55 protein-coding genes and 1 other annotated feature (1 of these 56 running past the window's edge) are annotated in these 57,671 nt (G+C 38.9%); of the genes, 40 read left to right on the top strand and 15 right to left on the bottom strand.

Annotated features, from left to right (window positions below; all coding sequences use genetic code 11):
• A protein-coding gene (locus ACWPUA_RS06240; protein ID WP_454379858.1) for a Cna B-type domain-containing protein crosses the window boundary here: on the top strand, positions 1-2,395 show its end. The gene continues 2,870 nt to the left of window position 1, outside the view; the window shows 2,395 of its 5,265 coding nt (coding positions 2,871-5,265); its start codon lies off the left edge, out of view; it ends in the stop codon at positions 2,393-2,395.
• 139 nt (positions 2,396-2,534) lie between these two features.
• Here ACWPUA_RS06240 and gdhA read toward each other — a convergent pair whose 3' ends face one another.
• A complete protein-coding gene (gdhA, locus tag ACWPUA_RS06235) occupies positions 2,535-3,881 on the bottom strand; it encodes an NADP-specific glutamate dehydrogenase (RefSeq protein ID WP_036754601.1) in 1,347 nt (448 codons plus the stop codon).
• A gap of 228 nt (positions 3,882-4,109) precedes the next feature.
• On the opposite strand from gdhA, the gene ACWPUA_RS06230 reads away from it, so the two are divergent.
• The 6 genes from ACWPUA_RS06230 to ACWPUA_RS06205 all read left to right on the top strand — a co-directional run bounded on the left by ACWPUA_RS06230 (position 4,110) and on the right by ACWPUA_RS06205 (position 9,195).
• The gene (locus tag ACWPUA_RS06230; RefSeq protein WP_454379856.1) at positions 4,110-5,045 is read left to right on the top strand and encodes a dihydroorotate oxidase; all 936 of its coding nucleotides are present in this window, start codon (positions 4,110-4,112) and stop codon (positions 5,043-5,045) included.
• 32 nt (positions 5,046-5,077) lie between these two features.
• Positions 5,078-6,115 carry a DNA polymerase III subunit delta gene (gene holA, locus ACWPUA_RS06225; RefSeq protein WP_454379854.1) on the top strand — a complete coding sequence of 346 codons (1,038 nt, stop codon included), beginning with the start codon at positions 5,078-5,080 and terminating at the stop codon, positions 6,113-6,115.
• 69 nt (positions 6,116-6,184) lie between these two features.
• Positions 6,185-6,790 carry a superoxide dismutase SodA gene (sodA, locus tag ACWPUA_RS06220; protein WP_454379852.1) on the top strand — a complete coding sequence of 202 codons (606 nt, stop codon included), beginning with the start codon at positions 6,185-6,187 and terminating at the stop codon, positions 6,788-6,790.
• Between the two features lie 155 nt (positions 6,791-6,945).
• Positions 6,946-7,854, top strand: a complete 909-nt coding sequence (locus ACWPUA_RS06215; RefSeq protein WP_036754615.1) for a LysR family transcriptional regulator — start codon at positions 6,946-6,948, stop codon at positions 7,852-7,854.
• Positions 7,851-8,312: a signal peptidase II gene (gene lspA, locus ACWPUA_RS06210; protein WP_036754618.1), complete on the top strand. Its 462-nt coding sequence runs from the start codon at positions 7,851-7,853 to the stop codon at positions 8,310-8,312. Before ACWPUA_RS06215 ends, lspA begins: the two co-directional genes overlap by 4 nt.
• Positions 8,302-9,195: an RluA family pseudouridine synthase gene (locus ACWPUA_RS06205; protein ID WP_454379848.1), complete on the top strand. Its 894-nt coding sequence runs from the start codon at positions 8,302-8,304 to the stop codon at positions 9,193-9,195. Before lspA ends, ACWPUA_RS06205 begins: the two co-directional genes overlap by 11 nt.
• 23 nt (positions 9,196-9,218) lie before the next feature.
• Here the strand turns inward: ACWPUA_RS06205 and ffh are convergent, their stop codons facing one another.
• The 3 genes from ffh to ACWPUA_RS06190 are packed head-to-tail and all read right to left on the bottom strand — an operon-like array spanning position 9,219 to position 11,352.
• On the bottom strand, positions 9,219-10,784 hold the full coding sequence (gene ffh / locus ACWPUA_RS06200) for a signal recognition particle protein (protein WP_454379846.1): 1,566 nt from the start codon (positions 10,782-10,784) through the stop codon (positions 9,219-9,221).
• A 17-nt stretch (positions 10,785-10,801) separates the two neighbouring features.
• Entirely contained in the window at positions 10,802-11,017 is a 216-nt protein-coding gene (locus ACWPUA_RS06195) for a 2-oxoglutarate:acceptor oxidoreductase (protein ID WP_320693550.1), read from the bottom strand.
• A gap of 2 nt (positions 11,018-11,019) precedes the next feature.
• Entirely contained in the window at positions 11,020-11,352 is a 333-nt protein-coding gene (locus ACWPUA_RS06190) for a putative DNA-binding protein (RefSeq protein WP_125374075.1), read from the bottom strand.
• A 153-nt stretch (positions 11,353-11,505) separates the two neighbouring features.
• Here ACWPUA_RS06190 and rnc point away from each other — a divergent pair, with 153 nt between their 5' ends.
• The 3 genes from rnc to ACWPUA_RS06175 all read left to right on the top strand — a co-directional run bounded on the left by rnc (position 11,506) and on the right by ACWPUA_RS06175 (position 16,483).
• Positions 11,506-12,204: a ribonuclease III gene (gene rnc / locus ACWPUA_RS06185; RefSeq protein ID WP_454379843.1), complete on the top strand. Its 699-nt coding sequence runs from the start codon at positions 11,506-11,508 to the stop codon at positions 12,202-12,204.
• Positions 12,195-15,734, top strand: coding sequence for a chromosome segregation protein SMC (smc, locus tag ACWPUA_RS06180; RefSeq protein WP_454379841.1), 3,540 nt, complete (start codon positions 12,195-12,197; stop codon positions 15,732-15,734). The genes rnc and smc overlap by 10 nt, the downstream gene beginning before the upstream one ends.
• 89 nt (positions 15,735-15,823) lie before the next feature.
• Positions 15,824-16,483, top strand: a complete 660-nt coding sequence (locus ACWPUA_RS06175) for a trimeric intracellular cation channel family protein (protein WP_006148259.1) — start codon at positions 15,824-15,826, stop codon at positions 16,481-16,483.
• A gap of 412 nt (positions 16,484-16,895) precedes the next feature.
• On the opposite strand, the gene ACWPUA_RS06170 is transcribed toward ACWPUA_RS06175, so the two are convergent.
• Entirely contained in the window at positions 16,896-17,363 is a 468-nt protein-coding gene (locus ACWPUA_RS06170) for an 8-oxo-dGTP diphosphatase (RefSeq protein WP_265485269.1), read from the bottom strand.
• 330 nt (positions 17,364-17,693) lie between these two features.
• Between ACWPUA_RS06170 and ACWPUA_RS06165 the strand changes: the two genes are divergently transcribed.
• Genes ACWPUA_RS06165 through ftsY form a run of 3 tightly spaced genes read left to right on the top strand, consistent with a single transcriptional unit; the run spans position 17,694 to position 20,665 of the window.
• A complete protein-coding gene (locus ACWPUA_RS06165) occupies positions 17,694-18,485 on the top strand; it encodes a Cof-type HAD-IIB family hydrolase (protein ID WP_036754637.1) in 792 nt (263 codons plus the stop codon).
• Positions 18,485-19,303, top strand: a complete 819-nt coding sequence (locus ACWPUA_RS06160; protein ID WP_036754641.1) for a Cof-type HAD-IIB family hydrolase — start codon at positions 18,485-18,487, stop codon at positions 19,301-19,303. The genes ACWPUA_RS06165 and ACWPUA_RS06160 overlap by 1 nt, the downstream gene beginning before the upstream one ends.
• Positions 19,304-19,306: 3 nt before the next feature.
• Complete coding sequence (ftsY, locus tag ACWPUA_RS06155; protein ID WP_036754644.1) at positions 19,307-20,665, top strand: signal recognition particle-docking protein FtsY; 1,359 nt, start codon at positions 19,307-19,309, stop codon at positions 20,663-20,665.
• 39 nt (positions 20,666-20,704) lie between these two features.
• Here the strand turns inward: ftsY and zwf are convergent, their stop codons facing one another.
• The 3 genes from zwf to ACWPUA_RS06140 form a co-directional block, all read right to left on the bottom strand.
• On the bottom strand, positions 20,705-22,192 hold the full coding sequence (gene zwf, locus ACWPUA_RS06150) for a glucose-6-phosphate dehydrogenase (protein ID WP_036754648.1): 1,488 nt from the start codon (positions 22,190-22,192) through the stop codon (positions 20,705-20,707).
• A gap of 149 nt (positions 22,193-22,341) precedes the next feature.
• A complete protein-coding gene (locus ACWPUA_RS06145; RefSeq protein ID WP_036754651.1) occupies positions 22,342-23,082 on the bottom strand; it encodes an amino acid ABC transporter ATP-binding protein in 741 nt (246 codons plus the stop codon).
• Positions 23,082-24,527, bottom strand: a complete 1,446-nt coding sequence (locus ACWPUA_RS06140) for an amino acid ABC transporter substrate-binding protein/permease (RefSeq protein WP_454379837.1) — start codon at positions 24,525-24,527, stop codon at positions 23,082-23,084. Before ACWPUA_RS06140 ends, ACWPUA_RS06145 begins: the two co-directional genes overlap by 1 nt.
• 179 nt (positions 24,528-24,706) lie before the next feature.
• Between ACWPUA_RS06140 and uvrB the strand changes: the two genes are divergently transcribed.
• From uvrB to ACWPUA_RS06110, 6 genes are all read left to right on the top strand, one after another.
• Positions 24,707-26,695, top strand: a complete 1,989-nt coding sequence (uvrB, locus tag ACWPUA_RS06135) for an excinuclease ABC subunit UvrB (protein ID WP_036754654.1) — start codon at positions 24,707-24,709, stop codon at positions 26,693-26,695.
• A gap of 41 nt (positions 26,696-26,736) precedes the next feature.
• Positions 26,737-27,591 (top strand): hypothetical protein, encoded by an 855-nt coding sequence (locus tag ACWPUA_RS06130; RefSeq protein WP_036754657.1) that lies wholly within the window; start codon positions 26,737-26,739, stop codon positions 27,589-27,591.
• Between the two features lie 109 nt (positions 27,592-27,700).
• A complete protein-coding gene (locus ACWPUA_RS06125) occupies positions 27,701-28,252 on the top strand; it encodes a hypothetical protein (RefSeq protein ID WP_052063259.1) in 552 nt (183 codons plus the stop codon).
• 268 nt (positions 28,253-28,520) lie between these two features.
• Positions 28,521-28,748 carry a hypothetical protein gene (locus tag ACWPUA_RS06120; RefSeq protein ID WP_036754665.1) on the top strand — a complete coding sequence of 76 codons (228 nt, stop codon included), beginning with the start codon at positions 28,521-28,523 and terminating at the stop codon, positions 28,746-28,748.
• 2 nt (positions 28,749-28,750) lie between these two features.
• Positions 28,751-29,185: a hypothetical protein gene (locus tag ACWPUA_RS06115; protein WP_414266838.1), complete on the top strand. Its 435-nt coding sequence runs from the start codon at positions 28,751-28,753 to the stop codon at positions 29,183-29,185.
• Between the two features lie 19 nt (positions 29,186-29,204).
• Positions 29,205-29,672, top strand: a complete 468-nt coding sequence (locus ACWPUA_RS06110) for an NUDIX domain-containing protein (RefSeq protein ID WP_454379833.1) — start codon at positions 29,205-29,207, stop codon at positions 29,670-29,672.
• Here the strand turns inward: ACWPUA_RS06110 and ACWPUA_RS06105 are convergent.
• Together ACWPUA_RS06105 and ACWPUA_RS06100 are read right to left on the bottom strand one after the other, a co-directional pair.
• Positions 29,669-30,184, bottom strand: coding sequence for a transcription repressor NadR (locus ACWPUA_RS06105; protein WP_036754675.1), 516 nt, complete (start codon positions 30,182-30,184; stop codon positions 29,669-29,671). The genes ACWPUA_RS06110 and ACWPUA_RS06105 overlap by 4 nt on opposite strands.
• Before the next feature lie 18 nt (positions 30,185-30,202).
• Positions 30,203-30,730, bottom strand: a complete 528-nt coding sequence (locus ACWPUA_RS06100; RefSeq protein WP_454379830.1) for an ECF transporter S component — start codon at positions 30,728-30,730, stop codon at positions 30,203-30,205.
• A 635-nt stretch (positions 30,731-31,365) separates the two neighbouring features.
• Positions 31,366-31,501: a sequence feature (ribosomal protein L10 leader region), on the top strand.
• Between the two features lie 38 nt (positions 31,502-31,539).
• Between ACWPUA_RS06100 and rplJ the strand changes: the two genes are divergently transcribed.
• From rplJ to ACWPUA_RS06075, 5 genes are all read left to right on the top strand, one after another.
• On the top strand, positions 31,540-32,040 hold the full coding sequence (rplJ, locus tag ACWPUA_RS06095) for a 50S ribosomal protein L10 (RefSeq protein WP_006152070.1): 501 nt from the start codon (positions 31,540-31,542) through the stop codon (positions 32,038-32,040).
• A 75-nt stretch (positions 32,041-32,115) separates the two neighbouring features.
• Positions 32,116-32,484, top strand: a complete 369-nt coding sequence (gene rplL, locus ACWPUA_RS06090; RefSeq protein ID WP_001196963.1) for a 50S ribosomal protein L7/L12 — start codon at positions 32,116-32,118, stop codon at positions 32,482-32,484.
• A gap of 588 nt (positions 32,485-33,072) precedes the next feature.
• Positions 33,073-33,990, top strand: coding sequence for a glycine--tRNA ligase subunit alpha (gene glyQ / locus ACWPUA_RS06085; RefSeq protein WP_320693542.1), 918 nt, complete (start codon positions 33,073-33,075; stop codon positions 33,988-33,990).
• 212 nt (positions 33,991-34,202) lie between these two features.
• On the top strand, positions 34,203-36,239 hold the full coding sequence (gene glyS / locus ACWPUA_RS06080; protein WP_454379827.1) for a glycine--tRNA ligase subunit beta: 2,037 nt from the start codon (positions 34,203-34,205) through the stop codon (positions 36,237-36,239).
• Positions 36,240-36,268: 29 nt separating this feature from the next.
• Positions 36,269-36,526: a DUF896 family protein gene (locus tag ACWPUA_RS06075; RefSeq protein WP_070678121.1), complete on the top strand. Its 258-nt coding sequence runs from the start codon at positions 36,269-36,271 to the stop codon at positions 36,524-36,526.
• 84 nt (positions 36,527-36,610) lie between these two features.
• On the opposite strand, the gene ACWPUA_RS06070 is transcribed toward ACWPUA_RS06075, so the two are convergent.
• The 3 genes from ACWPUA_RS06070 to ACWPUA_RS06060 are packed head-to-tail and all read right to left on the bottom strand — an operon-like array spanning position 36,611 to position 39,436.
• Positions 36,611-37,858 carry an NAD(P)H-dependent oxidoreductase gene (locus ACWPUA_RS06070; RefSeq protein ID WP_004252639.1) on the bottom strand — a complete coding sequence of 416 codons (1,248 nt, stop codon included), beginning with the start codon at positions 37,856-37,858 and terminating at the stop codon, positions 36,611-36,613.
• Between the two features lie 17 nt (positions 37,859-37,875).
• Positions 37,876-38,481, bottom strand: a complete 606-nt coding sequence (locus ACWPUA_RS06065; protein ID WP_004252640.1) for an NADPH-dependent FMN reductase — start codon at positions 38,479-38,481, stop codon at positions 37,876-37,878.
• 34 nt (positions 38,482-38,515) lie between these two features.
• On the bottom strand, positions 38,516-39,436 hold the full coding sequence (locus tag ACWPUA_RS06060) for an FAD:protein FMN transferase (RefSeq protein ID WP_049495219.1): 921 nt from the start codon (positions 39,434-39,436) through the stop codon (positions 38,516-38,518).
• Positions 39,437-39,754: 318 nt separating this feature from the next.
• Here ACWPUA_RS06060 and nox point away from each other — a divergent pair, with 318 nt between their 5' ends.
• Positions 39,755-41,134, top strand: coding sequence for a H2O-forming NADH oxidase (gene nox, locus ACWPUA_RS06055; protein ID WP_454379824.1), 1,380 nt, complete (start codon positions 39,755-39,757; stop codon positions 41,132-41,134).
• A 58-nt stretch (positions 41,135-41,192) separates the two neighbouring features.
• Here nox and ACWPUA_RS06050 read toward each other — a convergent pair whose 3' ends face one another.
• Together ACWPUA_RS06050 and ACWPUA_RS06045 are read right to left on the bottom strand one after the other, a co-directional pair.
• Positions 41,193-42,053, bottom strand: a complete 861-nt coding sequence (locus tag ACWPUA_RS06050) for a YitT family protein (protein WP_414266825.1) — start codon at positions 42,051-42,053, stop codon at positions 41,193-41,195.
• A gap of 62 nt (positions 42,054-42,115) precedes the next feature.
• Positions 42,116-43,768: an Rqc2 family fibronectin-binding protein gene (locus ACWPUA_RS06045; protein ID WP_195184179.1), complete on the bottom strand. Its 1,653-nt coding sequence runs from the start codon at positions 43,766-43,768 to the stop codon at positions 42,116-42,118.
• 104 nt (positions 43,769-43,872) lie between these two features.
• On the opposite strand from ACWPUA_RS06045, the gene ybeY reads away from it, so the two are divergent.
• The 15 genes from ybeY to prsA all read left to right on the top strand — a co-directional run bounded on the left by ybeY (position 43,873) and on the right by prsA (position 57,509).
• Entirely contained in the window at positions 43,873-44,370 is a 498-nt protein-coding gene (gene ybeY, locus ACWPUA_RS06040) for an rRNA maturation RNase YbeY (RefSeq protein WP_195184178.1), read from the top strand.
• Positions 44,351-44,746, top strand: coding sequence for a diacylglycerol kinase family protein (locus tag ACWPUA_RS06035; protein ID WP_454379821.1), 396 nt, complete (start codon positions 44,351-44,353; stop codon positions 44,744-44,746). Before ybeY ends, ACWPUA_RS06035 begins: the two co-directional genes overlap by 20 nt.
• 16 nt (positions 44,747-44,762) lie before the next feature.
• Positions 44,763-45,662 (top strand): GTPase Era, encoded by a 900-nt coding sequence (gene era / locus ACWPUA_RS06030; protein WP_060955628.1) that lies wholly within the window; start codon positions 44,763-44,765, stop codon positions 45,660-45,662.
• Positions 45,663-45,710: 48 nt separating this feature from the next.
• Entirely contained in the window at positions 45,711-46,535 is an 825-nt protein-coding gene (gene mutM, locus ACWPUA_RS06025; protein ID WP_454379818.1) for a DNA-formamidopyrimidine glycosylase, read from the top strand.
• The gene (coaE, locus tag ACWPUA_RS06020; RefSeq protein WP_454379816.1) at positions 46,535-47,128 is read left to right on the top strand and encodes a dephospho-CoA kinase; all 594 of its coding nucleotides are present in this window, start codon (positions 46,535-46,537) and stop codon (positions 47,126-47,128) included. Before mutM ends, coaE begins: the two co-directional genes overlap by 1 nt.
• Positions 47,129-47,212: 84 nt before the next feature.
• The gene (gene rpmG / locus ACWPUA_RS06015; protein ID WP_007519517.1) at positions 47,213-47,362 is read left to right on the top strand and encodes a 50S ribosomal protein L33; all 150 of its coding nucleotides are present in this window, start codon (positions 47,213-47,215) and stop codon (positions 47,360-47,362) included.
• Positions 47,363-47,401: 39 nt separating this feature from the next.
• On the top strand, positions 47,402-47,635 hold the full coding sequence (gene secG / locus ACWPUA_RS06010; RefSeq protein WP_000282517.1) for a preprotein translocase subunit SecG: 234 nt from the start codon (positions 47,402-47,404) through the stop codon (positions 47,633-47,635).
• A 94-nt stretch (positions 47,636-47,729) separates the two neighbouring features.
• A complete protein-coding gene (gene rnr / locus ACWPUA_RS06005; RefSeq protein ID WP_454379814.1) occupies positions 47,730-50,072 on the top strand; it encodes a ribonuclease R in 2,343 nt (780 codons plus the stop codon).
• Positions 50,035-50,502, top strand: coding sequence for an SsrA-binding protein SmpB (gene smpB / locus ACWPUA_RS06000; protein WP_001051741.1), 468 nt, complete (start codon positions 50,035-50,037; stop codon positions 50,500-50,502). Before rnr ends, smpB begins: the two co-directional genes overlap by 38 nt.
• 14 nt (positions 50,503-50,516) lie before the next feature.
• Entirely contained in the window at positions 50,517-51,377 is an 861-nt protein-coding gene (tehB, locus tag ACWPUA_RS05995; RefSeq protein ID WP_454379811.1) for an SAM-dependent methyltransferase TehB, read from the top strand.
• Between the two features lie 189 nt (positions 51,378-51,566).
• Positions 51,567-52,715, top strand: a complete 1,149-nt coding sequence (locus ACWPUA_RS05990; RefSeq protein ID WP_454379809.1) for a hypothetical protein — start codon at positions 51,567-51,569, stop codon at positions 52,713-52,715.
• Positions 52,716-52,952: 237 nt separating this feature from the next.
• On the top strand, positions 52,953-53,909 hold the full coding sequence (locus ACWPUA_RS05985; protein WP_454379807.1) for a competence protein CoiA: 957 nt from the start codon (positions 52,953-52,955) through the stop codon (positions 53,907-53,909).
• A gap of 18 nt (positions 53,910-53,927) precedes the next feature.
• Positions 53,928-55,730: an oligoendopeptidase F gene (pepF, locus tag ACWPUA_RS05980; RefSeq protein ID WP_454379805.1), complete on the top strand. Its 1,803-nt coding sequence runs from the start codon at positions 53,928-53,930 to the stop codon at positions 55,728-55,730.
• 1 nt (position 55,731) lies between these two features.
• Entirely contained in the window at positions 55,732-56,445 is a 714-nt protein-coding gene (locus ACWPUA_RS05975; protein ID WP_454379803.1) for an O-methyltransferase, read from the top strand.
• Positions 56,446-56,519: 74 nt separating this feature from the next.
• Positions 56,520-57,509: a peptidylprolyl isomerase PrsA gene (gene prsA / locus ACWPUA_RS05970; RefSeq protein WP_070678155.1), complete on the top strand. Its 990-nt coding sequence runs from the start codon at positions 56,520-56,522 to the stop codon at positions 57,507-57,509.
• Positions 57,510-57,671 lie beyond the last annotated feature (162 nt).

The raw sequence follows: 57,671 nt of genomic DNA, 5'->3' as shown, positions 1-57,671 counted from the left end.
AGTCCTTGCGACTCAAGTTTCTGATAAGGATGGAAATGTTGCTTTTACAACCTTAACAGAAGGAACTTATACTCTTAAAGAAACTAAAGCACCAACTAATTATAAGTTGGATGAGACTGAACATGCAGTCGTGGTGACCTACGATGCAGATCAACAAATCTATCATGTCACAATTGACGGAGAAGCTATTGGTTCAAAAGCTTCACCAAAACTAATCACAAATGAGAATGATATAAAATATCTCAATCTAGAAGCGACTAAAGTTTGGGATGACCAAGACAACATAGAAGGTCTTCGTCCTGAATCCATCGAGTTCCAATTGTACAAAAATGGAACAGCAGAAGGCAATCCAGTAGCACTTTCAGCAGGAAGTGACTGGAAAGTAAGCTTTAGCAATCTTCCAGATAAAGATAGCAATGGTAACCTTATCAGCTATACAGTAAAAGAAGTTAAAGTACCAACTTATTACACAGTTGATAAAGAAGAAGCTCAGTTTGTAGATGGGAAAGCAACAATTACCAATAAGCGTACTCCTGAAACAACAGAAGTAACTGTGAAAAAAGTTTGGGATGATGCTAAAAACCAAGACGGTCTCCGCCCAACAACTATTACGGTTCATCTCTTGGCTAATGGTGAGAAAGTCCAAACCTCAACAGTTTCTGGTGAGGGAGAAACATGGAGTCATACCTTCACAAACCTACCAGTCTATAAAAACGGTCAGAAAATCATCTACACTGTGACAGAAGACACCGTAGCGAACTACTCAACAGCTATCGACGGTACAACTATTACAAACACTTACAAACCAGGTAAAACTAGTTTAACAGTGACTAAGAAATGGGCTGATGCAGAAAACCAAGACGGCCTTCGTCCAAAGACTATCAAGGTTCAACTCTATGCTGATGGTCAAGAATTAGGTAAAGTAGTAGAGCTCTCTGAAGATAACAAATGGACTTACACCTTCTCTGAATTGGATGAGAAAAAAGATGGCAAAGCTGTTCAATATACAGTGAAAGAAACAGAAGTGCCAGAAGGTTATACTCAAACGGTTGAAGCAACCAATCCAGGTCAGGTAGTGATTACGAATAGCCGCACTCCTTCTAAGACTAGAGTTCAAGTAACCAAGAAATGGGATGATGCCAACAACCAAGATGGACTTCGTCCAGCATTAATTACGGTTAGACTCTATAAGGATGGTGCACCTACAGACCAGACTCTTGAATTGTCAGAAGCTAATCAATGGCATGGAACCTTTGAAAACCTTGATGTAAATGCAGCTGGTAAGGCCCTTAACTACACTGTAAAAGAAGAGAATGTCCCAGAAGGCTATACTCTTTCGATTGATGACAAGGATCCAGCTCATCCTGTCTTAACCAATAAGCATGAACCAACTGTCACTCAGGTTAAGGTCACAAAGAAATGGGATGACGCTAATAACCAAGATGGCCTACGTCCAAAAGAAATTCGCGTCCAATTGTATGCGGGTGATCAAAAGCTAGGCAAGGAAGTTGTCTTGTCTGCAGACAATAAATGGACTCATACCTTTGAGAAACTTGCTGAAAAAGCAAACGGACAAGATATTCACTATTCTGTGAAAGAAGTGGACGTTCCGGAAGGTTACACCGTAACAGAAGAGAGTAAGGAGAAGGGTGATGTCGTCTTGACCAACACGCACACTCCAAGTACGGTGGATATCCCAGTCACTAAGATCTGGGTGGACAATGACAACCAAGATGGTCTTCGTCCGGCTAAAATCACTGTGAAGCTTCTGGCCAATGGTGGAGAAGTGGCTCGCAAAGATATTACAAGCGAGACCGATTGGAAAGAAACCTTTACTGGCCTTCCTAAGTTTAAGGATGGCAAGGAAATCGTCTACACCCTTCAAGAAGAAAAGGTTGAAAATTATTCACCAAGCATTGACCAAGAAAACTATACTATTACCAATACGCACACTCCAGGTAAGACCACCCTCTCTGTAACCAAACAGTGGGATGACCAAGAGGACAAAGATGGCCTTCGTCCGAAGAGTGTGAAAGTGCAACTTTATGCGGATGGTAAGAAATCTGGTGAAGTCATTGAGTTGTCAGCTGAGAACAAGTGGACTCATACCTTTGCGTATTTGGACAAAAATGTCAAGGGCAAAGCTATCACCTACACGGTGGAAGAAGTAGATGTTCCAACAGGTTACCAAGTGACGAAAACCGATGACGGTCAAGGTAATGTTGTTCTTACAAATAAACATGAACCAAGTATTCCTCCAACTACAACAACTGAAGAACCGAAAAAGAAAGTTGAGTTGCCAAATACTGGTTCGACTGAATCTATTCTTAGCCTAATCTTAGCTCTTGCTGGAGTTAGCCTTGCAGCTTATCTGCTTAAAAAGAAGAAAGATTAAGAGTAAGCTTCAATAAAATCTTGTTTAAGAATCCAAAAGAATAAGAGGTCCATAGGGCCTCTTATTTTTATTATGTAAAGCTCTTAAATGCGTAACTAAAAACCCCAGTCGGAGTGATTGGGGTTTTTAGTTATTCATTTTAAACGATCCCTTGGGCAATCATAGCATTTGCTACGTTTTCAAAGGCTGCAATATTTGCACCTGCAAGGTAGTCAGTACCAAGACCGTATGTTTCTGCAGTTGTTTTTGCAGTGTTGAAGATGTTTGTCATGATGTCTTTCAAGCGACCGTCAACTTCTTCACGTGTCCATGAAAGGCGAAGGCTGTTTTGGCTCATTTCAAGCGCTGATACAGCTACACCACCAGCATTAGCAGCTTTAGCAGGTCCGTAAAGGATTCCATTTTCTTTGTAGACTTTGATAGCTTCAAGGTCGCTAGGCATGTTAGCACCTTCAGACACACAGATAACACCTTGAGCAACTAAGCGTTTCGCAGCTTCACCATTGATCTCGTTTTGAGTCGCACATGGAAGAGCAATATCGTAGTTACCAGTGTAAGTCCATACAGAACCTTCATAATAAGTAGCAGTAGGTTTTTCTGCAGCGTACTCAGTTAAACGAGCACGACGGTTGTTTTTAACATCTGACAAAAGGTCGAAGTCGATACCATTTTCATCAATGACATAACCATTTGAGTCAGATACAGAAATAACTGTAGCACCAAGTTCAGTTGCTTTTTGAAGGGCAAACTGAGCAACGTTACCAGAACCAGAAATAACCACTTTCTTACCTGCAAAACTGTTTCCGTTAGCTTTAAGCATTTCTTCAGTGTAGTAAACCAAACCGTAACCAGTCGCTTCTGGACGAATCAAGCTACCACCAAATCCAAGAGGTTTACCAGTCAAGACACCAGCATCAAATTGGTTAAGGCGTTTGTATTGTCCGTAAAGGTAACCAATTTCACGTCCACCGACACCGATATCACCAGCAGGTACGTCAAGAGATGGTCCGATGTATTTTTGCAATTCAGTCATGAAGCTTTGGCAGAAGCGCATCACTTCAGCATCAGTTTTGCCTTTAGGATCGAAGTCGGATCCACCTTTACCTCCACCGATTGGAAGTCCAGTCAAAACGTTTTTAAAGATTTGTTCGAAACCGAGGAATTTCAAGATTCCTTGATTTACAGTTGGGTGGAAACGAAGTCCGCCTTTATATGGTCCAACAGCAGAGTTAAATTGAACACGGTAACCACGGTTAACTTGAACTTTTCCATCACGGTCAACCCAAGGAACACGGAAAGAAATTACGCGCTCAGGTTCAGTGATACGTGCCAAGATGTTTTCTTCAATATACTCAGGGTGTTTTTCAAAGACAGGTTCCAAAGTACTGAAGAATTCTTCAACCGCCTGGAGAAATTCAGCCTCATGCCCGTTACGAGCTTTTACAGTTTCAAACACGCTTTGGATATATTCTTTAGCAGATGTCATATCGTTCTCCTTTTTTTGTTGTCATATTTTATTACATGAGACATTATAGCAGAAAAAATTTTCAGTGTAAAGAAAAAAACATAAATTTTCTAAAAATTCTTTCAATTTGAATAAGCTAGTTTTATTAGTTGAGTTAGAAACCTTTTTATAGGGTTAGTTTTATTAAAAGGCTCCTGCCAAAGTATGGTATAATAATAGAGATATAAAGGAATCTGGAGGAATAGAATCATGGTATCAACTAAAACGCAGATTGCTGGTTTTGAGTTTGATAATTGCTTGATGAATGCAGCAGGTGTTGCTTGTATGACAATTGAGGAGTTGGAAGGTGTCAAAAATTCAGCAGCAGGAGCCTTTGTCACTAAGACTGCAACCTTGGAATTTCGTCAGGGAAATCCTGAACCACGCTATCAAGATGTTCCACTTGGTTCTATTAACTCTATGGGGCTGCCAAATAATGGTTTAGACTATTACTTGAACTACCTTTTGGAATTGCAAGAAAAGGAACCAAATCGTACCTTCTTTCTCTCTTTAGTTGGAATGTCTCCAGAGGAAACTCATACCATCTTAAAAAAGGTGCAAGAAAGTGATTTCCGTGGTTTAACTGAACTCAATCTCTCATGCCCAAATGTTCCAGGTAAGCCTCAGATTGCCTATGATTTTGAAACAACAGACCGTATCTTGTCAGAAGTCTTTGCCTACTTTACAAAACCTCTTGGAATTAAGCTTCCACCTTATTTTGATATTGTACATTTTGATCAAGCGGCAGCTATTTTTAACAAATACCCACTCAAATTCGTCAACTGTGTCAACTCTATTGGAAATGGACTTTATATAGAAGATGAGTCTGTCGTGATTCGTCCTAAGAATGGCTTTGGTGGAATTGGTGGTGAATACATTAAACCAACTGCCCTCGCCAATGTCCATGCTTTTTATCAACGCTTAAATCCAGAAATTCAAATCATTGGAACTGGTGGAGTATTAACAGGGCGTGATGCTTTTGAACATATCCTATGTGGTGCTAGCATGGTGCAGGTAGGAACTACTCTTCATAAAGAAGGTGTGGGTGCTTTTGAGCGTATTACAAAGGAACTCAAAGAAATTATGTCGGAAAAAGGATACCAAAGCCTAGAGGATTTCCGTGGAAAATTGAATTATATGGATTAAACGGAAGCTAAATTAAAAAGAAAGGAGAATAAATGCTAGCCATAGAAGAAAGTCGAAAGCTATCCTTAGCGAACCTTCCTAGTTTGACCCTGTTTACAGGGGCTGATCAAGGACAGTATGACGTCATGAAAGCACAAGTTCTAAAGCAAATCGGATATGATCCTGCAGATTTGAATTTTGCTTATTTTGACATGAAAGAAGTAGACTACAAAAGCTTGGAGCTAGAGTTGGTCAGTCTTCCTTTCTTTGCGGATGAAAAAATTGTTATTTTAGATCATTTTCTCGATATTACAACTGCTAAAAAACGCTATCTAACTGATGATGAGCTAAAGGCCTTTGAAGACTATCTGGAAAATCCAGTACCCTCAAGTAAATTAGTAATCTTTGCTGAAGGCAAGTTAGATAGCAAGAGACGTTTGGTCAAATTACTTAAGCGTGATGCGACAGTATTTGAGGCTCTTGAACCTAAAGAGCAAGAGTTGCGAGCCTATTTTCAAAAGTGGGCTCAGGAACAGGGACTTACTTTTGATGGAAATTCCTTTGAACAGTTGCTTATCAAATCTAGTTTTCAATTCAGTGAAATTCAGAAAAACTTGCTCTTCTTACAGTCTTATAAGGATAGTGGTCTGATAACAGAAGAAGATATTGTTGAAGCCATTCCAAAGACTTTGCAGGATAATATTTTTGATTTGACCCAATTAATATTAACTAAGAAAATTGATCAGGCACGAGATTTAGTTAAAGATTTGACCTTACAGGGTGAAGATGAGATTAAACTGATTGCCATAATGCTTGGGCAGTTCAGACTCTACACACAGGTTAAAATTTTGCAAGAGTCTGGTCAGACAGAGGCTCAGATGGTCAGCAGTTTAGGTCACTATCTTGGTCGCAATCCTAATCCTTACCAAATCAAATTTGCCCTTCGTGACGCACGAGCTTTGTCCTTGAATTTCTTACAGGATTCTATTCGACATCTCATCCAGGCTGATTATCAAATTAAGACTGGTGTTTACGAAAAAGGCTACCTATTTGAGAAGGCTTTATTGCAGATTGCGAGCCAGTCAAACTGAGCAAATAACTTGAAAAAAAAGGTTGTTTGCGTTATCATTTTTATATAAAAAGAAAAAGAGGTATTACAGATGGCTATTATCTTACCAGATCTTCCATACGCTTACGATGCATTGGAACCATACATCGATGCTGAAACTATGCACTTGCACCATGACAAACATCACCAAACATATGTCAACAACGCAAACGCAGCTCTTGAAAAACACCCTGAAATCGGTGAAGACCTTGAAGCTTTGCTTGCAGATGTTGAATCTATCCCTGCAGATATTCGTCAAGCTCTTATCAATAATGGTGGTGGCCACTTGAACCATGCTCTTTTCTGGGAATTGATGACTCCTGAAAAAACAGCTCCTTCAGCAGAACTTGCAGCAGCAATTGATGCAACATTTGGTTCATTCGAAGAATTCCAAGCAGCATTTACTGCAGCAGCAACTACTCGTTTCGGTTCTGGATGGGCATGGTTGGTTGTTAACAAAGAAGGTAAACTTGAAGTGACTTCAACAGCAAACCAAGATACACCAATCTCAGAAGGTAAAAAACCAATCTTAGGTTTGGACGTTTGGGAACATGCCTACTACGTGAAATATCGCAACGTTCGTCCTAACTACATCAAAGCTTTCTTCTCAGTGATCAACTGGAACAAAGTAGACGAGCTTTACGCAGCAGCTAAATAATCGCATTTGATAACACCCCTTTTTAGTTGGATTTTGGGTCTAGCTTTAAAGGTGTTTTTTTGTTTCCTTTTTAGAAGTAACTGTCTCATGATTTTCCTTTGTTGGATAGGCTTTATTTATGGTATAATGATAAGATAGAAAATGAAGGAGAAATCATGAATATTCAACAATTACGCTACGTTGTTGCTATTGCAAATAGTGGTACTTTTCGTGAAGCTGCTGAGAAAATGTACGTTAGCCAACCCAGTCTATCTATTTCTGTAAGAGATCTTGAGAAAGAGCTAGGATTCAAGATTTTCCGCAGAACTAGTTCGGGTACCTTTCTTACTCGCCGTGGAATGGAATTTTATGAAAAGGCCCAAGAGTTGGTCAAAGGATTTGATATTTTCCAGAACCAGTATGCCAATCCTGAAGAGGAAAAGGATGAGTTTTCAATAGCCAGCCAGCACTATGATTTCTTGCCACCGACTATCACAACTTTTTCTCAACGGTACCCAGACTATAAAAATTTCCGTATTTTTGAATCTACAACTGTTCAGATTTTGGATGAAGTAGCCCAAGGTCATAGTGAGATTGGGATTATTTACCTCAACAATCAAAACCAAAAGGGTATCATGCAACGGGTTGAAAAGTTAGGCCTTGAAGTGATTGAGTTGATTCCTTTCCAGACGCATATCTATCTGCGTGAAGGACATCCTTTAGCCAAGAAAAAAGAGTTGGTTATGGAGGATTTAGTTGATTTGCCAACAGTTCGTTTCACACAAGAGAAGGATGAATATCTCTATTACTCAGAAAACTTTGTGGATACAAGTGCTAGCTCTCAAATGTTTAATGTAACTGACCGTGCTACTTTAAATGGAATTCTTGAAAGAACAAATGCTTATGCGACTGGTTCGGGATTCTTAGATAGCGATAGCGTTAACGGGATCACCGTTATTCCATTAAATGATAATCTCAATAATCGTATGGTTTATGTCAAACGTGAAGAAGTAGAATTGAGCCAAGCAGGAACTTTATTTGTAGAGGTCATGCAAGAGTATTTTAGTCAGAAGAGGAAGGCATGAAAAAAAGAGGAATAGTAGCAGGAATTATAGCAGCCTTAATCGTGTTAGATCAATTGGTAAAAGCTTATGTCGTTCAGAATATTGCTCTAGGTGAAGTTAAATCATGGATCCCAAATCTAGTTAGTTTAACCTATCTGCAAAATAGGGGGGCAGCCTTTTCTATGCTTCAAGATCAACAGTGGTTTTTTGCGGTGATTACTCTAGTAGTTATGGCAGGGGCTATCTTGTATTTGCACAAGCATATAGAAGATTCCGTCTGGACAGTCTTTGGATTGATTCTGATTATTGCAGGTGGTCTGGGAAACTTCATTGATCGCATTAGCCAAGGATTTGTCGTGGATATGTTTCACTTAGACTTTGTCAATTTTGCCATATTCAATGTGGCTGATAGTTATCTGACAGTAGGGGTCGTTGTGTTATTGCTTGCAATGCTAAAAGAGGAAATGAATGGAAATTAAAATTGAAAGAGGCGGGATACGCCTAGATAAGGCTTTGTCAGATTTGACAGAATTGTCTCGTAGTCTCGCCAATGAACAAATCAAGTCTGGTCAAGTCTTGGTCAACGGCCAGGTCAAGAAAGCCAAATATACAGTCCAAGAAGGAGATATGATCACTTATCAAATTCCCGAACCAGAGGTTTTGGAGTATGTAGCAGAGGATATTCCTTTAGAAATTATTTATCAAGATGAGGATGTAGCAGTAGTCAATAAACCTCAAGGCATGGTTGTTCATCCAAGTGCTGGTCATACCAGTGGTACCTTGGTGAATGCCCTTATGTATCATATTAAGGACTTATCAGGAATTAATGGTGTGCTGCGCCCAGGGATTGTCCATCGTATCGATAAGGACACATCTGGGCTTCTCATGGTTGCTAAAAATGATGAAGCGCATTTAGCACTTGCTCAAGAATTGAAAGACAAGAAATCTCTTCGAAAATATTGGGCTATTGTTCATGGTAATCTTCCAAATTCCCGAGGCGTTATTGAGGCACCGATTGGTCGAAGTGAAAAAGACCGTAAGAAACAAGCTGTCACTGCTAAAGGAAAACCAGCAGTGACACGTTTCCAAGTCTTAGAACGCTTTGGTGACTATTCTTTATTAGAGTTGCAACTGGAAACAGGACGGACCCATCAAATCCGTGTACACATGGCTTATATCGGTCATCCTGTAGCTGGTGATGAGGTTTATGGACCTCGTAAAACCCTAAAGGGACATGGACAATTTCTCCATGCCAAGACTCTTGGATTTACCCATCCAAGAACGGGTGAAACGCTGGAATTTACTGCTGATATTCCAGAAATATTCAAGCAAACCTTGGAGAAACTAAGAAATGAACAATAAAAAAGGACACAATTGAGTCCTTTTTATTTGCGTTTTTTCTTAGCTTTTTTCATTTTGTTAGCCATGCGTTTCATGGATTGCTTCATAGCAAATTCACCGATTTTACCTTTGAGACCTCCACCGAGCATCTGGCTCATATCAGGCATTCCGGCTCCTCCAAGAGCAGACATATCCGGCATACCACCTTGTCCCATCATACCTTCAAGGGCTGACATATCCATGCCACCAGGCATGTTTTTAGGAAGGTTGTTAGGGTTGATGCCCATTTGCTTCATCATCTTGTTCATGTCACCAGACATGACACCTTGCATGAGTTGTTTGGCTTGGTTAAAGTCTTTGATGAACTTGTTGACATCGATAAAGGTATTACCAGAACCAGCTGCGATACGACGACGACGGCTTGGAGTCAACAAATCTGGATTTTCACGTTCTTCAGGAGTCATAGATGAGACGATGGCACGTTTGCGAGCGATTTGTTTTTCATCTACCTTCATATTTTGAAGGGCAGGATTGTTAGCCATACCAGGAATCATCTTGAGCAAATCTTCCATTGGCCCCATATTTTGTACCTGATCCAACTGATCGATGAAATCGTTGAAATCAAAGGTGTTTTCCCGCATCTTTTCAGCCATTTCAAGGGCTTTTTGCTCATCGTATTCTTGGGAAGCTTTCTCAATCAGAGTCAGCATATCTCCCATACCGAGAATACGGCTGGCCATACGGTCAGGGTGGAAGGTTTCAATGTCGGTAATCTTTTCACCAGTACCGGTAAACTTGATTGGTTTTCCTGTGATATGACGAACAGAAAGGGCCGCACCACCACGAGTATCCCCGTCAATCTTGGTAAGGATGACACCGGTAACTTCTAATTGAGCGTTAAATTCTCTCGCAACGTTAGCAGCTTCTTGACCAATCATGGCATCGATGACGAGAAGGATTTCATTTGGTTGAGCAAGAGCTTTAACATCACGGAGCTCGTTCATGAGAAGTTCGTCGATTTGTAAACGACCGGCTGTATCAATCAAGACATAGTCGTTATGGTTGGCTTTAGCTTGCTCCAAACCTTGGCGGACAATCTCCACTGCAGGAACTTCAGTTCCAAGAGCAAAGACAGGAACATCAATTTGTTGTCCTAGTGTTTTAAGCTGGTCAATAGCAGCAGGACGATAGATGTCGGCCGCGATCATTAAAGGACGAGCATCCTCTTCTTTTTTGAGTTTGTTAGCGAGCTTTCCTGCGAAAGTTGTTTTACCAGCACCTTGCAAACCGACCATCATGATAATGGTTGGGATTTTGGGAGACTTGATAATCTCAGCTGTGTCTGAACCAAGAACTGATGTCAATTCTTCATTGACAATCTTGATGATTTGTTGAGCTGGATTGAGGGTATCAATGACTTCGTGCCCAATCGCACGTTCACGAACCTTCTTGATAAAATCCTTAACCACTGGTAAAGCAACGTCGGCTTCTAAAAGAGCCAGACGAATTTCCTTGGTTGCTTCTTGGATATCACTCTCTGTGATTTTTCCTTTTTTACGTAGATTTTTAAAGACGTTCTGCAAACGTTCTGTTAAATTTTCAAATGCCATATTTTTCTCCTATTTATTCAATTCAGTGGAAATCGTCCGAAATGTTGCAAACACTCTAGTTCTTCGGGTGTGACTTCTTTCATGATTTCATTTGGATATCCCCAACAGCTAAAACCTATTTCCATAGCTTTGGAGATATCATTGGGCGAGATAATCTGTAGTCGAGTAGGGAATGGTTCCTCTGCGGCTAATAGTTCGCAAGGTATCCCTTGATAAATAACTAGACTGCCCATGATTATTCCCGATTATCAATACTTGTTAAAATCTCAACTTGCTCTTGTAGAAAAGCATCTTCTGGATAACGCTCTAAAATCTGATCAAAAATCTGACTGCGAACAATGTAGTCAGAATACATGTGAAGCTTCATTTCATAATCTTCCAGTATCTTTTCTGTACGTTTGATATTGTCATACACAGCCTGGCGACTAACGCCGAACTCTTCAGCGATTTCAGCCAAACTATAGTCGTCTGCATAGTAGAGCTCGATATAGTTCATCTGCTTATCAGTCAAAAGGGCTGCATAAAATTCAAACAGAGCATTCATTCGATTGGTTTTTTCAATTTCCATAAGATTTATTATACCAAAAAATAGGCTAGACTGCTAGTAATGGATTGATTTTAAACACAAGTCAGAAAAAGGACTTTTAACGGTTATTTTCTGACTAAGAAACCTTTTTTTGGTATAATGGAGTGTATTATAATGTTTTAGAAAGAGGTTCTTATGAGAGAATTAGAATCAGTGTTAGAGCAACGTTTTGGGCTTGTTTTTTCAGATAAACAATTACTTGAAACTGCTTTTACTCACACTAGTTACGCCAATGAGCACCGCCTCTTAAAAATTTCACACAATGAACGCTTGGAATTTTTAGGAGACGCTGTTCTGCAATTATTAATTTCAGAATATCTGTACCAAAAATATCCTAAAAAACCAGAAGGTGACCTGTCTAAACTCCGTGCAATGATTGTACGTGAAGAGAGTTTGGCTGGTTTTGCCCGTGACTGCCAGTTTGACCAGTTTATCAAGCTAGGAAAGGGAGAGGAAAAATCTGGAGGCCGTAATCGAGATACCATCTTGGGAGATGCTTTCGAAGCCTTTTTGGGTGCCCTACTTTTAGATAAGGATCTACTTACGGTAAAAGAGTTTATCTACCAGGTCATGATACCGAAGGTTGAGGCTGGTGATTTTGAGATGATTAAAGACTACAAGACTCACCTCCAAGAATTACTCCAAGTCAATGGTGATGTTGATATTCGTTATCAGGTCATTTCAGAGATCGGACCTGCCCACGATAAGATGTTTGAGGTTGAAGTCCTTGTCGAGGGTCAAAGTTTAGGTAAGGGTCAAGGACGATCTAAAAAATTGGCCGAACAAGAAGCCGCTAAAAATGCAGTTGAGGAAGGACTGGATTCATGTATTTAAAAGAAATTGAGATTCAGGGGTTTAAGTCCTTTGCTGATAAGACCAAGGTTGTTTTTGACCAAGGAGTAACAGCAGTTGTAGGACCTAATGGTTCTGGAAAATCTAACATCACAGAAAGTTTACGCTGGGCTCTTGGGGAATCAAGTGTCAAAAGTCTTCGTGGTGGGAAGATGCCTGATGTTATCTTTGCAGGAACAGAAAGTAGAAAGCCATTAAACTATGCTTCTGTAGTCGTTACTCTAGATAATCAGGACGGTTTCATCAAGGATGCAGGACAGGAAATCAAGGTGGAGCGTCACATCTATCGTACGGGAGATAGTGAATACAAGATTGATGGGAAAAAAGTTCGTCTTCGTGATATTCATGATCTTTTCTTAGATACTGGACTTGGACGCGATTCCTTCTCCATCATTTCCCAAGGGAAGGTCGAAGAAATCTTTAACTCTAAGCCTGAGGAACGCCGTGCTATCTTTGAAGAAGCGGCGGGAGTTTTAAAATATAAAACTCGTCGCAAAGAGACGGAAAGTAAACTGCAACAAACTCAAGACAATTTAGACCGCTTGGAAGATATCATTTATGAGTTAGACAATCAAATCAAGCCCTTAGAAAAGCAAGCGGCAACAGCTCGTAAATTTATGGACTTGGACGGTAAGCGTAAAGCCATCTACTTAGATGTTTTAGTAGCACAAATTCAAGCCAATAAGGCTGAATTGGATCTAACAGAAGAAGAATTAAACCAAGTCCAAGAACTGTTGACTAGTTATTATCAAAAACGCGAGTCACTAGAACTTGAAAATCAATCTCTTAAGAAGCAGAGACAAGATTTACAAGCAGAGATGGCTAAAGATCAAACTAGTTTGATGGATTTGACTGCTCTAATCAGTGATTTAGAACGGAAATTGGCCTTGTCTAAACTGGAGACAGAGCAGGTTGCTCTCAATCAACAAGAGGCCCAAGCTCGTTTAGCTAGTTTGGATGAAAAGAGAAATGCTCTTATTCAAGAGAAGGAAGAAAAAGAAGCAAATCTCAGTCAGTTAGAAGAAAATCTAGCTCTCAATACCAAGGAGCTCAATCGTTTAGAAGCTGAGTTAGAAGCATTTTCTGATGATCCTGATCAGATGATTGAGCAACTGCGTGAGCGCTTTGTTGCTTTCTTGCAGGAAGAAGCAGATGTCTCTAACCAGTTGACACGGATTGAGAATGACCTTGAAAATAGTCGCCAACAGACTCAAAAACAAGAAGAACAATTGGAGTCCTTGAAAGAACAATTAGCTTCTGCCAAATCTAAGGCAAGTGAACAAGAAACTGCTCTTAAATCAGCAAAAGAAAAAGTACAGACCTTGCTTGCTGACTATCAGACGCATGCTAAACAGGAAGAAGAACAAAAGCAGGCTTATCAAAGTCAGCAAAATCAACTCTTTGATCGTTTGGATAGCCTGAAAAACAAGCAGGCCAAGGCGCAAAGTCTGGAAAACATTCTTAAAAACCATAGTAATTTCTATGCGGGTGTTAAGAGTGTTCTACAAGAAAAAAATCGCCTGGGCGGTATTGTCGGAGCGGTCAGTGAACATTTAACTTTTGATGTTCGTTATCAAACAGCTCTTGAAATTGCCCTCGGGGCAAGTAGCCAACATATCATCGTTGAAGATGAAGAGGCTGCGACTAAGGCTATCGATTTCCTTAAGCGAAACCGAGCTGGTCGTGCGACCTTTCTGCCTTTAACAACTATTAAGGCTCGTAGCATTTCTAGTCAGAACCAAGATGTGATTGCCTCAAGTCCAGGTTTTCTTGGAATGGCAGATGAATTGGTTACCTTTGATGCCAAGCATGAAGCTATTTTTAAAAACTTGCTAGCTACAACAGCAATCTTTGATACGGTAGAGCATGCGCGTGATGCAGCTCGTAAGGTACGTTATCAAGTTCGGATGGTGACCCTCGATGGTACAGAATTGCGAACAGGTGGTTCTTATGCTGGTGGTGCCAATCGTCAAAATAACAGTATTTTCATCAAGCCTGAATTAGAACAGTTGCAAAAAGAGATTGCTAAAGAAGAAAAACTTCTTCGTCAAGAGGAAGAAAATCTGAAATCTGTTCAAGAAGGCTTGACAGCCCTCAGTCAAACTTTGGAGACTATTAAGTCTCAAGGAGAGCAAGCTCGAATAGAGGAGCAGGGCTTATATCTGGCTTATCAACAAACTTGCCAACAAGTCGAAGAACTCGAAACACTTTTGAAACTTCAGGAGCAAGAATTAAACAATCTCAGAGGTGGAGATTGGCAAGCTGAAAAAGAAAAATGCCAAGAACGTCTCTCGATCATCGCAACTGAAAAGCAAAAGCTGGAGTCTGAGATTGAAGAAATTAAGTCCAATAAAAATGCGATTCAGGAACGCTACCAAAACTTGCAGGAAAAACTTTCTCGAGAGCGGCTTCGCAAGACAGAAATGTTAGGGCAAAAGCGTTATGAAGTTGCAGATATTGAACGGATTAACAAAGAGCTTGAATACCTTGATATGGAGCAAGATGAAATCGAACGCCTTCTCCAAGAAAAGGTAGACAATCTTGAAAAGGTTGATACGGAACTTTTGACCAAGCAGGAAACAGAAGCTAAGAGTCAGAAGGAAGAAATTCAACAAGGACTCATTCGTAAGCAGTTTGAACTGGATGATATTGAAGGTCAATTGGATGATATTGCCAGTCATTTGGATCAAGCTCGTCAGCAAAATGAAGAATGGATTCGTAAGCAAACACGTGCAGAAGCAACAAAAGAGAAGATTACGGACCGCCTTCGCTATCTTCAAGGCCAACTGACTGAGGAATACCAGATTAGCTATACAGAAGCTTTAGAACAAGCCAATCCCTTAGAAGATTTGGCTGTCGCTGAACAAGAGGTCAAGGATTTAGAAAAATCTATCCGTTCACTTGGTCCAGTCAATTTGGATGCTATTGAACAGTTTGATGAAGTGCATGAACGTTTGGAGTTCTTAAATACTCAACGAGATGATATTCTTTCTGCTAAAAACTTACTTCTTGAAACCATTACAGAGATGAATGACGAAGTGAAGGAACGATTTAAATCAACCTTTGAAGCTATTCGTGAATCCTTCAAAGTAACCTTCAAGCAGATGTTTGGTGGTGGTCAAGCGGACCTAATCCTGACCGAGGGAGATTTATTGACAGCGGGTGTTGAAATCTCTGTTCAACCGCCAGGAAAGAAAATCCAATCTCTCAACCTCATGAGTGGTGGAGAGAAGGCTTTGTCAGCTCTTGCTTTGCTCTTCTCAATCATTCGTGTCAAGACCATTCCATTTGTTATTTTGGATGAAGTAGAGGCTGCACTCGATGAAGCTAACGTTAAACGCTTTGGGGATTATCTTAACCGATTTGACAAGGATAGCCAGTTTATCGTTGTTACCCACCGTAAGGGAACTATGGCAGCAGCAGACTCTATTTATGGGGTAACCATGCAAGAATCTGGTGTTTCTAAGATTGTCTCTGTTAAACTAAAAGATTTAGAAAATATGGATGCTTAGTTTGTTTTCAATATAACATTTCAAGCTAAAGTATTTTGAATAACCTTCAAGAAGTCGGAAAGGTTACAAAAATAAATTGAGGAGCTTATATGGATTTCGATCTATTCCTAATGATCTGTAATTATATTGGGACTATAGCCTTTGCGGCGTCAGGAGCCATCAAAGGATTTGGTAAACGTTTAGATATTTTTGGAATTAGTTTATTGGCAATTGTAACAGCAGTAGGCGGGGGTATTTTAAGAGATTCTATTATCAGTCGTTTTCCCTCCGCTCTCGCAGATCCTGGACCGATTTATGTCTCTATCCTTGTAGCTGTTATTATGTATGCCTTTGTGACATCAAAACAAGCTAATGCTAGTCAAGAAAAAAAATTCTATAAGTGGCTGAGAGAAGCTTATCTCATATTTGATTCGATTGGATTGATTATCTTCTCTCTAATCGGGGCTACAGCTTTAGCTGATAGTAAATTGAACTTGATGTCTGCAGGGATTTTGGCCTGTTTAACAGGTGCTGGCGGAGGTATCATCCGAGATCTCTTGATTAATGAAGTCCCAAGTGTTCTAAAAGAGGACATCTATGCCCTTCTATCTTTTGTAATTGGCGTTATTTATTACTGGTTGGCCTTTGTCCTTCACTTTCCAAGAATCACTGCTTTTATCATTCTCTCAATTGTCGGTTTTGTGATTCGACTCTGTATTATTAAGTTTAAGCTCTCTTTGCCAAATATGGATAAGAAGACTTGGAATTGATTGATGGTAGGAAAGTTCAATCACTCGATTGATAAATATTTTATAAATTACAAGTTTAATCAAGCGTCTAATCTCATATGGATTAGGCGCTATTTACTTTTTCTATGGTATAATAGAAGATAGATTTACAACTGGAGAATAGAAGGATTTATGATTAAACTAGTCGCAACTGAAATCGGAATAAGAAAATTGATGCAATAGAATATAGAGAAAGCCTTGGAATGATTCCAAGGCTTTTTAGCTATCTATAGATACAAGGAAAAAGTTGTTAGAGTAGATGATTTTATTAGATACCCTTGTTTTGAAAAATATTAAACTATATGTTATTAAAGACAGATTGTATTGAGTACTGAATTATACAAAAATTACTAATGAATTGAGAATTTTGCATTTGATTATACTATAGAGAATATTAGTCAAATAAAATTGTTTTGTTTTCACTAATGCATTTCTTATTATCATCCCAATAGTTAATACTTTCAAAGCTTCCTTTTCTTAAATAAAGGGGTAGCCTTTTTCTTATTTCATCTTGCATTGGTATTTTATCGATTTCTTTTAGATTCCACCATTTTGGCTCACCTTCATCAGATGTGCTTAGTTCACCAGTAAACTGAGTACATAAAAAGTCATAGAAGACAAATCTCTCATTACCAATTGAATTAGTAAAGCCTGAAATTCCTTTTAATTCAAGATTTAATGCGGTAAGTCCAGTCTCTTCCTTGAGTTCCCGTAATGCAGCTTCAAAAAAACTTTCAGGGAATTCAACTTTTCCCCCCGGTGGAATCCAGCCAGGAAAATTATCGTGCTTTCTATTAAGTAATAAAATTTCTTGATTTTTCAAAACGCAAATGTTAACCCAGTTTTTGATTTTTTCAGTCATATTATTAGCCTCCAACAAGTATTTTTTCATATAAAAGTCTATATGTCAAGAACTATAAGCTATTTATGATTGTGACAAATGTATCTCAGCCAAAGATTGATAATTTTTACGCAATAGCTGATTAATTATCAGAATAGAATTTAATCAAGACCTTTGGTAGACAAGTGTTGAGAGGTTGTATATAAAAGAAGGCAAGCAAATCAGCCTGGTCTTCAAAATTGGCTCTACGGATAGATTTATAGAATACAAGGACGTGTCAATTCAGCACGTCTTTTTTTACTTTTTCTATGGTATAATAGAAGATAGATTTACAACTGGAGAATAGGATTTATGATTAAACTAGTCGCAACTGATATGGACGGGACTTTTTTGGATGAAGCTGGCCAATTTGATATGGAGCGTTTAAAAAAGCTTCTCCGTTCTTATAAAGAAAAAGGAATTTACTTTGCTGTAGCATCAGGACGTGGCCTTTTGTCTTTAGAGAAACATTTTGCGGATGTCAAAGATGAGATTATTTTTATCGCCGAAAATGGGAGTCTCGTTCGTTTTCATGGACAAGACCTCTATGAAGCAACCATGCCTAGAGATTTTTACCTATCAACTTTTGAAAAGCTAAAGGCTTCACCTTATTTTGATGAAAAGAAGATGCTCTTGACAGGTAAGAAAGCTTGCTATGTTTTGGATACTGTAGATAAAACCTATCTCATGTTTAGTCATCATTACAATGAAAACATCCAAAAAGTAGCTAGTCTAGAAGATATCACCGATGAAATTTTCAAATTCACAACTAACTTTACAGAAGAGACAGTAGAAGCTGGCGAAGCTTGGGTCAATGAACATGTTCCTGGTGTTAATGCTATGACGACAGGTTTTGAATCCATTGATATTGTTCTTGATTATGTGGACAAGGGAGTTGCGATTGTCGAATTGGCTAAGAAGTTAAATCTGGATATGGACCAAGTGATGGCCTTTGGTGACAATCTCAATGACCTTCACATGATGCAAGTTGTAGGGCACCCAGTCGCACCTGAAAATGCTCGCCCAGAGATTTTGGAACTAGCTGAAACAGTTATCGGTCACCATAAGGACCAGTCAGTTATCGCTTATATGGAGAGATTATAATGGCAGATATTAAATTAATTGCCCTAGATTTAGATGGAACCTTGCTGACGACAGACAAGAAATTGACTGATCGTACCAAGGCAACTTTAAAGGCTGCGCGTGAACAGGGAGTCAAGGTAGTCCTAACAACTGGACGTCCTCTCAAGGCTATGGATTTCTTCCTTAAAGAGCTTGGAACAGACGGCCACGATGACGAATATACTATCACATTCAACGGTGGATTGGTTCAGAAAAATACAGGTGAGATTCTTGATAAGACAGTCTTTTCAATTGATGATGTGACACGTATTTATGAAGAAACTGAAAAATTAGGAATCCCCTTAGATGCAATTTCAGAAGGAACAGTATACCAGATTCAGTCTGACCAAGAAAGTTTATATGCTCAGTTTAACCCGGCTCTAACTTTTGTTCCAACTGCTTTTGAAGATTTGTCCAGTCAGCTAACATACAATAAATGTGTGACTGCCTTTCCTCAGGAACCTTTGGATGCAGCTATTCAAAAGATTTCACCAGAATTATTCGATCAATATGAAATTTTTAAATCACGTGAACTCTTGCTAGAATGGTCACCAAAGAATGTTCATAAGGCGACAGGATTATCTAAACTGATTGAATACCTGGGAATTGAACGAAGTCAAGTCATGGCTTGTGGAGATGAGGCTAATGATCTTTCGATGATTGAGTGGGCTGGTCTCGGTGTCGCTATGCAAAATGCTGTACCGGCAGTTAAAGCTGTTGCAAATGTAGTAACACCAATGACTAATGACGAAGAAGCTGTCGCCTGGGCAATTGAAAAATATGTACTGAAGGAGAACTAAAGAATGGGATTATTTGACCGTTTATTTGGAAAAATAGAAGAACCTAAAATTGAAGATGTTGTCAAAGAAGCTCTAGAAAACATTGATTTAACGGATGATAGCCAGCAAACTGAGACGCTGGAATCTGAAAATATCGAAGTCAAAGAGCAAGATGGGACTGTCGTAGTCGAAGAAAATGATGAAGGATTAATTGAAGCAGAGGTTGACGAAGAAACTATTGTCGAATCAGTTGACGAAGTTGAGGTTTCTGAAGAAGAGTTAAATCAAGTCCAAGAGGCCGATAGTCCTCAAGAGGAATCGACTCATGTTGAAGAGATTTCTTCAAACGATAGTGACGAGGAAGAAATTGTTCAGCCTCAATCTGACGAAGCAGAAACAGAGTTTTTTGAAGAAGAGGAAGCAAACCAAGCAATCGAAGAGGCTCCTCAAGTCCAAGAGACTGAACAAGAAAAATATGACCGTAGTCTCAAGAAAACTCGTACGGGATTTGGTGCCCGTTTGAATGCTTTCTTTGCAAATTTCCGCTCAGTCGATGAAGATTTTTTTGAGGAACTTGAAGAACTGCTCATCATGAGTGACGTTGGTGTGCAGGTGGCTTCAAATCTTACGGAAGAATTGCGTTATGAAGCCAAGTTAGAAAATGCTAAGAAACCTGAAGCACTTCGTCGTGTTATCATCGAAAAATTGGTGGAGTTGTATGAGAAGGATGGCAACTACAACGAAAGCATTAATTTTCAAGATGGTTTGACTGTCATGCTCTTTGTAGGTGTTAATGGTGTCGGAAAGACAACTTCAATTGGTAAATTGGCACATCGCTACAAACAAGCTGGGAAGAAAGTTATGCTAGTTGCTGCTGATACCTTCCGTGCTGGTGCAGTTGCCCAGTTAGCTGAGTGGGGTCGCCGTGTAGATGTTCCTGTCGTAACAGGTCCTGAAAAAGCTGATCCAGCCAGTGTGGTCTTTGATGGGATGGAACGAGCAGTAGCAGAAGGTATTGATATTCTCATGATTGATACAGCAGGCCGTCTGCAAAATAAAGAAAACTTAATGGCAGAATTGGAAAAGATTGGTCGTATCATCAAACGCGTAGTGCCAGAAGCACCTCATGAAACCTTCCTAGCTCTTGATGCGTCAACTGGGCAAAACGCTCTTGTACAAGCTAAAGAATTCTCAAAAATTACTCCTGTTACAGGGATTGTCTTAACCAAGATTGATGGGACTGCCCGAGGTGGTGTTGTTCTTGCTATCCGTGAGGAACTCAATATCCCTGTTAAGCTAATTGGTTTTGGTGAAAAAATCGATGATATCGGTGAGTTTAACTCTGAAAACTTTATGAAGGGCCTTCTAGAAGGTTTAATATAAAAGAAAATCCTGCAAGAATTCTTGCAGGATTGTTTTTGATTATTCTAAACGACCATCTTTACGATAGGCGATATCTGGTTGCCATGTCCATTTGGCACCGTATTTTTCAAGGAGATCAAAGCTGGCTTGTGGTCCCATGCTACCTGATTTATAATCATGAAGAGGAGCGCCATTATCAGCCCACAACTTCTCGATACGGTCAATCAATTCCCAAGAAGCGCTAACTTCTTCCCAGTGACTAAAGTTAGTTGAATCGTTATTCAATACATCGTAGATTAGCTTTTCATAAGGATCTGGTGAAGCACCTGTAGCTGTAGCATCAGTTCTGTAGTCAAGCGAATTATGTGCAAGTTTGAACTCTTCTCCAACTTCTTTACCGTTAAGGCTAAGAGAGAATCCTTCCGTCGGTTGGATGTAGATGGTCAAAATATTTGGTGCTAGAGGCTCTCCAAAAATTGAATCCATTTGCTTAAAGACGATATTGACATGCGTTCCCTTTTCAGTCATTCGTTTACCTGTACGGAAGAAGAAAGGTACATCACGGAAACGGTCACTCTCAACAAAGAAGGCACCTGAAGCAAAGGTTTCTGTCATTGATTCTGGGTTGACATTTGGTTCGCTACGGTAAGAAATGTACTTCATTCCATCAACTTTACCAGAACGGTATTGGCCACGGATGAAGTGCTCTTTAAGTTCCTCATCTGTAGGGTGGTAAAGGTTCTTGAAGACCTTGATTTTCTCTGCGCGAATGTCATCCTTTGTAAAGCTTGCAGGCTTGTCCATAGCAAGGAGTGACAGAAGCTGAAGTGTGTGGTTTTGAACCATGTCTCGAAGGGCGCCAGACTCATCATAGTAGCCACCACGCTCTTCAACACCTAGACGTTCTGCAAAGGTAATTTGAACATTATCAATATGTTCCCGATTCCAAACATTTTCAAAGATCATATTGGCAAAACGAATGGCAAATATGCTTTGAATCATTTCCTTACCAAGATAGTGATCGATACGATAGATTTGTTCTTCGTTAAAAGTAGCTAGAAGCTCTTCGTTTAGTTTGCTTGCAGTTTCATAATCTGTACCGAAAGGTTTCTCAACTATCAAACGTTCAAAGCCCTTACCGTCAACGATTTGCTCAGACTTGAGGTGTTTGGCGATGGTACCGAAAAATTGTGGTGCCATTGAGAGGAAGAAGAGCTTGTTGTGTTCAGTTTGATACTTTTCATTTAACTCAGCCTGAAGCTTACGTAATTCGATATAGTGTTCTGTATCATTGACATCATGGCTTTGATAGTAGAAGTGACTAGCGAACTCTTGAGCTTGCTCAGGACTATCTGCTAAATCAAGAATAGAGTCTACGACAACAGATTCAAAATATTCTTTACTCCATGGGCGACGAGCAGTTCCAATAACAGCAAAATGCTCTGAAAGATGGCCTTCTTTGTAGAGTCTAAAAAGTGAAGGGTAGAGCTTGCGATGAGCCAAGTCTCCACTAGCACCGAAAATTGTAACAATAACTTTTGATGACATCCAGCTACCTAATTTCTATTTACTTTCCTAGATATTCTAGGCATGAGGAAACCCTCATTTTGATACTTTCTATTTTATCATAATTTTCAAAAAAATCCAAAATCCCAATATAAGTGAGAAAAAAACTGCAAGGTAAACCTTGCAGTTTTTTAAGCATTGAGAACCTTGTCCAAAAATTCTTTTAGACGAGGGTGTTGTGGGTTGTCAAAGATTTGATCAGGTGTACCATCTTCTATGAATTCACCGTCTGCTGTAAAGATAACTCGATTGGCAACCTTACGAGCAAATCCCATTTCGTGGGTTACGATAATCATGGTCATGCCTTGTTCAGCCAACTCTTTCATAACATTCAGAACATCACCAACCATCTCAGGGTCAAGGGCAGAAGTTGGCTCGTCAAAGAGCATAATATCAGGGTTCATTGCTAAACCGCGGGCAATAGCCACACGTTGTTTTTGACCACCGGATAGACTTTCAGGATTGGCATTGGCCTTGTCAGCAAGCCCAACTTTTTCAAGAAGTTCCATTCCTAATTTTTCAGCTTCAGCCTTGGTCATTAACTTGTGCTCTACAGGAGCGAAAGTGATATTTTCCAATACGGTCATATGTGGAAAGAGATTGAAGTGCTGGAACACCATTCCGATATTTTCACGAACGTGGTCTACATTGGTCGCTTTATCCGTCAAATCATAGCCGTTAACTGTGATGCTTCCTTTTGTTCCTTCTTCGAGGAGATTTAAGCTACGCAAGAAAGTTGACTTACCTGAACCAGAAGGTCCAATGATACAAACAACATCTCCTTCATAGAATTTCGCTGAAATTCCTTTAAGGACTTTGTTTTTACCATATTGTTTATGTAAGTTATGAACGTCAATTTTTAATTTTGCCATTATTGAATCCTCTTTTCTAAGCGTTTCGCTAATCTAGTTAGAAGAGTGATAATCACAAGGTAGAAGACTGCGAGAATTGCATACATTTTGAAACTTTGGTAGTTACGAGCAATGATAATCTTACCAGTTTGGAAAAGTTCAACCAAACCGATTGCAGATACGATCGTTGTATCTTTAAGAGCGATAACAAATTGGTTGACAAAGTTTGGAAGCATGAGCTTGGTTGCTTGTGGCAAGACAATCTTACGCATGGTTTTTCCATATGAAATACCAAGGCTTCGACTGGCTTCCATTTGCCCAACAGGAACAGCCTTGATACCACCACGAACAATCTCAGCGATGTAGGCAGCTGAGTTTAGGGAAAGTGCGATAGTACCAGCGACAAAGTCGTTGATTGGACTTTGTTGACCTGTAAGAGATTCGATAAAGTTAGGAATGCCCCAGAAAATGAAAGCAGCAAGAATCATCAATGGAATACCACGGATAACGTCAACGAAAATCTCTGAAATCAAACGGAGTGATTTATAAGGGCTGACACTAAAAATACCAAAGATAATTCCGATGAAAATTGCAATTACAAATGAAATAAGTGCTAATGAGAGGGTAATTCCAAGTCCGCTGAGAAGTTGTTTGTAGTTGTTTTTCAATAATCCCCAAATAGTTGTTTCGTCAGCGGTTGAACTTGTAGTAGTAGAATTGCTAGCTAGATACTTATCCAGGATTTTTTGGAATTCTCCATTTGCTTTAAGGTTTGCAAGCCCCTTGTTAAACTTCTCTAGCAATTCTGGATTACTTCCTTTTTTAACTGCAAAAGCAGTTTCACCAATTGGAGTACCTGCGATTGGTGTTTTTAACTTTTGTCCTTGACTAATAGAGTATTTAATAACAGGTTCGTCGTCCATAACGGCATCTATTGAACCGGTATTTAAACTATCATACATAGATGCAGCATCGGAAAAAGTTTTAATCTTGTAACCGTACTTGCTTTGATTCTCTGTTAGGAAGGTTTGTGAAGCAGTACCATTTTTCACACCTACAGTCTTACCGTTCAAATCTTCATAAGAAGAAATGGTACTTGATTCTTTAACACCAAGAATAGTATTTGCTGTATAGTAAGAATCAGAGAAATCGAAAGTTTCCTTACGAGCATCAGTTACTGACATACCTGCAATGATACCGTCTGCTTGTCCAGATTGGACTGCGTTAATAGCAGCATCAAAACCTGGATTAGTAATCTCGATTTCAAAACCTTGGTCTTCAGCGATTGCCTTGATTAGATCCATATCGATACCAGTGTATTGATTGCTTGAGTCCTGGAAAACAAATGGCGCAAAAGATGAGTCACTGGCGATAACATACCTTGTTTTCTCAGCATCAGCTTTTACTATTCCTAGTGAAAGAATAGGAAATAAAATAAGCAAACAAGCTAGAATTTTTTTCTTCATGTGATGTCTCCTTTCAAGATATTTTCAAATTATATCAAAAAAGTTGAAGAAGGGCAAATGTTTTATATTTCTATGTAAGAAAATATAACATATAACAAAATGAGGGTGTCTGTTGAGAAACAGAAACTCTTTCCTTTTTATGGTAAAATAGAAGGATAGAAAATGTGTATGAGGCTATTATGATAAATCGAATTACAGACAACAAATTTAAACTGGTATCCAAATACCAGCCTTCTGGGGATCAACCGCAGGCTATCGAGAAGTTAGTGGATAACATCGAGGGTGGTGAGAAGGCACAAATCCTGATGGGAGCGACTGGTACGGGGAAGACCTATACCATGAGCCAGGTCATTGCTCAGGTTAATAAACCGACCCTGGTCATCGCCCATAATAAAACGCTAGCGGGCCAGCTCTATGGGGAGTTCAAGGAATTTTTCCCAGATAATGCTGTTGAGTACTTCGTATCCTACTACGATTACTACCAGCCAGAAGCTTATGTGCCTTCAAGCGATACTTATATAGAAAAAGACAGTTCAGTCAATGATGAAATTGATAAACTTCGTCACTCCGCGACTTCAGCGCTCTTGGAGCGTAATGATGTTATCATTGTTGCATCTGTGTCTTGTATCTATGGATTGGGTTCTCCGAAGGAATATGCTGATAGCGTGGTAAGTCTGCGACCAGGCCTTGAGATTTCTCGAGATAAACTGCTCAATGATTTGGTGGATATTCAGTTCGAACGCAATGACATTGATTTTCAGCGTGGAAGATTCCGTGTTCGTGGGGATGTGGTGGAGATTTTCCCAGCCTCTCGTGATGAGCATGCCTTTCGTGTTGAGTTCTTCGGAGATGAAATTGATCGTATTCGTGAAGTTGAAGCTCTAACTGGTCAAGTTCTGGGCGAAGTGGATCATTTGGCTATTTTCCCAGCCACACACTTTGTGACCAATGACGACCACATGGAAGTAGCTATTGCTAAGATTGAGGCTGAGTTGGAGGAGCAGTTAGCTATTTTTGAGAAGGAAGGTAAACTCCTTGAAGCTCAACGTTTGAAACAGCGAACAGAATACGATATCGAGATGCTTCGTGAGATGGGCTATACAAACGGGGTTGAAAACTACTCGCGTCACATGGATGGACGAAGTGAAGGAGAGCCACCGTACACCCTTCTTGATTTCTTCCCTGATGATTTTTTGATTATGATTGATGAGAGCCACATGACCATGGGGCAAATCAAGGGAATGTATAATGGAGACCGTTCGCGTAAGGAAATGTTGGTTAATTACGGTTTCCGTTTGCCATCTGCCTTGGATAATCGTCCCCTTCGTCGTGAAGAGTTCGAAAGTCATGTTCACCAGATTGTCTACGTTTCAGCGACACCTGGTGATTATGAACACGAGCAGACTGATACCGTTATTGAGCAAATCATTCGTCCGACTGGTCTTTTGGATCCAGAAGTTGAAGTCCGTCCGACTATGGGGCAAATTGATGATCTTTTAGGTGAAATCAATGCCCGTGTTGAAAAGAACGAGCGTACCTTTATTACAACCCTGACCAAGAAAATGGCTGAAGACTTGACTGACTACTTCAAAGAAATGGGTATCAAGGTCAAATATATGCACTCGGATATCAAGACTTTAGAGCGAACAGAGATTATCCGTGACCTGCGTTTAGGAGTCTTTGATGTCTTGGTAGGGATTAACCTCCTTCGTGAAGGGATTGATGTTCCAGAAGTAAGTTTAGTTGCTATTCTCGATGCCGACAAGGAAGGTTTCCTTCGTAATGAGCGTGGACTTATTCAGACTATTGGTCGTGCTGCCCGTAATAGCGAGGGGCATGTCATCATGTATGCAGATACTATGACCCAGTCTATGCAACGCGCCATCGATGAAACAGCTCGTCGTCGTAAAATCCAGATGGCTTATAATGAAGAACACGGTATTATTCCACAAACTATTAAGAAGGAAATCCGTGACCTGATCTCTGTAACCAAGGTAGTTGCCAAGGAAGAGGACAAGGAAGTCGATATCAATAGCCTCAACAAACAAGAACGCAAGGAACTCGTCAAAAAACTCGAAAAACAAATGCAAGAAGCCGTCGAAGTGCTTGACTTTGAACTCGCAGCTCAGATTCGTGATATGATGTTGGAAGTCAAAGCGTTGGATTAGTGAAATGATTTTTATATATGTTTAACTAGGAGAATTTAGTAATGAAAAAAGCATTAGTGTTGAATTTCAGTTTTATCGGGATTATCCTCTCAGTTTGTTTTATAAGTTTTGTATTGATTGTGGTAGTTAATTTTCATAATACTTTTTCTGGACCAAATCAAAAGGATATTGAAGTGGCAGCAAGCAGAACACTGAATTTATATGGCTTTAAAGGTGAAGTGAAGGTGACGAAGTTTTCTAGATATAGATGGCCTTCTGAAGATTATGAAATTGAATACGATTACACTGAAGAAGTTAATGGTAGGAAAATCACTGTAAGTGACAGTTTAATTTATTTTCCTAAATCTCCAGGAAACTCTAAACGGACGAGTGAAGAAATAGCCTACGACGGAACTACTAAAACTATGTTAAGAGAATTCTCTGGGATAGCTGATCAATTACTCAATCAACATCCAGACAGTGTTTCCAATAAAGAAAAAGTGGAGAATTTTTTCAAGCAATATGAAAATCCCAATTTGGAATTCGTAAGTAGTTACTGGAGTGTCGATACTGAATCTGACAATATCCAAGACTATTATGCCCTTATCGAAAAGAACCATAAAGAAGGAAAAGCTTTTCAAGGTTTATATGACCTCCCTATTAATGAATTTCTGGAAAAAGGAATTGTTAAAGGAAGTGTTAGATATAAAGACACTGTTTTAGAAGAGGGTGAGAAAGATTATTTCGATAGTGAAGGCGGACTGACAGGATTTATTTCAAATGGGATCGAAAATGCTGAGTTGCCAGATGCCTTTTATGAGGTTTCTTACTACTATGGTGCTAAAGGATATCGTTCAGGAAGCAGTGTCTCTTTAAAAATTCAGAATCATAAACTGATAAGTTACGAAAAAAACTGAACTGGTCGGTTTTAGATGATAAAATTAAACTTATTAGATTATATCTCAAAAATGAAATCATAATGTAAATCTCTTTGAACAGTTATTGAAACGAAAGATTAAGAAACGAATGAAAAAGAAAGTCACGGCACAGAAAAAATCAAAAAAACACTATATGCCAAATCAAAAAATGAGCTGGCTGGATAAAGTAAAATTGTGGTTGCTACAGCATTCAAAAATAGCTTTTCTATTAGATAGTAGTATATTTTTCTTCTCAGCTTTTGGGGTATTCTATTTGTTGTTTGGAACAACTCTTATTCCAAAACCCTATCAAAACTTCAATTATGTCTTTCCGCTCTTTCTGAATCTTATATTCTTAGTGAACATGCTTTATCAAGGTGTTTTTAGAGATAATTTCGATGGAATGCTGACAATACAAGATTTTGCAGATCCATTCTTGTACCTAAATGGAGTAGGTTTGTTGTTTCACTCATTTTTCGGAATAGTGGGTCGAAATAGAAAGACTATTCCTCCCTTGCTAACATTAGACCACCGCTACATCTGGTTTCCAATTCTTACTTATATAACCTTCTTCTTAGTGGCTACTTTGATTATTTTAATTTCCAAGTATATTGAAAAGAAAAAGGGAAAAGAAGAAAATAGGGAAAATCCACTCAAATGAAAAAGAATAAAAGAAATTCAAATACAAAAAAGAATCTCTCAAGGAGAGAATGTTTTCATCTTTGGCTAGATTCTCATAAATTTTTAGGATTCTTCTTGATCCTCGGTCTTATCCTTGCAATAGGACTAAGTTTGAATCTAATTTTTGAAAGTCTTCCTATTCCTTCGCCCTTTAGAGATATCAACTATAGTTTTCCACTATATATAAATCTTTTTTGTCTAGTATATCGATTATTTGACTATTGGTTCCTAGACTTGTCTGGGAAAGGATGACAATAAAAAGATTTGCAGATTTATTTATTTATCTTAATAGTATCGGTTTAATAGTCCATCTCTTTATTGGAATTAGCGGAAAAAACAGTAAAGGGATTTTACCTTCTCTCTTATCCCTAGCTCACCGCTATATTTGGTTTCCTATAGCAACCTATTTAGTCTTTTTTACTGTAGCTGCTTTAACGATTTTGTTTATGAAATTTATTGAAAATAAGAGGAGTTAATTATGAGAAAACATCTAACTATATTTAGGATTCTTTACCTACTGTTCTTGGTATTTGCCCTACTCCATTTTATCCTAGGTTTATTTGGTTTAGCTTTTACCCCAGTTTTGTGGAATATCTGGTTTTTTGGTCTCTGCTTAACCCTATTTATCCATCCATGGACCATCTTTTATAAAACAAGAATCTTTCAATGGCATCATTTGATTTTTCAAGCTCTCAGCGGTTTCTTTGCCCTCCTAATCTGGGTTTTGATTTTCTTCTTTTTATCTATGGTTCCAGATTCATCTATGCCTATCAATATAGATTATCAGGTGAATAGTAAAGATAAGGAAATTAGAATCATCAGAGGTTCCTTACTCCATGAAATTCATGAATATCATGACTTAGTTAATCCTTTGATTATGAAATCTAAAGTTAAGTATAAGATAGAAAATTAAAGATTAGAAAGTGATCCCTATGTCTCGAGCACAATTAACCATTCTTACCAATATTTGTATGATTGAAGATCTAGAAAAGCAGCGCGTGGTTATGCAGTATCGATCACCCGAAAGCAACCATTGGTCTGGCTATGCCTTTCCAGGAGGTCATGTCGAAGACGGAGAGGCTTTTGCAGAGTCAGTTATTCGCGAAATATACGAGGAAACAGGTCTAACGATTCAAAATCCTCAACTTGTCGGCATTAAAAATTGGCCCTTAGATACAGGTGAGCGTTATATTGTCTTTTGTTACAAGGCAACTGAGTTTACTGGTACTCTACAATCATCTGAAGAAGGAGAAGTGTCCTGGGTACAAAAAGACCAGATTCCAAATTTGGATCTGGCCTATGATATGTTACCTTTGATGGAGATGATGGAAGCTCCAGACAAGTCTGAATTTTTCTACCGTCACCGTACAGAGGACGGGTGGGAAAAGAAAATCTTTTAATCTTTTACTAAATAACCAAGCTGGTCCAAGGCCTTCTCAATATAGAGGAGGTCTTGTTCGTTTTCAGCTTCGACTAGGTGATAATGGACGCCATCTGTTAATTCAGAAAGTGGTCTAAAGTCAGACCGTTCGACTTGCTCTAAAAAATGCTGAACGTCACGGCGACAAGAGAGTTTGAGCAAGGTTTCAATTTCCCCGTAGACAGGATGATCAATTAAGGTATTCTGAACACGTCCCCCATTATCGACGATAGCTAGAAGTTCTTGGCCGATTTCTTCCATCTCGTGCTTTACTTTAAACAGCTTGTGAACATACGGATTGGTTTTGCTTTCTTTATAAATATAACCACGATTGGTTGATAAGATAGGAGCACCATCTGCACGAAGAACAGCTATATCCTGAACAATAATCTGGCGAGTGACATGAAAATGTTCTGCTAAGCTTTTTCCGTTTAGAGGTTTTTGAGTTTCTTTTAAGAGTTGTAGAAGTGCTTCTTTTCGATTTTTTGTCATATTCTTCTTTCTTAACGCTTAATGGCGTTTTTTCAATGCTTTATAAACAGTTAATGCTAAGTAATAGTCTATCATACTATGAACAATAGTTCCAAAACCAACTAATACAAAGAGAACATAGAACATATTTTTTAGGTCTGTTCCTGTACTAGCATAAAAGATGATACAAGCAAAGACTTCGGCGATAGCATGTACTAAACCAAGTACAAAGTTAAAAATCAAGGAAGATTTCTTGTTGTCCAAGGTTTGAGGATGTTTTTGCAAATAGAAGGCTCCCAAAGTGCCGAAAAAGATATGGGAGAAAGCTCGAAGTACAATGACAATTGGATAACCAGCCATGAGGAATCCTAGGCTAGAAGCTATAATGACAAAGATTGCCATCCAAGGAGAAAGAAACATAGCGATAAAGATTGCAACGTGGCTTCCTAGGGTGTAAGAAGCGGGCGGAATAACAATCTTGAAGGGCATCACCAAGGGAATCAAAATAGCAATAGCGGTTAGCAATGCGGTTAAAGTCATGAATTGGGTTTTCTTTTGTGTATTCATAATAACTCCTTTTATATGTATATACAGTTGTATAGTACACTAAATAATATTATCCGTCAAGATAGAAATTGAATTTTGAAGGAAAAATAGTTAAAATAAAGTAAAGTATCTTAGAAAGAATAGAGAGTTAAGATGGTAGATATTCTTTATCCAATTTTTATCATTCATTACATATCTAAGCAGAAAAAATTAGGATTCCAAGTATCTAAATTTACTACATATACAGCCTATAGTTTCTTAATGATTTCGATAATAAGAATCGCATTTGGTTCCTTAGCTCTGATTGTTTTCTCGATACCCATATTCGGTTTCCTCTATTTCAGTATCATAGGGCTCATTCTTTATCATATTAGCATTATTTATGGCGTAATCCTACTTTTCTTGTCATTGACTTTTTTCTTAGACAATCAAAAATCTAATCAGGATATTCAAACCATGGAAAATACTCCATTCATATTTCATGTGTTGATGTTGATCTTTCATGCGCTCTTAATCTATAATACATTGGTACCGATCTTTTCCATTTACTGAGAAAATATTTAAATATTCTTCTCTAAGTGGCAGTAGAATTGAGAAAAAACTCAAATTTTTTTAAAAAATACTTGCTTTGATAGAATTCTTGTGATATACTTATAAACGGTTTGAAAAAACTGCCTAAGACAGTAGGGGAGCAAGACTCATAAATATCCTACCGAGGACAAAACGTATCATGTAAAAAGAAGCGTATTGTACTTTCGTGTCTAGGTTTGGGCGCGTTTTTCTTTTGGAAAAATTCCCCAAGCAAAATAATTACGGAGGTGAACACACTAATGAGTGAAGCAATTATTGCTAAAAAAGCGGAACTAGTTGACGTAGTAGCTGAGAAAATGAAAGCTGCTGCATCAATCGTCGTTGTAGACGCTCGTGGTTTGACAGTTGAACAAGATACAGTTCTTCGTCGTGAGCTTCGTGGAAGCGAAGTTGAGTATAAAGTTATTAAAAACTCAATCTTACGTCGTGCAGCTGAAAAAGCTGGTCTTGAAGATCTTGCATCTGTTTTTGTTGGACCATCTGCAGTAGCATTTTCTAACGAAGATGTTATCGCGCCAGCGAAAATCTTGAACGACTTTTCTAAAAACGCTGAAGCACTTGAAATCAAAGGTGGTGCAATCGAAGGCGCTGTCGCATCAAAAGAAGAAATCGTTGCTCTTGCAACTCTTCCAAGTCGCGAAGGACTTCTTTCTATGCTCCTTTCTGTACTTCAAGCGCCAGTGCGCAACGTTGCTCTTGCAGTCAAAGCGGTTGCAGACAACAAAGAAGACGCAGCTTAATCATAAGCTACGCAGCGTAGCCTAGCTACAAAAAAATAACAAAATTAAATTTAAACTTATTTGGAGGAAATAACAATGGCATTGAACATTGAAAACATTATTGCTGAAATTAAAGAAGCTTCAATCCTTGAATTGAACGACCTTGTAAAAGCTATCGAAGAAGAATTTGGTGTAACTGCAGCTGCTCCTGTAGCTGTTGCTGCAGCTGGTGCTGCTGACGCTGGTGCTGCTAAAGACTCATTTGACGTTGAATTGACAGCTGCTGGTGACAAAAAAGTTGGCGTTATCAAAGTTGTACGTGAAATCACTGGTCTTGGACTTAAAGAAGCTAAAGAACTTGTTGATGGTGCACCAGCACTTGTTAAAGAAGGCGTTGCAACTGCAGAAGCTGAAGAAATCAAAGCTAAATTGGAAGAAGCTGGAGCTTCAGTTACTCTTAAATAATAGAGCGACTACATTTGTAGCTTAAAAACATGATTAAACCGCTATTCTTAGGAGTAGCGGTTTTTCTTTTTGTTCAAAAAGGGGCATGAAAAGGAATGACTTTAGATTAGTATTTCTATTTAAGGTGAATTATTGGAGATTCCTTATGAAAAAAATTTACTTTTTAATTGCATTTTGTTATAATAGACGCAAGAAAGAATATCTTATCGGTAGATCTTAAGCGAGCCTGAGATAGTGAGAGTCAGGTGATTGAGTGATAAGTGTGGCGCTTTTGGTATTTTAATAAAGATAATGAAGTAATAAATTAGGGTGGAACCGCGTTTTTGACGCCCCTAGGTCACTTGACTTAGGAGCAAAGACACGGTTTTTTTTGTTTTCTGAGTTGAGCGCAAAAAAAATATAAAGGAGTAAAATATGTCCAATAAACTAACCTTTCACTGCGTGAGTGGCAGATACCTCCTTACAGTCGGACTGCCCCACGCTCAGCACTAAGGTACCTGAGCTAGACGCAGTACTAACTCGTCTTGCCTCGTATAATCGACGAGGCAGACTCGTGTCGCAAGAAATTATAGAAAAAAGGAGAAAACAATGTCTAAAAAATTGACTTTCCAGGAAATCATCCTTACTTTGCAACAATACTGGAATGACCAGGGTTGTATGCTCATGCAGGCTTATGATAACGAAAAAGGTGCGGGAACCATGAGTCCTTATACTTTCCTTCGTGCCATTGGTCCTGAGCCATGGAATGCGGCTTATGTAGAACCATCTCGTCGTCCAGCAGACGGTCGTTACGGAGAAAACCCAAATCGTCTCTACCAACACCACCAATTCCAAGTGGTTATGAAGCCATCTCCATCAAATATCCAAGAGCTCTACCTTGAGTCATTGGAAAAATTGGGTATCAACCCATTGGAACACGATATTCGTTTCGTTGAAGACAACTGGGAAAACCCATCAACTGGTTCAGCTGGTCTTGGATGGGAAGTGTGGCTTGATGGTATGGAAATCACTCAGTTCACTTACTTCCAACAAGTCGGTGGTTTAGCAACAGGTCCTGTTACTGCTGAGGTAACTTACGGTTTGGAACGCTTGGCTTCCTACATCCAAGAAGTTGACTCAGTTTATGATATCGAGTGGGCTCCAGGTGTTAAATATGGAGAAATTTTCCTTCAACCAGAATATGAGCATTCAAAATACAGCTTTGAAGTTTCTGACCAAGACATGCTTCTTGAAAACTTTGAAAAGTTTGAAAAAGAAGCTGGACGCGCTTTGGAATTAGGCCTTGTGCACCCAGCCTATGACTACGTTTTGAAATGTTCACATACCTTCAACTTGCTTGATGCTCGTGGAGCGGTATCGGTTACAGAACGTGCCGGTTACATTGCCCGCATCCGTAACTTAGCCCGTGTAGTAGCTAAAACTTTCGTCGCAGAACGTAAGAAACTCGGTTACCCACTTCTAGACGAAACCACACGCGCCAAACTCCTAGCAGAAGAGGAAGAATAGGCATAATTACAGGAATAAATGACTGAAAGTCGACCGTAGGTCGCTAAATAAAACAAGACCGCTGTAGTGAAAGTCGGATAAGAAGTTTCTTATCCGACTGGGGAACTGACGAGACTTAAGGCTTGACAGTTAGCAATGAAACCGAAGGTTTGCTTGCGTCCCCCACTACTAAAGGTCTTGTTGAAGAACATTAATTGTGTAAAGGAAAAAACATGACAAAAAACTTATTAGTAGAACTAGGACTCGAAGAGTTACCAGCCTACGTAGTAACTCCAAGTGAAAAACAACTCGGCGAAAAAATGGCAGCCTTCTTGGATGACAACCGCCTTTCATATGAAGGGATTCAAACATTTTCAACTCCACGTCGTTTGGCTGTTCGTGTACTTGGTTTAGCAGACCAACAAACAGATTTGACTGAAGATTTTAAAGGACCTTCTAAGAAAATTGCTTTGGATGCAGAAGGAAACTTCTCTAAAGCTGCCCAAGGATTTGTCCGTGGAAAAGGCTTGACTGTAGATGACATTGAATTCCGTGAAATCAAAGGTGAAGAATATGTTTATGTAACGAAGCATGAAGCTGGAAAACCAGCAGAAGAAGTTCTGACTGGAATTCCAGAAGTCTTGGCTAGCTTAAGTTTCCCTGTTAGCATGCGTTGGGCAAACAATACCTTTGAATACATCCGTCCAGTCCACACTTTGACAGTGCTTTTGGATGATGAAGCTCTTGAACTAGATTTCTTAGATATTCATTCAGGCAGAGTCAGCCGCGGACACCGTTTCCTTGGTCATGAAGTAGAAATTCGTCATGCTGATAGTTACGAAGAAGACTTACGCAAAGTCTATGTCATTGCTGATAGCATTGAACGTGAAAATATGATTCGTGAACAAATTAAGGAAATTGAAGCAGAACAAGGCGTTCAAGTACAGATTGATGAAGGACTTTTAAACGAAGTCTTAAACTTGGTTGAATATCCAACTGCATTTATGGGTAATTTTGAGCCTAAATACCTAGAAGTTCCAGAAGAAGTTTTGGTTACTTCAATGGAAACTCATCAACGTTATTTTGTTGTCCGTGATCTTGAAGGAAATCTAAAACCAAACTTCATTTCAGTTCGTAACGGAAATGCTGAACACTTGGAAAATGTCATTCGAGGAAATGAGAAAGTCTTGGTTGCTCGTTTGGAAGATGGAGAATTCTTCTGGCGTGAAGACCAAAAACTCAAGATTGAAGATTTAGTTGCTAAACTTTCACACGTAACCTTCCATGAAAAGATTGGTTCACTTCGTGAACACATGATTCGTACAGGACAAATTGCTATACTGCTAGCTGAAAAAGCTGGTCTATCAGTTGATGAATCTATTGATCTTGCTCGTGCTGCAGCCATTTATAAATTTGACCTCTTAACCGGTATGGTTGGTGAATTTGATGAGCTTCAAGGGATCATGGGTGAGAAGTATGCGCTTCTTGCAGGTGAAAATGCAGCAGTGGCGCAAGCTATTCGAGAGCACTATCTTCCTGATTCAGCAGACGGGACTCTTCCTGAATCTAAAGTTGGAGCAATACTTGCACTAGCCGATAAATTAGATACTCTCTTATCTTTCTTCTCTGTTGGGTTGATTCCATCTGGTTCAAACGACCCTTATGCCCTTCGTCGTGCAACACAAGGGATTGTTCGAATCTTAGAAGACTTTGGATGGAATATTCCGATGGACGAGTTGATTGCCAGTCTTTATGCTTTATCGTTTGATAGTTTAACTTACGATAACCAAGAAGAAGTGCTTAACTTCATCAAAGCTCGTGTTGATAAGATGATGGATTCTACAGCAAAAGATATTAAAGAAGCTGTTCTAGCAAGCTCAAACTTTGTTGTCTCTGATATGATTGAAGCGGCAGAAGCTCTTTCAGAAGCTGCTAAAACTGAAGATTACAAATCATCAGTTGAGTCATTATCTCGTGCCTTTAACCTAGCAGAAAAGGCAGAAGGTTCAGTCAAAGTTGATGCAAATCTCTTTGAAAATGAGCAGGAAAAAGAACTAGCTCAAGCTGTAGAAAGCTTAGAATTGAAAGGTTCAGCTAGTGATAAATTAGAGCAATTATTTGCTCTTAGTCCAGTTATTGATGCATTCTTTGACAATACCATGGTTATGGCAGAGGATATTGATGTTAAGAATAATCGTTTGGCTATTCTAGCTGAACTTGTCAATAAAGCAAAAACAGTGGCTGCTTTTAACCTTCTTAATACAAAATAGTAATTGAAAAATAGATTGGAGGTCCAAATATGACACCAGAAAAAATCGCTCGTATTAATGAACTTGCTAAAAAGAAAAAAACAGAAGGCTTGACTGCGGAAGAAAAAGTAGAACAAGCCAAACTTCGTGAGGAATATATCGAAGGCTATCGTCGTTCAGTACGTCATCACGTTGAAGGAATCAAAATCGTCGATGAAGATGGTAATGATGTGACTCCTGAAAAACTTCGTCAAGTGCAACGAGAAAAAGGTTTACACGGCCGTAGTCTTGATGATCCGAATTCATAAATAAAAAAATTCTCGGTTTGTGTGTGCGAACCGAGATTTCTATTAACAAAAAAGGAACCAAGAATGGTTCCTTTTTGTTAGTTATTAGTTACTTGCACCAGAAGTAGCATCAGCAGCTCCGTGGCCACCATCACCATGTCCTCCAGCGTCAGATGCACCAGAAGTAGCATCGGCATCTCCGTGACCTCCAGCAGCAGGAGCAAAAGGTCCGCTACCGCCTACCAAACGTTGACCAGTTTCTTTCAAGTACCAGTCAAGCCATGGTTGGAAGTTAAAGACAATTTCATTGATACCAGCATATGATCCATCAGGATAGTACATAGCTTGGTAGTTGTGAGTATTGATAACACCTGCAGGTGAACCAGGAACAATTGTACGTACGTATTCTTGGTTGCCATTGCGAAGCGTACCAATAACCCACTCAACATTTTTCATACGTGCAGGTGGAAGTGATCCGTGAACTGTTGACATACGGCTACCAGATTGAGGTGGCACACGTTTCGCAAACATTGTTTCTGGATCTTGATGAGCGTTGTTGTAGTATAGGAATTGGTTGTTGTCATCAGCATATGTCAATTCAAAAGGCATAGCTTTCAAGAACATATCGATTTGGTTAACTGTAAGGATACCATGGTCAAGTTTAACGTATGTATCACCTGAAACAGCACCTGTGATTTCTGCAACTTTTTCTACCCATTCTGGATCATCAGGGTCAACTTCTGTAATAGTTGTGGCAATTGGTTTTCCACAATCCAAGTCTTCTGGTTCAATTGGTTTTGGTTTTTTCAAATTAGAAACGACTCCTACGTATTTGACAAAGTTATCTAAGCAAGTTTCAAGGAATTTAACAGTTCCTTCGTTAATAATATTTCCTTTTGCATCAAAAGCTTCTTTGGCTTTTCCAAGAAGGAACTCATTACCTGGTAATGTGTAGGCATTTACTCCTGGCGCATCAAGAATTTTACGAAGGTGAACTTGAGCACGTGAAGTTCCTTGATCGTAGTATGAAGCACCCACAATCATAACTGGTTTGTTTTCAAATGGATGAACTTCGTATGAAAGCCATTCAAGGACTGACTTAAGTGAAGCAGAAATAGTGTGGTTGTGCTCTGGAGTAGCAATAATCACACCATCAGCTCGAGTGATTTTGTTATAAAGAAGGCGCAACTGGAAGCTCTCGTCCCATTTTTCGTCTTGGTTAAACATTGGAACTTCATCGATTTCCAAAACTTCTAGTTCAAATTTAAATTTAAACTGACGGCGGATGAACTCCAAGAGTTTGCGGTTATATGATTGATCGTAGTTTGATCCAACAAGTCCAACAAATTTCATTCTTTCGATCTCCTATCTTACAAATTTTCCCAATCAAAATCTTCAGCATCTTTGCGAAGAAGCTCTTGTGCGTTACGCAATTTCTCAGTAACTTTAACAAAGATACGGAAGTCATCAAAGATGGCATCCAATTTCTTGATGACATCAAGATCTACCAAGTCACCATTTTGATCAAATGCTTGAAGAGAATGTGAAAGCAAGAATTCATCTGGGAGAACATTTGCTTTGATTTCAGGAGCATTAAGAATTTGACGAAGTTGCAATTGAGCACGTGATGAACCGAGTGTACCATATGAAGCACCTGTAATCATGACAGGTTTGTTCAAAAGCGGGAATACACCATATGAAATCCAAGCAAGAGCGCTCATAAGAACAGCTGGGATTGAGTGGTCGTATTCTGGAGTACCGATAATAACTCCATCAGCAGCTTCGATTTTAGCAGCGATTTCCGTAGCTTCAGCTGGGATTTGTTTGTCAGCTGGTTTGTTAAATACAGGTAGATCCTTAATTTCTACCAATTCGATTTCTGCTTTATCAGCAAAGTGTTTCTGCATATATTGAAGCAGTTGGCGGTTTGTGGAACGTTTTGAGTTAGTTCCTACAATAGCAATAAGTTTAAGCATGGGCTTTCCTTTCTCTTTTTGCATTATTAATGATTTATCGTTGGATACCAGATGAACAAGCTAAGCGTCCATCTTTGTCAATGAGGATAGCTTCGATACCATCAATATTTTCGACTTGCCACATAATAGAGGCGCTGCGTTCTCCAAATAATCGTGTGGTCCATATCTCGCCGTCAACAGAGCGGTCAGATATTATGGTTAAACTAGCTAAATCCGTTTCAATAGGATAGCCTGTTTCACTATCGAAAATGTGATGATAATCCTTGCCATTGATTGCAAGATGCCGTTCATAAATCCCAGATGTAACCACTGATTTTCCAGTAATAGACAAGGTTATCAGGTGATTACCGCGTGGATTATTTGGATCTTGAATGCCGATTTGCCACGGACGTCCATCTTTTGATTGATTGTTCCCAATTGTGAGGATGTTTCCTCCAAGATTGATAAGAGCAGAAGTGACGCCGTTTTCTTTTAAGAAAGCTGCAACCTTATCTGCACTGTACCCCTTTGCTAAACACCCTAAGTCAATTTTCATTCCTTTTTTTTCTAGGAAAACCGTAGAATTGACTGAATCGAGTTTAATAAAATGAGGGTCTATTAGTGGTAAGACTGAAGCAATTTCTTCAGGGCTTGCAACCTTTGCATCGGAAAAACCGATACGCCAGGTTTGAACCAAAGGTCCTATACTAATATTGAGATGACTTTTAGGTGCTAGACTGTGTTCTAGACCTAATGAAATCAGCTCAAACAAATCAGGGTGGACTTTAACTGGAGCGATACCTGCCTGATAGTTAATTTCCATTAATTCAGATTCAGTACTGTTAGCATTGAAGCGGAATTCAAGTTCCTTGAGCAAATCAAAAGCTTGACGGAGAAGATTATCGGCTTGTTCATGTACTAAGGAAATAGTAATCGTAGTTCCCATTAATCGCTCAGATGATGAACTAAGAGGCAAAGAATCAACTCCCTTCAAATCACTGGGAAATAGCTATAAATCTTGAAAGAATGAGAAATTTAAAATTTATAATCTATTTCCATATAAATAGAATATCATAAAGTCAGCGTTTTCACAAATCATTTTTTACAAAAAGTCAAGAAATATGCTTAAAAAAATAAAAACAGCTCCAAATCAATAAGAGCTCTTTGAAAACAAGTTGATATATCTTTCAAAAACTTTCTTAAATAACATCAAACTGGTCAAAAGTCTTGAAAACGTTCACAGATAATGGTATACTTGAGAGGTAAATAAAAAAATAAAGGTAGGATTTATCTTATGAGTAAAATCGTAGTCGTGGGAGCTAACCACGCTGGAACTGCATGTATCAACACAATGTTGGATAACTTTGGAAACGAAAACGAAATCGTTGTATTTGACCAAAACTCAAACATTTCATTCCTTGGATGCGGAATGGCACTTTGGATTGGTGAACAAATTGACGGACCTGAAGGTTTGTTCTACTCTGACAAAGAAAAATTGGAAGCGAAAGGTGCTAAAGTTTACATGAACTCACCAGTTCTTTCAATTGACTACGACAACAAAGTTGTAACAGCAGAAGTTGAAGGTCAAGAACACAAAGAGTCTTATGACAAATTGATCTTTGCGACTGGTTCAACTCCAATCTTGCCACCAATCGAAGGCGTTGAAATCGTTAAAGGTAACCGTGAGTTCAAAGCAACTCTTGAAAACGTACAATTCGTTAAATTGTACCAAAACGCAGAAGAAGTTATCAACAAACTTGCTGACAAGAGCAAACACCTTGAGCGTATCGCTGTTGTAGGTGGTGGTTACATCGGTGTTGAGCTTGCTGAAGCTTTCGAACGTCTTGGAAAAGAAGTTGTACTTGTTGATATCGTTGACACTGTATTGAACGGATACTATGACAAAGACTTCACACAAATGATGGCTAAAAACTTGGAAGACCACAACATCCGTTTGGCACTTGGTCAAACTGTTAAAGCTATCGAAGGTGAAGGAAAAGTTGAACGCTTGATCACTGATAAAGAAACATTTGATGTGGATATGGTTGTTCTTGCAGTTGGTTTCCGTCCAAACACTGCACTTGCTGATGGTAAGATCGAACTCTTCCGTAACGGTGCTTTCCTTGTTGACAAGAAACAAGAAACATCTATCCCAGGTGTATATGCTGTTGGTGACTGTGCGACTGTTTATGACAACGCTCGTAAAGACACTAGCTACATCGCTCTTGCATCAAACGCTGTTCGTACTGGTATCGTTGGTGCTTACAACGCTTGTGGACATGAGCTTGAAGGAATCGGTGTTCAAGGATCAAACGGTATCTCAATCTATGGTCTTCACATGGTTTCAACTGGTTTGACACTTGAAAAAGCAAAAGCTGCTGGTTACAACGCAACTGAAACTGGATTTAACGACCTTCAAAAACCAGAATTTATGAAGCACGACAACTATGAAGTAGCTATCAAGATTGTCTTTGATAAAGACAGCCGTGAAATCCTTGGTGCTCAAATGGTATCTCGTGATTCAGCAATTAGCATGGGAATTCACATGTTCTCACTTGCTATTCAAGAACACGTTACAATTGATAAATTAGCATTGACAGACCTATTCTTCTTGCCACACTTCAATAAACCATACAACTACATCACAATGGCTGCACTTACAGCAGAAAAATAATTGATGATATGACAAAAAAAGTAACTTCAACTATTGAAGTTACTTTTTTATTTTAAGGTTAAGAAATCTCGTCTCTTGCTGGGAAAGTAAACCCTTCTCCAAGGATTTCGTGAGCTTCAGTGATAGTGATAAAGGCCATCGGATCAACTGTATGAATCATTTCTTTCATCTTCACGATTTCATTTCTTGCGACAATACAGTAAATAATCTTTAAGTCCTTTTGGCTATAGTAGCCTTGTCCTGAGATAAAGGTAACGCCACGACCAAGTTCTTCGTTAATTTTATCGGCTAATTCCATCGGTTTTTGAGTGATAATCATAAATCCTTTTCCAGCATATCCACCCTCACCGATTAAGTCAATAACTCTTGAAACGATGAAGTCAAATAAGAGAGTATAGGTTACAAGACGTAGGTCTTGGAAGATGATTAAAATCAGCATCAGAATCAGAAAATCAAGTCCAAAAAGCAATTTTCCAACAGAGATATTGGTGTATTTATTAAGGATACGAGCGACAATATCAGTGCCACCAGTTGTTCCACCCGCGTTGAAAATAACACCAAGCCCAACACCTAGGAGGACACCAGCTACTAAAGCAACCACAACGAGATCTCCTTCAAGGTTAAACTGAAGAGGAATCTTCTCAAAGATAGCTAACCAGACGGAAACGGCAATGGTTCCAAGTAGACTGGAATACAGTGATCTTAGTCCAAATATTTTCCAAGCTAGTAGGAAGAGAGGGATATTAATCAAGATATTCATCAGCGAAATAGGGATGTTAAAGAGGTAATAGGTAATCAAGGTTATCCCTGTTGCTCCACCTTCGAACAAGTGATGTGGAACAACAAAATAAGTAAGTCCGAAGGCGAAGATAGCAGCTCCGAATATAATAGTTATAGTTGGTTTAATATGCCGTAGCATTGAGCTCCCCTCCTATTTTTGTGTAAAAGTGAAGTAATAATATTTTTAAAATAAGACTGATATTACAACTTCATGGATTCAATTTTCTCGGAATCAGGTGTAACACGAAGAGTTTTTTGACCGGTATAGGTAACAAAACCAGGTTTTCCACCAGTCGGTTTATTGAGTTTTTTAACCTCAATCATATCCACTTGAACGAGATTAGAAAGACGTCCTTTCGAATAGTAGGCTGCGAGTTCTGCAGCATCCGTCTTGACTTCGTCAGAAGGATTGAGGTTTCCTGAGATGACCACGTGGCTTCCTGGGATATCCTTAGCATGGAACCAAAGTTCCTCTTTGCGTGCAATCTTAAAGGTTAATTCCTCGTTTTGAAGATTGTTTCGTCCAACGAGAATAATGGTTTTCCCATCGCTAGCCAAATATTTCTCTGGTTTTTTACGCTTTTGAATTTTTTCGCGTTGGCGTCTTCTAATAAAACCAGTTTGAATTAATTCTTCACGAATTTCAGCAATTTCATCTAGCCCAGCTTGGTTGAGGACTGTTTCGACGCTTTCCAGATAGAGAATAGTAGCCTTGGTTTCTTCAATTAGATCAGTCAGGTATTTGACAGCCTCTTTTAACTTCTGATAACGTTTGAAGTATTTTTGAGCATTTTGATTTGGTGTTAAAGCCTTATCAAGTGCGATTGTAATTGGCTGATTGGTGTAATAATTGTCTAAGACGACTTGGTCTTGGTCATTTGGAACTTGATGAAGGAAAGTCGTTAGCAACTCGCCTTTTTGACGAAATTCCTCAGCGTTTTCAGTAGCCTGAAGTTCTTTTTCTTGCTTCTTAAGCTTTTGACGATTTTTTTGTAGTTCATTTTCAACACGACGAATGAGTTCGCTAGCCTGTTGTTTGACACGATCACGTTCTGCCTTATCTTTGTAAAAAACATCAAGAAGTTGAGATAAGCTTGAAAAATGTCCTTCAATTTTAGTTGAAAAAGGGACACAAGAAAAAGACTTATCCGTTAAGCATGGGTTGGTTTCTTGCTTAAAAAACTCACGAAATTTAGAAAGCCTATCATCAGTTAATAAATTCTCTAATTCAATTGCTGTATCACGACCTAAACCTTGAAAGAGGCTTTGAAGGTTTTTAGCTGTCAATTCCTGTGTTTGTAGGATTTCAAAAAGTTTTCCATCCTTAATGGTAAAAGGATTGAGGGCCTCTGTACTTGGTGGGGCTATGTAAGTTGCACCAGGTAGGAGTGTACGGTAACTATTTTGAGAGAAACCAATGTGCTTGATAACCTCAAGAACTTTGTTGCTAGACTTATCTACGAGGAGGATATTACTATGTTTACCCATAATCTCAATGATGAGGGTGGCTTGAATATCGTCCCCAATCTCATTCTTATTAGAAACAGTGATTTCAACGATTCGATCGTTTTCAATCTGCTCGATAGACTCGATAACAGCACCCTGTAAATATTTCCTTAAAACCATGATAAAGGTAGAAGGTTGAGCAGGGTTTTCAAAGGTCGTTTCTGTCAACTGGATGCGTCCAAAAACAGGATGAGCAGAGAGGAGCAGACGATGACTTTGGCGATTGCTACGGATTTGTAAGACCAATTCTTGATCAAAGGGTTGATTAATTTTTTGAATGCGACCATTTAGTAGTTCAGCTCGCAATTCTTCAACCATGTGGTTTAAAAAAAATCCATCAAATGACATGGTTCTCTCCTTATGAATGTATTCCATAGTATTATATCAAAAAGGTAGAATAAAATCATAGAAATATGGTATAATAAAGCCAAGTAAAGAGAATCGAGAAACGCATGTATATTGAAATGGTAGATGAAACTGGTCAGGTTTCTAAAGAAATTTTAAAGCAAACTCAAGAAATTTTGGAATTTGCTGCTAAAAAGATTGGAAAAGAAGACAAGGAGATGGCAGTCACTTTTGTGACCAATGAACGCAGTCATGAACTCAATTTAGAGTATCGAGATACAGATCGTCCAACTGATGTCATCAGTCTTGAATACAAGCCCGAGTTAGAGATTACCTTTGACGAAGAGGATTTGGCAGAAGATCCTGACTTAGCAGAAATGATGTCAGAATTTGATTCTTATATCGGCGAGTTATTCATTTCAATTGATAAAGCGCATGAGCAAGCTGAAGAGTACGGTCATAGTTTCGAACGTGAAATGGGCTTTTTAGCTGTGCACGGTTTTTTACACATAAACGGTTATGATCACTACACTTCGGAAGAAGAAGCGGAGATGTTCGGTTTACAAGAAGAAATTTTAACAGCCTATGGACTCACAAGACAATAAACGAAAATGGAAGAATCGTGACTTGCTCTCAAGTTTAGATTTTGCCCTGACAGGTATTTTTACTGCCATAAAAGAAGAGCGTAATATGAGAAAGCATGCAGTGACTTCTGTCTTAGTTCTACTTGCAGGCATTGTTTTTCAAGTTTCTAGAATTGAATGGCTCTTTCTCCTATTAAGCATTTTTTTAGTAATTGCTTTTGAGATTTTTAATTCTGCTATTGAAAATGTAGTGGATTTGGCTAGCCATTATCACTTCGATATGCTTGCAAAGAAGGCTAAGGACATGGCAGCAGGTGCCGTGCTTGTAGTCTCAATTTTTGCCGCTTTGACAGGTGCGCTTATCTTTCTCCCACGGATTTGGGACTTATTATTTTAAACAGTAAGAGGAAATTATGACATTTAAATCAGGCTTTGTAGCTATTTTAGGACGTCCCAACGTTGGGAAGTCAACTTTTTTGAATCATGTTATGGGGCAAAAGATTGCCATCATGAGTGATAAAGCGCAGACAACGCGCAACAAGATTATGGGAATCTACACCACTGATAAGGAACAAATCGTCTTTATTGATACTCCAGGGATTCACAAACCAAAGACAGCCCTTGGAGACTTTATGGTGGAGTCAGCCTATAGCACTCTTCGGGAAGTCGATACGGTTCTCTTCATGGTCCCAGCAGACGAGCCACGAGGCAAGGGCGACGATATGATTATCGAGCGTCTCAAGGCCGCTAAAGTACCAGTCATTCTCGTGGTAAACAAAATTGACAAGGTGCACCCAGACCAACTTTTGGCTCAAATCGATGATTTCCGTAATCAGATGGACTTTAAGGAAATTGTTCCGATCTCAGCCCTTCAAGGCAATAATGTCTCTCGCTTGGTAGATATCCTCAGTGAAAATCTTGAAGAAGGTTTCCAATATTTCCCAGCCGATCAAATCACCGATCACCCAGAACGTTTCCTAGTATCAGAGATGATTCGTGAAAAAGTGTTACATTTAACGCGTGAGGAAATTCCACACTCAGTTGCAGTAGTGGTTGATTCTATGAAACGAGATGAGGAAACCGATAAAGTTCATATCCGAGCAACTATTATGGTCGAGCGTGACAGCCAAAAAGGGATTATCATCGGTAAAGGTGGTGCTATGCTCAAGAAAATTGGTACCATGGCTCGTAAAGATATCGAACTCATGCTAGGGGACAAGGTCTTCCTAGAAACATGGGTCAAAGTTAAGAAAAATTGGCGCGATAAGAAATTAGATCTTGCCGATTTTGGGTACAACGAAAAAGAATACTAAGAAGAGGTGGGCAGTAGCCTGCTTCTTGTTTTTAGAAAAGGAGGAACTATGCCTGAATTACCTGAGGTAGAAACAGTTCGACGAGGTCTTGAAAAACTGATTCTAGGGAAGAAGATTTTAAACATTGACATTCGTTACCCCAAAATGATTAAAACTGATTTGCATGAATTTCAGAAGGAAATGCCTGGTCAAGTTATTCAATCAATGGGACGTCGTGGCAAGTATCTACTTTTCTATTTATCCGATAAAGTCCTTATCTCACATTTGAGAATGGAGGGCAAGTATTTTTATTACCCAGACCAAGTTCCAGAACGTAAGCATGCTCATGTTTTGATTCATTTTGAAGATGGTGAAACTCTTGTTTACGAGGATGTCCGCAAGTTTGGAACTATGGAATTGCTTGCTCCTGAGCTTTTAGAGGCTTACTTTATTTCAAAAAAACTTGGTCCGGAACCGACTGAGAAGGATTTTGATTTAGGGAGTTTTAAACTAGCCTTGAAAAAATCTAAAAAACCAATCAAATCGCATCTTCTCGACCAGACTTTGGTTGCAGGGTTGGGAAATATCTATGTTGATGAAGTTCTTTGGAGAGCGAAAGTCCATCCTTCTAGAACCTCTAATAGTTTAACAGCACAAGAGGCTAGAAAAGTACATGATGAAACGATCAATGTTTTAGGTCAGGCGGTTGAAAAGGGTGGTTCAACAATTCGCACTTATACCAATGCATTTGGAGAAGATGGCACCATGCAGGAATTCCATCAAGTATACGACAAGGCAGGTCAAGCTTGTTCGCGTTGTGAAACCATCATCGAAAAAATTCAACTAGGTGGTCGTGGAACTCACTTTTGTCCTAAGTGTCAAAGGAGAAAGTGATGGGAAAAATAATCGGAATCACCGGTGGTATTGCGTCAGGTAAGTCCACTGTAACAGAATTTTTAAGACAAAAAGGGTTTCAAGTTGTAGATGCGGATGCAGTCGTCCACCAACTACAAAAACCAGGTGGACGACTCTATCAGGTTTTAGTGGAGCATTTTGGGGAGAAAATCCTTCTTGAAAATGGTGAACTGAATCGCCCCTTGCTTGGTAGCCTTATTTTTTCAAATCCTGAAGAGCAAGAATGGTCTAAGAGAACCCAAGGCGAGATTATTCGTGAGGAGTTAGCTGCATTACGAAATCTGTTTGCTCAGACAGAAGCTCTCTTTTTCATGGATATCCCCCTACTTTTTGAGCAAGACTATGCTTCATGGTTTGATGAAACTTGGCTAGTCTATGTAAATCGTGATGTTCAATTGGAGCGATTAATGAAACGGGATCAAATTTCAAAAGAAGCAGCTGAATCCCGTTTAAACTCTCAATGGCCTTTAGAAAGAAAAATTAGTCTGGCTAGTCATAGTCTAGATAATAATGGAAATCAGGAACAGTTGATAGCTCAAGTAGTTCAGTTGCTTGAAGAAATGTGTCTATAAATTAACATTGTTAGGAAGGAGAATTTTGGTATTGTTTGTTCAAATCATCTTAGATTGAAATAGTATCAAATACAAAAAAATCTAATGCGTGTAAAAATTAATCTAAAATGCTCCTCTTGTGGCAGCATGAATTATCTAACCAGTAAGAACTCCAAAACACATCCAGATAAGATTGAAGTCTTAAAATATTGTCCCAAAGAAAGAAAAGTGACGCTACATCTTGAATCTAAGTAGAAATTATGGTAGAATAATAGGGATTTTAAGGAGTTTGATATGTATAACCTATTATTAACCATTTTATTAGTATTATCTGTTGTGATTGTGATTGCAATTTTTATGCAACCAACTAAAAATCAATCTAGCAATGTATTCGATGCCAGTTCAGGTGATTTGTTTGAACGTAGCAAAGCGCGTGGTTTTGAAGCCGTAATGCAACGTTTGACAGGAATCTTGGTCTTTTTCTGGCTAGCTATTGCCTTAGCATTGACGGTATTATCAAGTAGATAAGAAAATAATGGGCGAGACTAGGTCTTAGCCTATTTTTGTTTTTAAAGACATAAGGTTTTACACCGAAAATAATTTAACAATGTAGAAAGAAAACATGAAAGATAGAATAAAAGAATATTTAAAAGAAAAGGGACGAGTCACTGTAAATGACTTGGCTCAAGCTCTTGGAAAGGATGGTTCCAAGGACTTTCGAGAGCTCATTAAAACCTTGTCCCTGATGGAGAGAAAGCACCAAATTCGCTTTGAAGAAGATGGTAGTCTCACCTTGGACCAAAAGAAGAAACACGAGATTACTCTTAAAGGAATTTTCCATGCCCATAAAAATGGCTTCGGCTTTGTTAGCCTTGAAGGCGAGGAAGACGATCTTTTTGTAGGGAAAAATGATGTTAACTATGCCATTGATGGCGATACTGTTGAAATTGTAATCAAGAAGGTTGCGGATCGTCAAAAAGGAACCGCAGCTGAAGCTAAGATTATCGATATTTTAGAACACAGTTTGACAACGGTTGTTGGTCAAATTGTTCTTGATGATGAAAAGCCAAAGTATGCAGGTTACATCCGTTCAAAAAATCAAAAGATTAGTCAACCAATCTACGTTAAGAAGCCAGCTATTCAATTAGACGGTACAGAAGTTCTCAAGGTCTTTATCGATAAGTACCCAAGTAAGAAACACGATTTCTTTGTCGCTAGTGTCCTAGATGTTGTTGGACATTCTACAGATGCAGGGATTGATGTCCTCGAGGTCTTGGAATCAATGGATATTGTGTCAGAGTTTCCAGAGGCTGTTCTTAAGGAAGCAGAGAGCGTTCCAGATGCACCATCTGAAGCGGATTTGAACGGACGTCTAGATCTGAGAGATGAAATTACATTTACCATAGATGGAGCGGATGCTAAGGACTTGGATGATGCTGTTCATATCAAACCATTGAAAAATGGAAATATCGAACTAGGTGTTCACATTGCCGATGTCTCCTACTATGTGACAGAGGGATCTGCTCTAGATAAGGAAGCTCTCAATCGTGCGACCTCTGTCTATGTGACAGACCGTGTAGTTCCAATGCTGCCAGAGCGCCTCTCAAACGGAATCTGTTCTCTTAACCCTCAAGTGGACCGCTTGACTCAATCTGCTATTATGGAAATTAATAAGCAGGGTCGTGTTGTGAATTATACGATTACGCAGACCGTTATCAAGACAAGTTTTCGTATGACTTATAGTGATGTCAATGACATTTTAGCTGGTGACGAGGAGAAGAGACAAGACTATAAGAAAATTGTTCCTAGTATCGAACTTATGGCCAATCTCCATGAGACTTTGGAAAGTATGCGAATCAAGCGTGGTGCTTTAAATTTTGATACCAATGAAGCTAAGATTTTAGTCGATAAAAAAGGCAAGCCAGTTGATATTGTCCTTCGTCATCGTGGTGTTGCTGAACGTATGATTGAGTCCTTTATGTTGATTGCTAACGAAACAGTTGCCGAGCACTTTAGCAAGCTGGACCTACCTTTTATCTATCGGATTCACGAGGAGCCTAAGGCTGAAAAAGTTCAGAAGTTTATTGATTATGCTTCGAGCTTTGGTTTGCGAATTTATGGGACTGCCAGTGAGATAAGTCAGGAAGCTCTCCAAGACATCATGAGTACTGTTGAGGGAGAGCCATATGCGGATGTATTGTCTATGATGCTTCTGCGTTCGATGCAGCAGGCTCGTTATTCTGAGCATAATCACGGTCACTATGGATTAGCTGCAAATTACTACACTCACTTTACCAGTCCGATTCGTCGTTATCCTGACCTCTTGGTTCACCGGATGATTCGAGACTATGGACGTTCTAAGGAAGTAGCCGAGCATTTTGAACAGGTTATTCCAGAGATCGCGACCCAGTCTTCTAACCGTGAGCGCCGTGCTATCGAGGCAGAGCGTGAAGTCGAAGCCATGAAAAAAGCTGAATACATGGAAGAGTATGTTGGTGAAGAGTATGACGCAGTTGTTTCAAGTATTGTTAAATTTGGTCTTTTTGTTGAGTTGCCAAATACAGTCGAAGGATTGATTCACATCACAAATCTGCCTGAATTTTACCATTTTAATGAACGTGATTTGACCCTCCGTGGGGAGAAATCAGGTATTACCTTCCGAGTGGGACAGCAGATTCGTATTCGGGTCGAAAGAGCCGATAAGATGACTGGCGAGATTGATTTCTCCTTTATTCCTAGTGAATTTGATGTCATTGAAAAAGGTTTGAAAGGTTCTGGTCGTAAGGATAGAGGGCGTCGTTCAGATAAGAAAGAAGACAAGAGAAAATCTGGTCGCTTAGGTGATAAGCGTAAGCATTCTCCAAAAGACAAGAAGAAAAAGAGCAAGAAACCTTTTTACAAAGAAGTAGCAAAGAAAGGAGCCAAGCATGGCAAAGGGCGAGGGAAAGGTCGTCGCGCAAAATAAAAAAGCGCACCACGACTATACAATCGTAGATACGCTAGAAGCAGGAATGGTCCTGACAGGAACTGAGATCAAGAGTGTTCGAGCAGCCCGCATCAATCTGAAAGATGGGTTTGCCCAGGTTAAGAATGGGGAAGTTTGGCTGAGTAATGTCCATATCGCTCCTTATGAAGAGGGCAACATCTGGAACCAGGAGCCAGAACGTCGTCGTAAACTTCTCCTTCATAAAAAACAAATCCAGAAATTAGAGCAAGAAACCAAAGGAACAGGGATGACCTTGGTTCCTCTTAAAGTTTATATCAAAGATGGCTATGCCAAGTTACTTTTAGGACTTGCAAAAGGGAAACATGATTACGATAAACGTGAGTCTATCAAACGACGTGAGCAAGATCGTGATATTGCGCGTGTTATGAAAGCTGTTAACCACCGATAGAAAGAGTGAAGAATATGGAAAAACTAGTTGCCTACAAACGCATGCCTGTCTGGAATAAAGACACCATGCCAGAAGCTGTTCAAAGAAAACACAATACTAAGGTCGGAACCTGGGGCAAGATTACCGTATTAAAAGGGACTCTTAAGTTTATTGAGTTGACTGAAGACGGGGAAGTTATAGCCGAGCACCTCTTTGAAGCAGGTGCTGATAACCCTATGGCGCAACCTCAAGCTTGGCACAGAGTAGAAGCTGCCACAGATGATGTGGAATGGTACTTGGAATTTTATTGTAAAGCAGAGGATTATTTCCCTAAGAAATACAATACTAATCCAGTCCATTCGGAAGTTTTAGAAGCTATGGATACAGTAAAACCATGTAAGGCACTAGACTTAGGATGTGGTCAAGGAAGAAATGCACTCTTTCTAGCTCAACATGGATTTGATGTCACAGCTGTAGATCAAAATGAGCTATCTCTTGAAATCTTGCAAAGCATTGTGGAGCAAGAAGATTTAGAAATGCCTGTCGGTCTCTACGATATCAATTCAGCTAGCATTGGACAAACTTATGATTTAATCGTATCGACTGTTGTTCTCATGTTTTTACAAGCAGATCGTATTCCGGCTATTATTCAAAACATGCAGGAACAAACCTCAATTGGAGGTTACAATTTGATTGTTTGTGCTATGGATACTGATGATTATCCTTGTTCAGTTCATTTCCCATTCACTTTTAAAGAAGGAGAATTGGCAAATTACTACCAGGATTGGGAATTCATCAAATACAATGAAAATCCTGGGCATCTCCACCGTCGTGATGAAAACGGAAATCGTATCCAACTACGCTTTGCGACCATGTTGGCTAAAAAAGTAAAATAAATGAATAAAAGGGATAGAGAGCAGTCGTTTTCTATTCCTTATTTGTTACCCTAATAAGAAAGGAAAATCTCAATTTATGCTATACTAGAAGTAAGAGAAGTCGATGAAATGAAACAGAATTGTGATAGTTTTAAAACGATTCTGATCGCCCACTATTCTTTCAGACTTTTTTGTCTAGGAGGTCTTAAGATGACTAGTCTTTTAATTGAACTATACGACCGTCATACCATTGAGAAGAATGTCTACCAGGCTTTTGTCAGTGATTGTGATGAGATTTTATACCTTTCTACAAGAAAAATTGCTGAGGAAGAAAAGCTATCCTTGAAGCATTTTCTAATGGAACAAGTTCCACACTTAAAACAAGTACATTTTCGACAATTTCACCTAAAAAAAATCTGCCAGGAATTAGACGTGTTTATCAATGATTTTGAGACAGTGACCATCGATGTTTTTGGTGGAGATAATCTATTAGCGATAGTTCTATATCAGTATGGTTTGGAGAAAGGTATTCCCATTATTGCTATGGATGTAGAACAAGGAATGCAGTATGCCTGGGAAAGGGATAAGATTTATGATAAAAATTTAGAGATTCCTAGTTTATCCATTGAACAATTGATAGCTTTACGTGGTGGAAAAGTCCTTAAATCAAGAAGGCCTCAGCATTCTAATAAGCAAGTACTAGCTATAAAAAAACTGGCCAAATATGCTATCGAAAATCCTGAAAAATGGTATCAGATTACCCAATTCTTTGCACTGGCAAAAACAAATGATTTTCACGCTGAAACAGCAAAAGTTTTGGAGAGTAATGGAAAAATTTATTCTTATCCCAGTAGCTTGATCCCTTTGTTCACAAAAGCTAATTTATTGAAAGTAGAAGAGGAAACAACAGATACTGTCACTTATACATTCCCAACACCAGAAGCACATCTGTTATGTCGAACAAAAGGGCATATTTTAGAATTGTATATCTATTTACTAGCTCTTGAGTCGGAGTGTTTTGATGAATGTATGATTGGTACTGAAATTGACTGGAATGGTATTTTCCCTGAGGCTGACAATGTTCAAAATGAGATTGATGTTATTCTTCGTAAAGGTCACTCTGTAGTTTTCATTTCTTGTAAAATGACTGATCTAGCAGTTGAAGCTATTAACGAACTTGAAGTTTATGCCAATCATTTTGCAGGTGATAATTGTTTGAAAATGATTGTTTGCTCTGGAAAAATCAATCCTGTTTATAGTCATCGTTGTCAGGAATATGGTGTAATGGTGATAAAGCAGGATCAAATACAGAATCTTATTCCCATGTTACGGAAATATATGAAGAACAAACGTCAATGATACTAGATGTTATAGTAAAGAAGAGTCTGGGATAATAGTTCTAGACTCTCAATTGTCTTTGGATTGTCGAGCAAGACGCAGTGGTTGAGTGGGCTCTACTACGCTGATTTCATCAGCTTTTACAGCCCTACTCAACTGTGCGGAGGTGGGACGACGAAATCGAATTCTAACAAATTACTGATTTCTGTCCCACTCTCTTTTCTTATCCTTTTCGAATAAAGTAGATAAGGAGAGTTTATGTTTTTAGCTAGAGATAAAAAAGGTCATTTAATCAACGCGTTAGAGAATGAAGTAAAGAAACAAGCTTATTATTGTCCAGCTTGCGGAACAAGTGTTCGCTTGAAAAAAGGAAAAAATGTAAGAACTCATTTTGCACATGAAAGTTTAAAAAATTGTGATTTTTATTATGAGAACGAAGGACCAGAACATTTAGAGAATAAGCTGGCACTTTTTAATTGGGCTAAGAAAGATGCTGAAGTAGAAATGGAATGTCCGATTCCTGAACTTAAGCAAATCGCAGATATCCTCGTCAATAAGCAATTAGCACTGGAAGTTCAGTGTAGTCCTATTTCTTGCGAACTTTTACGGGAGAGAAGCAATGGTTATCGAAGTTTGGGAATTCAAGTTCTTTGGCTATTGGGAGAAAAGCTCTGGCTAAAAGAGCGACTAACTAAACTTCAAAGAGATTTTCTTTATTTTAGTCATAATATGGGATTCTATCTTTGGGAGTTAGACCATAAAAGACAAGTTTTGAGGCTCAAGTACCTCCTTCACCAAGATTTAAAAGGGAAACTCCATTATCAGCTCAAGGAATTTTCTTATGGCAAAGGAAATCTCCTAGAAATTTTACGTAGTCCTTACCAGCAGCAAGAGCTAACTGCTTTTTCGGTAGAACAGGACAAGAATATTTGTCATTACATTCAAAAACAACTCTATTATCAAAACCCCTATTGGATGAAACAACAAGCCCAAGCTTACTTAAGAGGAGAAAATCTTTTAAATCTAAAAAAACAGGATTGGTATCCCCAAGTAAGGCCGATAGAAAATGGTCATTTTTGTCAAATCATTCAAAACCTAAATGATTATTACCGTAACTTTCTGGCTTATTATAAAGTAAATCCTCAAAAAAAGGAACAAAAGCTCTATCCACCTGCCTTTTATCAGCATTATTTCTCGAAAAATATGGTAAAATAGAAAGGATGGAGGAAATTTATGGTATTACAACGAAATGAAATCAATGAAAAAGATACATGGGATCTATCAACGATCTTTGAAACAGACCAAAAATGGGAAGACGAATTAGCCCTTTTAACAGAGGATACAAAAGAAGCAGCTAGTCTTGAGGGCCACCTCTTGGATAGTGCAGAAAGCCTTCTTAACATTACAGAGCGTTATCTGGACTTGAGTCGTCGTCTTGAAAAACTTTACGTCTACGCTCATATGAAAAATGACCAGGATACACGAGTTGCTAAATATCAAGAATACTATGCAAAAGCGATGACTCTTTATAGTCAACTCGACCAGGTATTCTCTTTCTATGAGCCAGAATTTATGGCAATTACTGAAGAGCAGTACAAAAACTTCTTATCAGAAGAACCAAAACTTCAGCCTTATAAACACTACTTTGACAAACTCTTGCAAAATAAGGATCATGTCCTTTCACAACGTGAAGAAGAGTTATTAGCAGGTGCTGGTGAAATCTTTGGTGCTGCTAGTGAAACTTTCGCTATCTTAGACAATGCGGATATCGTCTTTCCATTTGTTAAAGATGAAGATGGTAACGAAGTTCAGTTGTCACATGGCGTTTATATGCGTTTGGTAGAATCTAAGAACCGTGAGGTACGTCGTGGAGCTTATGAAGCCCTCTACGCTACTTATGAGCAATACCAGCACACTTACGCTAAAACCTTGCAGACCAATGTAAAAGTACAAAACTACCGTGCAAAAGTTCGGAACTACAAGAGTGCGCGTGAAGCTGCTCTTGCGGCCAATTTTGTTCCAGAAAGTGTCTATGACAACTTAGTATCTGCTGTTCGTAAGCATTTGCCATTATTGCATCGTTATCTCTCACTTCGTTCAAAAATCTTGGGTATTCCAGATCTTAAAATGTACGATGTCTATACACCATTGTCTTCAGTAGAATACAGCTTTACTTATGAGGAAGCCTTGAAGAAGGCAGAGGAAGCTTTGGCTGTTCTTGGTGAGGATTACTTGAGTCGTGTTAAACGCGCCTTTAGCGAACGTTGGATTGATGTGTATGAAAATCAAGGCAAACGTTCAGGTGCATATTCTGGCGGTTCTTATGATACCAACGCCTTCATGCTTCTTAACTGGCAAGATAACCTAGACAATCTCTTTACTCTTGTACATGAGACAGGTCACAGTATGCATTCTAGCTACACGCGTGAAACTCAACCTTATGTATACGGAGATTACTCAATCTTCTTGGCAGAAATTGCTTCAACAACCAATGAAAATATCTTAACTGAAAAATTATTGCAAGAAGTTCAAGATGACGCAACACGCTTCGCTATTCTAAACAACTTCTTGGATGGTTTCCGTGGAACAGTGTTCCGCCAAACTCAATTTGCTGAATTTGAACATGCTATTCACCAAGCCGATCAAAATGGTGAAGTCTTGACAAGCGAGTTCTTAAACAATCTCTATGCTGACTTGAACCAAGAATATTATGGCTTGAGCAAGGAAGACAATCCTCAAATTCAGTACGAGTGGGCTCGTATCCCTCATTTCTACTATAATTACTATGTATATCAATATTCAACAGGCTTTGCAGCAGCTTCGGCCTTGGCTGAAAAGATTGTTCACGGTAGTCAAGATGATCGTGACCGTTATATTGATTACCTCAAGGCTGGGAAGTCAGACTATCCTCTAAATATCATGCGAAAAGCTGGTGTTGATATGGAAAAAGAAGACTATCTTAATGATGCCTTTGCAGTCTTTGAACGCCGTTTGGATGAGTTCGAAGCCCTTGTTGAGAAATTAGGATTAGCATAAAATGGTTGAGTCATACAGTAAAAATGCTAACCATAACATGCGACGGCCTGTTGTTAAGGATGAGATTGTGGAATTTATGCGCCACAGACAAGAGCAGGTGACTGGTTCTTTAAAAGAACTAGAAAACTTTGCTCGCAAGGAGAATATTCCTATCATTCCTCATGAAACAGTCGCTTATTTCCGTTTTCTAATGGAAACAATTCAACCAAAAAATATTTTAGAAATTGGAACGGCAATTGGCTTTTCAGCACTTTTGATGGCTCAACATGCCCCAGAGGCTAAAATTACAACCATTGATCGGAATCCTGAAATGATTGGTTTTGCCAAGGAAAATTTCGCCAAGTTTGATAATCGCCAACAAATCACTCTTTTGGAAGGCGATGCGGTAGACGTTTTGTCAACATTGACAGAGACCTATGATTTTGTTTTTATGGATTCTGCAAAATCCAAATACATCGTATTTTTGCCAGAAATCCTAAAACACCTTGAGGTTGGTGGAGTAGTTGTCTTGGATGATATTTTCCAAGGTGGAGACATTGCTAAGGATATTATGGAAGTCCGACGCGGGCAACGAACCATTTATCGTGGTTTGCAAAGACTATTTGACGCAACTCTAAACAATCCAGGATTAACAGCTAGTCTAGTTCCTCTTGGAGATGGAATCTTGATACTAAGAAAGAATCAAGCAGAAATAGAACTGCCTGATGTTGATTAATTTCAGATATTTTTAAGACAATTTAGTAAAATAGATAAGGTAAACATTTATCTAGTGTATAAAAAGGAGTAAACATGAAGAAAAAATTATTGGCTGGTGCCATCACTTTGTTATCAGTAGCTACATTGGCTGCTTGTTCAAATAGCTCTCAAGGAGCTGACCTCATCAGTATGAAGGGTGATGTCATCACTGAGCACCAATTTTATGAAGAAGTGAAAAACAACCCAACTGCTCAACAAATTTTGCTCAATATGACAATCCAAAAAGTTTTTGAAAAACAATATGGATCTGAAGTAAGTGACAAAGAAGTAGAAGATGCGGTAGCAGAAGAGCAAAAAAGATATGGTGATAGCTATCAAATCGTTCTTTCTCGTGCTGGTATGACAGCAGAAAGCCGTAAAGCTCAAATTCGTACAAGTAAACTAGTTGAATATGCTGTTAAGAAAGCTGCAGAAGCTGAATTGACAGATGAGAACTACAAAAAAGCTTACGATGAGTACACACCAGAAGTAACTGCTCAAGTGATTAAACTTGACAGTGAAGATAAGGCTAAAGAAGTACTTGCTAAAGCACAAGAATCTGGAGCTGATTTTGCACAATTGGCTAAGGATAATTCAACTGACGAAAAGACAAAAGCAAATGGTGGTGAAATCACCTTCGACTCTGCATCAACAGAATTGCCAGACGTTGTTAAAAAAGCAGCCTTTGCCCTTAATGTTGATGGAATCTCAGATGTGATCACAGCTCCAGGTACACAAGCTTATTCAAACAGTTTCTATATTGTGAAATTGATCAAGAAAACAGAAAAATCTTCTAACTGGGAAGATTATAAAGAAAAATTGAAGACAGTTATCTTGACTCAAAAACAAAATGATGCTACTTTTGTTCAAGGTGTAATTAGTAAAGAGTTGCAGGCGGCAAATATCAAGGTTAAAGACCAAGCCTTCCAAAATATCTTTACTCAGTACATCCAAAGTGATACAACAACTCAAACGACAACTACATCAGCAGCAACTGAAACGACAACAACTGCAGCTGAAACGACAACAACATCTTCAAACTAAAGATGAAAACTCTATCTTTCTACTCTTGAAAGGTAGAGTTTTTTTGAAGTTTTCTTAGCTAAAAGCCCAAAATATAAATAAATGTTTGTGAATTCTAAAAGCTTAAATTCTAGGCTTTAACGGATAAGAGTTTTTTTCTAGTCTAAAAAGTGGTATAATAGC

It is taken from the genome of Streptococcus sp. Marseille-Q6504 (assembly GCF_965111625.1).
Note: the sequence above shows the minus strand (reverse complement) of the source record. Positions and strands in the feature narration are given on the sequence as shown.

Excerpts from the sequence above, each read along its gene's own strand:
- gdhA (WP_036754601.1), bottom strand. The coding sequence starts at position 3,881 with ATGACATCTGCTAAAGAATATATCCAAAGCGTGTTTGAAACTGTAAAA.
- ACWPUA_RS06230 (WP_454379856.1), top strand. The coding sequence starts at position 4,110 with ATGGTATCAACTAAAACGCAGATTGCTGGTTTTGAGTTTGATAATTGC.
- holA (WP_454379854.1), top strand. The coding sequence starts at position 5,078 with ATGCTAGCCATAGAAGAAAGTCGAAAGCTATCCTTAGCGAACCTTCCT.
- sodA (WP_454379852.1), top strand. The coding sequence starts at position 6,185 with ATGGCTATTATCTTACCAGATCTTCCATACGCTTACGATGCATTGGAA.
- ACWPUA_RS06215 (WP_036754615.1), top strand. The coding sequence starts at position 6,946 with ATGAATATTCAACAATTACGCTACGTTGTTGCTATTGCAAATAGTGGT.
- lspA (WP_036754618.1), top strand. The coding sequence starts at position 7,851 with ATGAAAAAAAGAGGAATAGTAGCAGGAATTATAGCAGCCTTAATCGTG.
- ACWPUA_RS06205 (WP_454379848.1), top strand. The coding sequence starts at position 8,302 with ATGGAAATTAAAATTGAAAGAGGCGGGATACGCCTAGATAAGGCTTTG.
- ffh (WP_454379846.1), bottom strand. The coding sequence starts at position 10,784 with ATGGCATTTGAAAATTTAACAGAACGTTTGCAGAACGTCTTTAAAAAT.
- ACWPUA_RS06195 (WP_320693550.1), bottom strand. The coding sequence starts at position 11,017 with ATGGGCAGTCTAGTTATTTATCAAGGGATACCTTGCGAACTATTAGCC.
- ACWPUA_RS06190 (WP_125374075.1), bottom strand. The coding sequence starts at position 11,352 with ATGGAAATTGAAAAAACCAATCGAATGAATGCTCTGTTTGAATTTTAT.
- rnc (WP_454379843.1), top strand. The coding sequence starts at position 11,506 with ATGAGAGAATTAGAATCAGTGTTAGAGCAACGTTTTGGGCTTGTTTTT.
- smc (WP_454379841.1), top strand. The coding sequence starts at position 12,195 with ATGTATTTAAAAGAAATTGAGATTCAGGGGTTTAAGTCCTTTGCTGAT.
- ACWPUA_RS06175 (WP_006148259.1), top strand. The coding sequence starts at position 15,824 with ATGGATTTCGATCTATTCCTAATGATCTGTAATTATATTGGGACTATA.
- ACWPUA_RS06170 (WP_265485269.1), bottom strand. The coding sequence starts at position 17,363 with ATGACTGAAAAAATCAAAAACTGGGTTAACATTTGCGTTTTGAAAAAT.
- ACWPUA_RS06165 (WP_036754637.1), top strand. The coding sequence starts at position 17,694 with ATGATTAAACTAGTCGCAACTGATATGGACGGGACTTTTTTGGATGAA.
- ACWPUA_RS06160 (WP_036754641.1), top strand. The coding sequence starts at position 18,485 with ATGGCAGATATTAAATTAATTGCCCTAGATTTAGATGGAACCTTGCTG.
- ftsY (WP_036754644.1), top strand. The coding sequence starts at position 19,307 with ATGGGATTATTTGACCGTTTATTTGGAAAAATAGAAGAACCTAAAATT.
- zwf (WP_036754648.1), bottom strand. The coding sequence starts at position 22,192 with ATGTCATCAAAAGTTATTGTTACAATTTTCGGTGCTAGTGGAGACTTG.
- ACWPUA_RS06145 (WP_036754651.1), bottom strand. The coding sequence starts at position 23,082 with ATGGCAAAATTAAAAATTGACGTTCATAACTTACATAAACAATATGGT.
- ACWPUA_RS06140 (WP_454379837.1), bottom strand. The coding sequence starts at position 24,527 with ATGAAGAAAAAAATTCTAGCTTGTTTGCTTATTTTATTTCCTATTCTT.
- uvrB (WP_036754654.1), top strand. The coding sequence starts at position 24,707 with ATGATAAATCGAATTACAGACAACAAATTTAAACTGGTATCCAAATAC.
- ACWPUA_RS06130 (WP_036754657.1), top strand. The coding sequence starts at position 26,737 with ATGAAAAAAGCATTAGTGTTGAATTTCAGTTTTATCGGGATTATCCTC.
- ACWPUA_RS06125 (WP_052063259.1), top strand. The coding sequence starts at position 27,701 with ATGAAAAAGAAAGTCACGGCACAGAAAAAATCAAAAAAACACTATATG.
- ACWPUA_RS06120 (WP_036754665.1), top strand. The coding sequence starts at position 28,521 with ATGACAATAAAAAGATTTGCAGATTTATTTATTTATCTTAATAGTATC.
- ACWPUA_RS06115 (WP_414266838.1), top strand. The coding sequence starts at position 28,751 with ATGAGAAAACATCTAACTATATTTAGGATTCTTTACCTACTGTTCTTG.
- ACWPUA_RS06110 (WP_454379833.1), top strand. The coding sequence starts at position 29,205 with ATGTCTCGAGCACAATTAACCATTCTTACCAATATTTGTATGATTGAA.
- ACWPUA_RS06105 (WP_036754675.1), bottom strand. The coding sequence starts at position 30,184 with ATGACAAAAAATCGAAAAGAAGCACTTCTACAACTCTTAAAAGAAACT.
- ACWPUA_RS06100 (WP_454379830.1), bottom strand. The coding sequence starts at position 30,730 with ATGAATACACAAAAGAAAACCCAATTCATGACTTTAACCGCATTGCTA.
- rplJ (WP_006152070.1), top strand. The coding sequence starts at position 31,540 with ATGAGTGAAGCAATTATTGCTAAAAAAGCGGAACTAGTTGACGTAGTA.
- rplL (WP_001196963.1), top strand. The coding sequence starts at position 32,116 with ATGGCATTGAACATTGAAAACATTATTGCTGAAATTAAAGAAGCTTCA.
- glyQ (WP_320693542.1), top strand. The coding sequence starts at position 33,073 with ATGTCTAAAAAATTGACTTTCCAGGAAATCATCCTTACTTTGCAACAA.
- glyS (WP_454379827.1), top strand. The coding sequence starts at position 34,203 with ATGACAAAAAACTTATTAGTAGAACTAGGACTCGAAGAGTTACCAGCC.
- ACWPUA_RS06075 (WP_070678121.1), top strand. The coding sequence starts at position 36,269 with ATGACACCAGAAAAAATCGCTCGTATTAATGAACTTGCTAAAAAGAAA.
- ACWPUA_RS06070 (WP_004252639.1), bottom strand. The coding sequence starts at position 37,858 with ATGAAATTTGTTGGACTTGTTGGATCAAACTACGATCAATCATATAAC.
- ACWPUA_RS06065 (WP_004252640.1), bottom strand. The coding sequence starts at position 38,481 with ATGCTTAAACTTATTGCTATTGTAGGAACTAACTCAAAACGTTCCACA.
- nox (WP_454379824.1), top strand. The coding sequence starts at position 39,755 with ATGAGTAAAATCGTAGTCGTGGGAGCTAACCACGCTGGAACTGCATGT.
- ACWPUA_RS06050 (WP_414266825.1), bottom strand. The coding sequence starts at position 42,053 with ATGCTACGGCATATTAAACCAACTATAACTATTATATTCGGAGCTGCT.
- ACWPUA_RS06045 (WP_195184179.1), bottom strand. The coding sequence starts at position 43,768 with ATGTCATTTGATGGATTTTTTTTAAACCACATGGTTGAAGAATTGCGA.
- ybeY (WP_195184178.1), top strand. The coding sequence starts at position 43,873 with ATGTATATTGAAATGGTAGATGAAACTGGTCAGGTTTCTAAAGAAATT.
- ACWPUA_RS06035 (WP_454379821.1), top strand. The coding sequence starts at position 44,351 with ATGGACTCACAAGACAATAAACGAAAATGGAAGAATCGTGACTTGCTC.
- era (WP_060955628.1), top strand. The coding sequence starts at position 44,763 with ATGACATTTAAATCAGGCTTTGTAGCTATTTTAGGACGTCCCAACGTT.
- mutM (WP_454379818.1), top strand. The coding sequence starts at position 45,711 with ATGCCTGAATTACCTGAGGTAGAAACAGTTCGACGAGGTCTTGAAAAA.
- coaE (WP_454379816.1), top strand. The coding sequence starts at position 46,535 with ATGGGAAAAATAATCGGAATCACCGGTGGTATTGCGTCAGGTAAGTCC.
- rpmG (WP_007519517.1), top strand. The coding sequence starts at position 47,213 with ATGCGTGTAAAAATTAATCTAAAATGCTCCTCTTGTGGCAGCATGAAT.
- secG (WP_000282517.1), top strand. The coding sequence starts at position 47,402 with ATGTATAACCTATTATTAACCATTTTATTAGTATTATCTGTTGTGATT.
- rnr (WP_454379814.1), top strand. The coding sequence starts at position 47,730 with ATGAAAGATAGAATAAAAGAATATTTAAAAGAAAAGGGACGAGTCACT.
- smpB (WP_001051741.1), top strand. The coding sequence starts at position 50,035 with ATGGCAAAGGGCGAGGGAAAGGTCGTCGCGCAAAATAAAAAAGCGCAC.
- tehB (WP_454379811.1), top strand. The coding sequence starts at position 50,517 with ATGGAAAAACTAGTTGCCTACAAACGCATGCCTGTCTGGAATAAAGAC.
- ACWPUA_RS05990 (WP_454379809.1), top strand. The coding sequence starts at position 51,567 with ATGACTAGTCTTTTAATTGAACTATACGACCGTCATACCATTGAGAAG.
- ACWPUA_RS05985 (WP_454379807.1), top strand. The coding sequence starts at position 52,953 with ATGTTTTTAGCTAGAGATAAAAAAGGTCATTTAATCAACGCGTTAGAG.
- pepF (WP_454379805.1), top strand. The coding sequence starts at position 53,928 with ATGGTATTACAACGAAATGAAATCAATGAAAAAGATACATGGGATCTA.
- ACWPUA_RS05975 (WP_454379803.1), top strand. The coding sequence starts at position 55,732 with ATGGTTGAGTCATACAGTAAAAATGCTAACCATAACATGCGACGGCCT.
- prsA (WP_070678155.1), top strand. The coding sequence starts at position 56,520 with ATGAAGAAAAAATTATTGGCTGGTGCCATCACTTTGTTATCAGTAGCT.